The following is a 57,106-nucleotide window of genomic DNA, read 5'->3' on the forward strand; positions in this document are numbered from 1 at the left end:
AGTCCGGTAATGATGGCGAAGAGGCCACACCCGTTCCCATTCCGAACACGGAAGTTAAGCTCTTCAGCGCCGATGGTAGTTGGGGCTCACGCCCCTGTGAGAGTAGGACGTTGCCGGGCAAGCGAAACCAGTTCAGTTTTGAGCTGGTTTTTTTGTGCTTTCCATCTCGAAATAGATGTCCTTTACTTAAAAGAAGTACAAGACACTCCTCTGACTGACAGCAGGCATCTCCGATTGGGGAGAAGCAAGGAGGTCAAGGAGGCGAGTGAGGGAAGCACGGAATGTACGATGTACATGAGTACTGAGCGAGGGAAGCCGACGCCGAGATCCGCCGCTTATCGCCAATCGGGTTTTCGAACACGGAAGTTAAGCTCGCGCGCCGATGGTAGTTGGGGCCGCGCGTCCCCTGTGAGAGTAGGACGTTGCCGGGCAAGCGAAAACCAGTTCAGTTTTGAACTGGTTTTTTTGTGCTTTTCAATCTCGAAAGAGATGGCCTTTTCTTAAAAGAAGTAAAAGACACTCCACTGACTGACAGCAGGCATCTCCGTTTATGGAGAAGCTAGGAGAACAAGAAGACAAGTGCGAGAAGCGTAGTAGGCTATATTTTACATAAAATCGCTTTAATGTGCCATTTTTTCAAATGAATCTTATGACTTATTTCTTAGTGGCTATGTCTTAAGCTAAATTTCTTCGTTTAAGGATGAACCACTAGAGTTTATGGGCGAACGACTTCTTTAAAGGATGATATATTGTAGGAACGCTGTAGCATAAAACTGGTACTGTGGACAAAAAACACGATTTAAGTATGAAACCCATATAGATCAATAATTATATGAATACAAGAGTCGCGTAATGGGTAATTTATTCTACAATCCTCTTACTTTCCAACAAGAATATCCAGCCTCAAAAGCAAGATTACTAGAATCGTCTGAAGTAAAAAGGTTAATTGGCTTTACACCCAAAAATAAGGTAAACTTTAATAATAAAATATAAAGCATGGTGAATGACTGTGATCGAGTATGAATTAATTTGTAAAAATGAGCAGGAAACGAGACAGCTCGCTGAGAAGATTGGCAGACGTCTTGTTCCGGGTTCAGTGGTTGCGCTTGAGGGTGACCTTGGGGCAGGTAAAACGACCTTCACGAAAGGAATCGCGAAGAGTCTTGGAGTGACGAGGACAGTAAATAGTCCGACGTTTACGATCATGAAACAATACAAAGGAAATATGCCGCTTTATCATATGGATGTATATAGGATTGAAAATGAGGATGAAGATTTCGGCTTTGAGGAGTATTTTGAAGGTGATGGTGTAACCATCGTAGAATGGGCACATTTGATAAAGGCTCAGTTGCCGGATAAACTGCTGACCCTGTATTTATTTCATGAGGGGGATGAGCAACGCCGCATAAAGGCTATGCCCCAAGGGGAATTTTATGAAAAGTTGTGTGAGGAGATTTTTGAATGAATGTATTAGCCATTGATACATCTACGAATGTTCTTGGAGTGGCTGTTGCTAATGAAAAGGGTATTATCGGAGAGCAAATAACCTATACAAAGAGAAATCATTCCGTACGGGCGATGCCAACGATTGAGGCTTTGCTGCAGGAATGCGGGATGAAGCCTTCTGACTTAGACCGGATTGTTGTTGCTAAAGGACCAGGATCTTATACGGGCGTGCGCATTGGTGTAACCATCGCAAAATCACTAGCCTGGAGCTTGGGGATTGAGCTTGTAGGTATTTCAAGCCTTGAGGTACTTGCGTTTAATGGACGGTATTTCAACGGGTATGTATGCCCAGTATTTGATGCCCGCAGAGGACAATTGTATACGTCCTTGTTTAGAGCTGAGAATGGAGAGGTTACTCGAGTGCAGGAGGACCAGAACCTCCTGGCAAAGGATTTTGTAGAGGGATTAAAGCAATTGAATGAGCCAGTTCTTTTCATTGGAAGTGATGTGTCTATCCATGAGGAGACATTCAGGGGGGCACTTGGAGAGAGGGCGGCTTTTGCTCCTGCCTCACTCCATCATGCCCGCGCTGGTGAGCTGGCGATGCTAGGGATGCAGCTGCCACCAGAAGAGATTCATTCATTTGTACCGAATTATGTGCGTTTAGCGGAAGCAGAGGCGAAGTGGTTAGAAGCTCAAGAGAAACAGAGGGAAGAATGATGACCAATCATACAGTGATGTTTCGGGCAATGACACTAGAGGATTTGGATGATGTGATGGAGGTGGAACATTCCTCCTTTACTTTGCCATGGAGCCGGGAGGCCTTCTATAATGAACTGGTGAATAATCAGCATGCGGTCTATCTTGTCGTTGAGGACAGGGGGCGTGTCGTTGGCTATGGCGGACAGTGGATCATATTGGATGAGGGACATATCACGAATATTGCTCTTTTGCCTGCTTACCGGGGCTATGGTCTTGGCGAGGAATTAATGATCCGTATGATGGCACAGGCTAAAAGCATGGGTGTTACGCGGATGACCCTTGAGGTAAGGGTGACGAACTATGGTGCACAGAAATTATATCGAAAAATGGGATTTCAAGAAGGCGGTATCCGAAAGAATTACTACACGGATAATATGGAAGATGCCTTAGTTATGTGGGTGGAATTATGGTAAAGAAGGAACAATTAATATTAGCGATAGAAACAAGCTGTGATGAAACAGCTGCAGCCGTTATCAAAGACGGCCGAGAGATTCTCTCAAACGTAGTAGCCTCGCAAATCGAGAGTCACAAGCGCTTTGGAGGAGTTGTGCCGGAGATTGCATCAAGGCATCACGTGGAAGCCATAACGGTCGTTGTTGAGGAAGCATTAGAGCAGGCAGGCCAAACATGGGAAGCTATTGATGCGGTTGCTGTGACCGAGGGACCAGGCCTTGTAGGTGCTCTTTTGATAGGCGTGAATGCGGCAAAGGCAATGGCGTTTGCGCATGGTAAGCCTTTAGTGAATGTTCACCATATTGCCGGCCATATTTATGCGAATCGAATCTTGACGGAATTCCAATTCCCGCTGCTCGCTCTCGTTGTCTCAGGCGGGCATACAGAGCTTGTTCTGATGCGTGAGCACGGTTCCTTTGAGGTTATTGGGGAGACGCGTGATGATGCTGCAGGAGAGGCTTATGATAAAGTAGCGCGTACCCTAAAGCTTCCATATCCAGGCGGCCCTCATATTGACCGCCTGGCCCATGAAGGAAAGCCAACGGTGAAATTGCCGCGTGCATGGCTTGAAGAGGATTCCTATGACTTCAGCTTCAGCGGATTGAAGTCTGCTGTTATCAATACCTTGCATAATGCTTCGCAAAAAGGAGAGACAATCGCGCCAGAGGACCTCGCTTGCAGCTTCCAGGAGAGCGTCATAGATGTCCTTGTTACGAAGACATTGAAGGCAGCAGAGCAATTTGGTGTGAAGCAAGTGCTGCTCGCAGGCGGAGTTGCAGCGAACAAAGGATTGAGGGCAAGGCTGGAAGAAGCATTCGGAGAAAAGAAAGACATTGAATTAATTATCCCGCCATTGTATTTATGCACCGATAACGCAGTTATGATAGGTGCAGCGGGGAGTATTGCCTTTGAGCAAGGAAGGCGTGCGGGAATGAATCTGAATGCTAATCCAGGATTAGATTTAGAATAAAAGACGAAAAAGCCGCTGATTAAGCGGCTATTTTTTATCCCCAAGCGATTTGGTTTAAAAATGCAGAAAGTTCTAAAGTTACTGTGGATAACTCGTGCTTATACACAATTTCTGTGGATAATAGTTTCGATATCTGTGGATAATGTGGAAAAATCAGTTGAATACCTGATATAGTTATGAACTGTCTGTGGGTAAATATGTTGATAAAAAAACGGGCCATACACAGGCCCGTTTTCCATTAATCTTGAAGGATGGTCCATTCCTCCATTAATTCCTCCAATGCTGATTCAGCAGCTGTAAGCTGGCTTTGGATTTCCAGTGTTTTTTCATGATCCTGGTAGACCTCAGGGTCACAAAGCTGTTCATTGTAATCAGCGATTTTCGCTTCAAACGTCTCAATGGCACCCTCTAATTCCTCGATACGACGCTGACGCTTTCGATTTTGCTTCTTCAGTTCCTTATCCTCTTGATAGGAGGATTTTTCGGTAGACTGTTGATTCGATTGCATAGCTGGTTTGTTTTCAAGCTCTGCCAGTTCGACAAGCTCCTGTTTTTTCTGAACATAATAGTCATAATCCCCAAGATATTCAACAGTTCCTTCTGGACCCATCTCAATAACCTTATCGGCAATACGATTGATGAAGTAGCGGTCATGAGAAACGAAGAGCAAAGTTCCGGGATAATCGACAAGGGCATTCTCCAAAACGAGCTTGCTATCAAGATCCAAGTGGTTTGTGGGCTCATCGAGAATCAGCAGGTTCGCTTTTTGCATCATCAGCTTCGATAGAGCCAGTCTTGCCTTCTCGCCCCCGCTCAATGTCGACACGATTTTCATGACATCATCCCCGCTGAAGAGGAAGTTTCCAAGGATGGAGCGGATGTCCTTTTCCTGGCTCATGGGATAGTCATCCCATAATTCATTGAGAACGGTCTTGTTTGATGAGAGGTTCGCTTGTTCCTGATCATAATAGCCTATCGTAACATTAGCCCCGAATTGAAACTCACCGCTAAGGGCTGGAAGCCTGTCCGTAATGGTCTTAAGGAGGGTAGACTTGCCAATGCCATTCGGGCCAATAAGCGCGATGCTTTCTCCACGTGTGATGCGGAAATTAATCGACTTGGCAACAGCATGCTCATACCCTATTGCGATATCCTTCGCTTGCAGGACCTCATTTCCGCTTTGTTTTTCAATCTGGAAGGAGAAGTTGGCAGATTTCTCATCCCCTTGCGGACGGTCCAGCATCTCCATGCGCTCAAGCTGCTTTTGGCGACTTTGGGCACGTTTGGTCGTTGAGGCACGGGCAATATTGCGCTGGACGAAATCTCTTAGTTTTGCGATTTCATCCTGCTGCTTTTCATACATTTTCTGATTGCGTTCAAATTCCTCAGCCTTTTGGACGAGGTATTTGCTATAATTACCTGTATACTTACTAATGGATGTGCGTGATAGCTCCATGACCTGATTGACGACCTTATCAAGGAAATAACGGTCATGTGAAACAATCAGGATGGCGCCAGGATAGGATTGCAGATACCCCTCAAGCCAAGAGAGAGTGTCGATGTCAAGGTGGTTCGTTGGTTCATCGAGAATTAATAGGTCCGGCTTCGTCAGCAATAATTTCCCGAGAGCAAGCCTTGTTTTCTGGCCCCCGCTCAGCGAGGTGACAGGGGTAGCATAATCATAATCGGCAAAATTAAGACCGTGCAGGACAGAGCGGATATCATTTTCCATCTGATAGCCACCGGCATTTTTGAATTGTTCCTGCAAGTGATCATAATCCTTCAAAATTCGCTCATAGCGAGTGCTGTCATTATATATGTCGGGGATTGACATCGATTTTTCTAGGGCGCGCAGTTCTTCCTCCTGCTTTCGCAAATCCGCGAACACAGTCAGCATCTCATCCCAAATGGATAGGTCGGAATTTAAGCCCGTATGCTGGGCGAGATAGCCGATTGTCGTCCCTTTTGGCATGAAGATATTGCCTCCATCATGGGAAAGAGTGCCAGCGATGATTTTCAAAAGGGTGGACTTGCCGGCGCCATTACGGCCAACGAGAGCTATCCGATCCTTCGTTTGCACTTCAAGCTTTATACTGGACAAAATAGCTTCTGCACCATAATATTTGGATACATTATTAACTTGTAAAATAATCATGATTCTCACCTCAGGAAGTACTAGCTTAAGTGTATCTTACAAAGTCTGGGCACCGCAACTGAATAGGATATATGTGAATATTTACACAAAAGTTTCCGTGAAATCCATATATAATATAAAATAATGGTAAAGGGGGGAATGGTTTGAGTGATTTTACTCATTTCAACGAACAGGGAAGGGCGAAGATGGTCGATATTGTACATAAGCCTGAGACGGCCCGTACAGCAGTTGCGGAGTCAAGCATCCTAGTTAAAGAAGAAATTTATAAGAAAATCACCTCCGGGGAGATGGAGAAAGGTGACGTGCTGGCAGTAGCCCAAGTGGCTGGTATTATGGCAGCGAAGAAAACATCTGATATAATTCCTATGTGTCATCCAATTTCCCTTAAAGGAATAGACATTCGTTTCTTTTGGGAGGCTGAAAAAGAACAGAAGCGGCTGCGCATTCAGGTGTCTGTTAAGACGAAGGGAAGCACAGGCGTAGAAATGGAAGCCCTGACGGCTGCATCGGTTACAGCACTTACCATATATGATATGTGCAAGGCCATTGATAAAGGAATGGTTATTGGAGAAACATACTTAGTTAAAAAGACCGGCGGAGTATCCAGCCCGGATTTTCAAAAACAATTGGACGATTCATTATAAGGAACTCAACAAAAGTAAGGGAGAAGGGAAAGAAATGTTGCAGGAGAATACAAAAATACCACAAGCGACAGCAAAGCGTCTGCCGCTGTACTATCGATTTATACAAAATCTGCATGCATCAGGGAAACTCAGGGTATCATCAGCGGAGCTCAGTGAGGCTGTTAAGGTCGATTCTGCGACAATCCGCAGAGATTTTTCATATTTTGGAGCGCTTGGGAAGAAAGGATACGGCTATAACGTTAATTATTTGCTGTCTTTCTTTCGTAAGACCCTTGACCAGGATGAGCTCACCCAAGTGGCGCTCATTGGTGTCGGGAACTTAGGAACAGCCTTCCTTAACTATAATTTCATGAAGAATAATAATACGAAGATTGAAATGGCCTTTGACGTCTCACCTGAAAAGGTCGGCACCTTCATTGGAGATGTACCAATTTTTGATATGGATGCGCTTGAAAGCAAGCTTTCAAATTCCAACATCAAAGTGGCCATCTTGACAGTGCCATCGCATGCGGCCCAGCCAATAACGGATAGACTCGTTGCAGCGAACGTGAAAGCTATCCTGAACTTTACTCCGGCACGCTTAAGTGTCCCAGATGCTATCAGGGTGCATCATATTGATCTGGCTGTTGAATTACAATCGCTCGTTTACTTCTTAAAGCATTACCCGGCAGGCGGGACGGAAGAGCCTAAAGAAGCCAATAAAGCAGAAAAACTCGAAGGATAAACTTCGAGTTTTTTCTTTTATTTGTTTTTCGTTTGTTGCTCGTTATTCATTTCCTTGATTTTGCGGTGGATGCCGATGAAACGGATGCCAGAGCCGATATCAAGTGTAGCAAGGATGATCAGGAAGTAGGTGAAAAAATCCCATCCGCTCCTCGTTACGTTTTGGATGGCGAAAAAGACAAATACAGCCCCCAAAATGAAATAAGTCATAGCCATATACATTGGTGAACGTCTCATAATAAACCTCCGATAAAACTTTGTGCTTTCTCCAACTCTTTAATCAAATCACCAGAATTGGTGGAAATCAGAACTACTAATGTATTCATGCTAACGTGCGCAATGATAGGAACGATAATTCGGCCAGTTTTGACATACAGAAAGGCGAATGTGAAGCCCATAGCTGAATAAAGAAGAGTATGTTCAGGTTCTCCGTGCGCCAGAGAGAAGATAACCGAACTGACTAAGGCGCTAAGGAAGAATCCAAGCCGTCTATACAAAAGCGCTCCAAAGAGAATCTTCCGAAACACGATTTCCTCTAAAATTGGCCCAATGACAGAGGAAATCAGGATGACGACCGGGAACATATTAATTAGACGTAAAATATCCTGGGTGTTTTGGGACTCACCATTAATACCGAAAACCTGCTGTTCTATCGTACCAGCAACCGCTTGGGCAACAAAGGCAAGGAATATCCCGCCGATGGCCCAGGCAATTGAACCTCCAATCGGCATACGCTCCCATAAGTCCATTGATCTATTCATTGAATGCCGCTCATTTCGCAAAAAGTACAAGGTAATGAGCATGGCGATGGAAAAGCTGATGACAATCCAAGAAACGACCGAATAGATGGCTACTTGATCCTCGGCTACGAAGTTCGGCAAAATCCATCCCATCAGAGGAAGACCGATGATGCCCGATAGCTGCATGGCAATGTATGTAAGGACAATCAGCCAGTAATTATTCTTCAACGACAAAACTCCTTTAATGACAAGTATCTGAATCAAGCGGGCTTTGACTAAAGCCCAAAAGGAAAAAGCTACATCCTCATTCTACCCGTTTTTCCCCATTAGGTACAATGGCAAAACTTATCCCCCTTTTATACATAATCTTCCTGCAGCTAGGGTATACTAGCCAGGGTGTAGGCGGTGTAAAAACCTTATAAAATTTTCTAAAATTTTCGCTCATATCACTTGCAAATCAGATTGTCTTTATTTAATATATAAATTGTGTTAGCACTCACTATATACGAGTGCTAATAAAAATGGAGAGAATGTTAAGGAGGTAGTTTTACTTGTTAAAGCCACTAGGAGATCGCGTTGTGATTGAACTTGTCGCACAAGAGGAGAAAACTGCAAGCGGCATCGTGTTACCTGACACTGCCAAAGAAAAGCCATCTGAAGGCAAAATCGTAGCAGTAGGCACAGGCCGTGTCCTTGAGAATGGGGAGCGTGTAGGATTGGAAGTATCTGAAGGCGACCACATTATCTTCTCTAAATATGCAGGCACTGAAGTGAAATACGAAGGCAACGAATACTTAATTTTACGTGAAAGCGACATTCTGGCTGTAATCGGATAAGCAAATGTCGGTTAAAAAATATCATACTACAAAATTTTGAGGAGGTAATTTACGAATGGCTAAAGAGATTAAATTTAGTGAAGAAGCACGCCGCGCTATGCTTCGCGGGGTCGATGCATTAGCTGATACAGTAAAAGTTACACTTGGACCAAAAGGACGCAATGTCGTACTTGAAAAGAAATTCGGTTCTCCGCTCATCACAAACGATGGTGTAACAATCGCAAAAGAAATCGAGCTTGAAGACGCTTTTGAAAACATGGGTGCAAAGCTTGTTGCTGAAGTAGCCAGCAAAACAAACGAAATCGCTGGTGACGGTACAACAACAGCGACTGTTCTTGCTCAAGCGATGATCCGTGAAGGATTGAAAAACGTAACAGCTGGCGCTAACCCAATGGGTGTACGTAAAGGAATCGAGAAAGCTGTTTCTGTAGCAATTGAAGAATTGCAAGCAATCTCTAAACCAATCGAAGGAAAAGCATCTATCGCACAAGTTGCGGCAATCTCTTCTGCTGACGAAGAAGTTGGCCAATTGATTGCTGAAGCGATGGAGCGCGTTGGTAACGACGGTGTTATCACAATCGAAGAATCTAAAGGATTCACAACTGAATTAGATGTAGTAGAAGGTATGCAATTCGACCGCGGATACTCTTCTCCATACATGGTAACTGATTCCGACAAAATGGAAGCAGTCCTTGAAAATCCATACATCTTAATCACTGACAAAAAAATCTCCAACATCCAAGAAGTACTTCCTGTCCTTGAGCAAGTTGTTCAACAAGGCAAACCATTACTTTTGATTGCGGAAGATGTTGAAGGTGAAGCACAAGCAACACTTGTTGTGAACAAGCTTCGCGGAACATTCAATGCTGTAGCAGTTAAAGCTCCAGGATTCGGGGATCGTCGTAAAGCAATGCTTGAAGACATCGCTGCATTAACTGGCGGTGAAGTAATCACTGAAGAGCTAGGACGCGACCTTAAATCCGCAACACTTGAATCTCTAGGACGCGCGGCGAAAGTCGTTGTGACGAAAGAAACAACTACAATCGTAGAAGGTGCTGGCCAAACAAGCGAAATTGGCGCTCGCATCAACCAAATCCGTTCTCAATTAGAAGAAACAACTTCTGAATTCGATAAAGAAAAACTTCAAGAGCGTCTTGCTAAACTTGCTGGCGGCGTAGCCGTTATCAAAGTTGGTGCCGCTACTGAAACTGAATTGAAAGAACGCAAACTTCGAATCGAGGATGCTCTTAACTCCACTCGTGCCGCTGTTGAAGAAGGTATCGTAGCTGGTGGGGGTACTGCACTTGTAAGTGTGTACAACAAAGTAGCTGCAATCGAGCTAGAAGGTGACGCACAAACAGGCGTAAATATCGTTCTTCGCGCACTTGAAGAGCCAGTTCGCCAAATCGCATTCAACGCAGGCCTAGAAGGCTCTGTTGTTGTTGACCGCCTAAAACGCGAAGAAATCGGCATCGGCTTCAACGCCGCTAATGGCCAATGGGTAAACATGATCGAAACAGGTATCGTTGACCCAACTAAAGTAACACGTTCCGCACTTCAAAACGCAGCATCTGTTGCAGCTATGTTCTTAACAACTGAAGCAGTTGTCGCTGACAAGCCAGAAGAAAACGCTGGCGGAATGCCTGACATGGGTGGCATGGGCGGAATGGGCGGCATGATGTAATCAGCCTCCCCTAGCTTAAAGAAGCATCTCACAAGTTGAATAACTTGAGAGATGCTTCTTTTTTAATTAAAGGTTAGCTTGAGGAAATTATGTAGCTCTTGGAATTCATGCATCTGTGGGGGGAGTACAATGGACGGAAAGTCATAAAGAAATGCTAACAAATGTTTAATGAAAGTTTATGCAGAAAATTTGAATGAGTTATATAAAAGAGTTGCCTGTAGATTGATCACAGATATCTAGCCATTCTTGGGGAGAGAAAAAGTGGATGAGGTAACGGGTCATTTAAAATTATTATAAGTCTTCTTCTGTAATAACTGTATGAACAAAAAGTGCTTGCTTCATAGCATGATGAAAAAGGCAAAGCGTTGAGCTTTGCCTTTTCGTTAAAATCTATCTACGATTGATATGATTAGTTAGTGAAATCGATAACCATACGGCCTGTGATTTTACCCTCTTCCATTTCCTCGAAGATATCATTGATTTCCTCTAGTTTGCGCAATGCTACTTTAGGAACTACTTTTCCTTCAGCTGCAAATTGGAATGCCTCAGCCAAGTCTTGACGAGTACCTACTAAAGACCCGATTACTTGGATTCCGTCTAATACGAGACGAGGAATGTCTAGATCCATTTTTTCAACAGGTAAGCCAACAGCTACTACGCGAGCGCCAGCTTTTACGACATCGATAGCTTGGTTGAAAGGAGTTTTTGCTACAGAAGTGATAACTGTTGCATCTAAGCCTTTACCGCCAGTTACTTCTTTTGCTTTTGCGATTGGGTCCTCATTTAAGCAGTTGACAACGACGTCAGCGCCAACTTCTTTTGCGAATGCTAATTTATCATCACTAATATCGAATGCTACGACTTTAGCGCCGAATACGTTTTTAGCGTATTGGACAGCAAGGTTACCTAAGCCGCCGACACCGAAAATACCAATCCATTGCCCTGGACGTACTTGAGTTTCCTTTACCGCCTTGTAAGTTGTTACACCTGCACAAGTTACGGAAGAAGCTGCAGCAGGGCAGAGGCCTTCTGGTACTTTTACAGCATAGTCAGCTGTTACGATAACTTGTTCTGCCATCGCTCCATCAACAGAGTATCCTGCATTTTTCACGTCGCGGCAAAGTGTTTCGCGGCCTGATGTGCAATATTCACAGTGTCCGCAGCTTTCAAACATCCAAGCGATAGAAACGCGATCCCCGATTTTTAAGGAAGTAACGCCTTCTGCTACCTCAATAACTTTACCGATTCCTTCGTGGCCCAAAACTACACCTGTTACATCACCGAAATCGGCATTTTTAACGTGCAAGTCTGTATGGCAAACACCGCAATATTCTGTTTGCACCAAAGCTTCACCGTATTTTAAAGGGCGAAGTTGTTTTTCTTCAACGCTTACTTTTTTGTCTTTTGTTACTACTGCTGCTTTCATAAGTTTGTGACTCCTTTCACAAATGGAAGTAAAATTAAAAAGAACTAAAAGCGTTCTCGCAAATCTATTATCTGTTATCTATTTTACATTTTCAACAAGATATTTCTGTAAATTATAAAATAAAATTAAATTTAGCAAAGATACATTATTATGTTTATTTCATGATTAATTCGAAGGAGAACCTTTTTTTTGTAAGGGGTAGAAGCACGAATATTATGGTCTTTCAATCATCTAAGACAATATAAAACGATTTGTAAATTTTTATGTAATAGACATCTCTAAGGAGATTATTGATGGTATACTAGCGGGAAGAAGTAATAAAGAGGAGTCAATTCATGAAGTTAAAGTACCTATCCATTCTCATTTTATTAATGAGTATTATTTATATTTTTTTCATCCCCTCTGAACCTTTCGCGCTTAAAATACTGTTTAAGCTCATTCCGATGTGGCTGATTATCTATTTTGCCTTTATCCAAAAAACAGAGGGGGTTCGGCAAAATAAAGGTCTTATCCTTTTCGGCCTGTTTTTTTGCATGCTAGGTGATGGATTGCTTCATTGGTTTGTGATTGGCCTAAGCTGTTTTCTTATTGGGCATATCATTTATACGTTTGGATTCTTTAAGCAATGGTCCTTTTCTAAACTCCGCTGTTTATCCATTCTGCCGCTTTTTGTATTTGATTTATTCATGGGTAAGAAACTAGTAACTTCCCTTCAGTTGTCTGGAGAGGAAGAATTAATTGTGCCGGTGCTTTTCTATATTGGTGCAATTTCTATCATGGCTTGGGCTGCCTTTATGACAGGCAATTTGTATGCGATTATTGGCAGTTTGCTATTCGTCATTTCTGATACGATCTTATCGTGGAATATGTTCATCTCAGATGTACCTTATTCACATTTCTTGATTATGGCAACCTATTATTCTGCCCAATATTGCATTGCCTCGAGTATTAGAACGACGTCCATGCAATCGGGAATTGGTTGAATGTAGATCCTCATAAGCAAGTTCATATTCGTTATGATAATAATTATTGAAGAATAATAGAAGTCTCTCGTAAGTTTCATGAACTTGTGTGAGGCTTCTATTTTATTTTGAGGTTGTACATTCCTGTACTTGGAATTAAAGAGGGGCAAAACAGGTTAGGGTGCTAAGATCTGGAATAGCTTTATAACAGAGGTGTCCTCTTTAGTCCAAATGATTCACCTATCACTCCACGGAAAGTGATTTACTATATTATCTGTTTATGCTAGATTTTTTAGAGAAGCAATATAAGTCAAAAATTTTTGGCAAGAAAGCACTTTCATAAAATGCTTTTTGTTTTTTAGTATACTAGTATAATAATAGGTGTTCCGATATGAGTCCCTTTGGAACACTGACTTCCGGGAGTGTGAGCAACAGTGAATAAATGGACAAAGAATATGTATCAACCAAAAGTATTGGATGAATCCATATTGGCCTTTTATCGTCTTCAAGGAATGAATGCGGATACGAGTGAGTTTAATCAATTTGAATCACACAGTACATGTGAAATTTTTGTCCTTGAGGAAGGAGATTGTAAATATTTCATTCAAGACCAAGTATATGAGCTGCAGCCTGGGGATATCCTTCTTTTGGATGGATTGACTTTACATAAGTCAGGTCCGATATCTCCGGATACATATATCAGGAGTATGGTTCATTTTTCACCAGTCTGGCTGAAAAAAATGTTGCTTGTATTGGGAATGCCGAGTCTTTTGGATCCCTTCCAAAAGCTGAATAATTGCATCCTGCGGACTGGATTTGATGCCTCGGGTCATTATGTGGCTGAGAAGATTAAATGGATCGCTGAGCAGTTAGAGGCTATTGACCAGGAATTCAAAAGTACCGGAAAAATAAATGTCTTGTTGGAAACCGAAGTGAAAATCGAGTTTCTCCAATTATTAGTGAAGATTTATAAAATGAGCGAATGTGAACAAATGCGTGTTGAACAGAAGAAAACGGAAAAGAAGCAGCATGCTGAGAATATTGCCTCTTGGATTAATCAGCATTATTGCGAAAAAGTGAGTTTGGAACGTCTGGCCAAAGAATTGAACTTAAATAAATACTATCTCTCTCATGTTTTTAAAGAGGTTACCGGTTATACGGTTATGCAATATGTGATGGAATGCAGACTGATTCAGGTAAAGTATTTATTGGAAATGAAGCTTGATCAATCGCTGGAGGATATTTTTCTGTCAACTGGATTTGAAAGCGCTGCACATTTCAGCCGTTTTTTTAAAGCAAGAATTGGAATGACACCAACTAGTTATCGGAAAATGAAAGGAAGAAAAACTGCAAGTTATTATGCTCAACATTGAGCAATTTAAACTACTTGTTTAAAAGCAATCATATTCATGATGAAAATTAGAATTAGTTAATAACCACATTTGCTCATTATTGAGCATGAATTACACTTCTGAAACAGGCAAAACAATCTTCTTATTTTGAAGAAAAGAAAAGTAAGTTTGGTTAATTATGCTCAATAATGAGCAAAGTTATAAATGATTGTGTCAAGGAGGAATTATGTAATGAGTATGAGAGAACCAGTACTCCAACAGGAGGAACAAAGTCAATCTAATACGGTACGACCGTTTGGATGGCGTGATAAATTTGGTTATTTGCTTGGTGATTTTGGGAATGACTTCTTCTTCATTCTTACAAGCTCGTTCCTAATGGTATTTTACACAGATATCTTCCATATCAGCGCTGCAACAGTAGGTGTGCTATTCATGATTGCCCGCTTATGGGATGCGTTTGCAGACGTAGCTTGGGGCCGTTTCATTGATACGCGTCCAGCAACGAAGAATGGGAAGTTTAAGCCTTGGATTTTCCGCATGTCCTTCCCGCTCGTTATTACAGGTGTGTTAATGTTCACGACAATTCCAGGTATGTCAGATGGCTTCTACCTAGCTTGGGCTTTTGTAACATATATTATCTGGGGTACTTTATACAGTACGGTTAACATTCCTTATGGTTCAATGGCTTCTGTTATTTCAGCCGATCCGGTTGAACGTACAACACTTTCTACATGGCGCACAATCGGTGCATCATTGGCAGGTCTTCTTATCGGTGTTTTAGGACCAATGATTGTATTCGTAGACAATAAAATCAGCGCAGACCGCATGTTCATGACAGCTCTTGTCTTTGGCGTATTGGCTATCGCTTGTTACATGGGCTGCTATAAACTTACAACTGAGCGTATTCAAGTACCAGCAAAAGAAATTGAGAAGGGCGCTTTCCTTCGTTCAATCAAAAGCCTAGTGAAAAACAAACCGTTCCTTTGGATCTTAGGGGCTTCCCTAATGATCATGGTGACACAATTCATTACTCAAGCGGTTAACACATATCTATTCAAAGATTATTTCAGCAATGCATCAGCTTTAAGTCTAGTTTCACTGATTCAAATGGCATCCATGTTCATTACTGTTCCATTAGTAAAACCATTGGTTGCGAAATTCGGTAAAAAAGAAGTATCTGTTGTTGGGGTAGGAGCAGCAGCTGTGATTTTTACCCTATTGTTCTTCCTGAAAGAATTAACCGTAATGCCATTTATCTTTACAATGGCCTTAGGTATGGTTGGTATGGGCTTCTATAGCTTTGTAAACTGGGCATTCATCTCAGACGTTATCGATTACCATGAATACCTAACATCCTTGCGTGAAGATGCAACTGTTTATTCTATCGTTTCCATGTCCAGAAAAGTAGGACAAGCATTAGCTGGCGGTATTGGAGGCTTTGCCATCGCAGCTGTAGGCTATAATGCAGCGCTTGGAACGCAACCGCAGGAAGTACTTGATGGTATTCATATGCTAGGTACATTAGTGCCAGGAATCCTTTATGGTATCGTTGCTCTTCTCTTATTCTTGTATCCATTAAATAAGAAAAGAACAAACCAGCTTGCCTTGGATCTAGCGGCAAAAAGGGAATTAAATAAATAAGATACGGGACTAAATAGGCATTTGATTAAAGCCTAAAAGCCTCAATAATTGATTATAGGAGCTTTAAAAAGTACATCGGACTTTTTAAAGCTTCTTTATTTATGTCTGTATTTCTTTGACTTAAATGTGCATCTGTCGAAAGCAATTTGAGTCAAAATTTTTGCGGAAAATAAACACTTTCATATAATGTTTTTTCACCCTTGGTATACTAGTATAATAGTATGTGTTTTAGAGCAGTTTCTTTAGGACACAACTTCAGGAGTGAAAAGAAGTGCCAATTCAATCGAGTTTTTTTCATCAACCAAAAGTGCTGGATGAATCGATTATCGCTTATCACCGTCTTCAAGGTGTGAATGAAAACATGTCTGGGTGTAATGAGTTTGAATCACACATTACACACGAGATTTATTTTTTTGAAGAGGGCGAGTGTCAGTATTTAATAGAAAATAGGATTTATGAATTAGAACCAGGAGATATCATTCTGTTAGATGGTTTGACCTTACACAAGTCAAATACCTTGTCTCCTGATACTTATGTGAGAAGTGTGATTCATTTTTCACCAGCTTGGTTGGAATCTATGTTGCCTATAGTAGGTATACCAAATCTGTTGGATCCTTTTCAAAAGCTGAACAACTGCATTCTGCGGACAAAGTTAGATGCCTCAGGTCAGTATGTAGCGAAGAAAATCAAGTGGATTTCCAAGCAGCTAGAAGCTATCGATCAAGAGTATCGACGTAATAGAAAAGTAAACGTCATATTAGAATCTGAATTGAAGCTTGAGTTTCTGCAACTGTTGCTGTATATCTACAAAATGAGTGAATGTGAATACTTAGGAATCAAACAGAAAAAATCAGAAAAGAAACAGCATGCTGAGAATATTGCTTCATGGATCAATCAACATTATTCCGAGAAAATCACTTTAGAGCGTATTGCAAAGGAATTGAATCTTAATAAATATTACGTATCCCATGTTTTCAAGGAAGTGACTGGATTTACGGTTATGCAATATGTGATGGAATGCCGATTGATTCAGGTTAAATATTTATTGGAAATGAGACCTGATTTATCACTTGAAGAGATTTTCACTGCAACAGGATTTGAAAGCGGTGCCCATTTTAGCCGGTTTTTTAAGGACAAAATGGGGATGACGCCAACAAGTTATCGTAAAAAGAAATATAGGCAAAAGCTTGATTAATCATGCTCAATAATGAGCAATTATATTCATGGGTATTTGCTCATAATTGAGCAATATATAATTTTTGAATTTTAAGGAGGACAACTCAAAAATGAGTATGAGAGAACCAGTTTTCTCGCAAGAGGAACAAGGTAGTGCTAATACAGTGCGACCATTCGGAATAAGGGATAAAGTGGGTTACTTGTTAGGTGATTTCGGTAACGACTTTTTCTTCTTGCTCACTAGTGCATTCTTGATGGTATTCTACACAGATATTTTCCATATCAGTGCAGCAACAGTCGGGGTATTATTTATGGCTGCTCGACTATGGGATGCATTTGCGGACGTAGCTTGGGGTCGTTTTATTGATACTCGACCAGCAACAAAGCACGGTAAATTCAAGCCTTGGATTTTACGTATGTCATTCCCATTAGTATTTACAGGCGTGTTAATGTTCACGACAATTCCTGGCATGTCAGATGGATTCTATCTAGCTTGGGCATTTGTTACGTATATCGTTTGGGGTACATTGTACAGTACAGTTAACATCCCTTATGGATCAATGGCTTCTGTAATGACAGCAGATCCAGTTGAGAGAACAACATTATCAACATGGAGAACTTTTGGTGCATCATTAGCAGGTCTTATCATCAACGTTCTTGGACCAGTTATCGTATTCGTAGACAACAAAATTAGTGCAGATCGCATGTTCATGACTGCCTGCATCTTCGGTGTATTGGCAATGGCTTGCTACATCGGATGCTACAAGCTTTCAACTGAACGTATCGCAGTACCAACAAAAGAAGTAGAGAAGGGCGCTTTCCTTCGTTCAATGAAGAGCCTAGTGAAAAATAAACCATTCTTATGGCTATTAGCTGCATCACTTATGGCTATGTTAACGCAATTCGTGATTTCCGCTGTTAACACATATTTGTTTAAAGATTACTTTAGTAATGCAGCTGCTTTAAGTCTAATGGGACTAGTACAAATGGCCGCTACATTTATCGCTTTCCCTCTAGTGAAACCGTTAGTTGCGAAGTTTGGTAAGAAAGAAGTTTCAATAGCGGGTATGACTATCGCATCCGCTATGTACATTGGATTATTCTTCTTAAAGGGTATTGGAACTATGCCGTTCATTATTCTCGCGGCAATCGCTTTATTCGGTACAGGTTTCTATGGCTTCGTAACATGGGCGTTCATTTCAGATGTTATTGACTATCACGAGCTTCAAACTTCACTACGTGAAGACGCAACTGTTTACTCTGTCATTTCGATGTCAAGAAAAGTAGGACAAGCAGTAGCAGGAGGTATCGGTGGTGTGGCAATCGCTGCCGTTGGCTATGATGCTGCGCTAGGACAGCAAACTAAAGAAGTATTAGACGGCATTTACATGCTAGGTACATTAGTGCCAGGTATCTTCTATGGAATCATTGCACTCCTATTATTCATGTATCCTTTAAACAAGCAAAAAACAATTCAATTAAGTAAAGATTTAGAAGCGAAAAGAAATTAATTAAGTGAATCATCAAATATAAACAGTTGACCTGAATAATGCATTCGTATTACTCAGGTCATTCCGAATTTTTATTGTGGAGGTTCCAATAATGATAGAGTTAAAGGAAAGAACAACAACGGTAGATTTAAAAGCAAAACCGTTTAATTTATCAGATGAAGCGATTAAATGGGTGGAAGAAACCATTGCGAATATGACAATTGAAGAGAAAATTGGTCAGTTATTCGTAAACATGGGAGCTAGCCGTGATGAAGAGTATCTAAAAGGTATGTTAAACACATATCATATTGGTGCGGTTCGTTACAACCCAGCTACAGCTGAACAAGTATATGACCAAAACAAAATCTTACAAGAAAACAGCAAGATTCCTCTATTGATCGCTGCAAACACAGAATGCGGCGGGAATGGTGCTTGCATAGATGGGACATATGTAGGATCTCAAGTGAAAATTGGTGCTACAAATGATCCGAAGTATGCGTATGAAATGGGCCGAGTTTCAGGAGAAGAGGCGGCTGCTATCGGATGTAACTGGAGTTTCGCACCAGTTGTTGATATCGATATGAACTGGAGAAACCCAGTCATTTCCTCTCGTTGCTACTCAAATAAAGCAGAGCAAGTATTAGAATTCTCTTTAGAATATATGAGAGGGATTATGGAAAGCGGTATTGCACCAGCTGCAAAGCACTTCCCTGGAGATGGTGTAGATGAGCGTGACCATCATTTATCATTTGCCCCAAATACATTAACAGTAGAAGACTGGGATAACACATTCGGAAAAGTTTATGGCGGCTTAATCGAAGCGGGACTACCTTCTATCATGTCAGGACATATCGCTTTACCGGAATATGTACGCCACTTTAAACCAGATGCGACAGTAGAAGAGTTAGCTATGCCATCAAGCTTAAGCGGCATCGTACTGCAAAACCTGTTAAGAGATAAATTAAACTTCAATGGTGTAATCGTAACAGATGCTTCTCACATGGTAGCGATGACATCTGCAATGAAGCGCAGTGACATGCTTCCTACAGCGATTGCTGCTGGCTGTGACTTATTCTTATTCTTCAATGATCCAGAAGAAGACTTCAACTGGATGATGGAAGGATATAAAAACGGTATCATCACAGAGCAAAGATTGGAAGAGGCATTAACTCGTATCTTAGGATTGAAAGCTTCTTTAGGCTTGCATGCAAAAGCTAAGACTGAAATTTTACAACCAAAAGAAGAAGCAATGGCTAAATTAGGAACAGACGCAAATAAAGCCGTTGCACCAGAGATTTCAGATAAAGCGATCACATTGGTGAAAAATAAGCAAGAATTATTACCGATTAGCCCTGAAAAGCATAAGCGAGTATTGCTTGTTGAAGTAAAAGGACCGGAATCTGCTTATGGTAAAATCATGGCTGCTATGACAAGCGGCAAGAAAAAGCCAATCGAATTAATGAAAGAAAAGCTTGAAAAAGAAGGCTTTGAAGTTGAAATCTTTGAATCTGCAATCGATAAGATTGTAAAACTTCCACCACAAGAAATGATGGCTGCGGTAATGAACGTATATGCTCAAAAACGTCCAATCGCTGACCTAACAGATAATTACGATGTAATCATCAATATAGCAGATGTGGCGCCAAGCACTGACCAACGTATCCAATGGAATCCTTCAAAAGGAACGCCGGATATCCCGTTCTATGTAAATGAGGTACCAACCATCTTTATTTCTTTACAATGTCCATTCCACTTAGCAGATGTCCCGCAAGTGAAGACATATATCAATGCGTATGATAATCATGAACATACATTGTCTGCGATCGTTGAAAAATTGTTAGGACGTTCAGAATTCAAGGGTGTAAGTCCAGTTGATGCATATTGCGGATTCATTGATACGCAAATGTAATTTTAATGTAGCTTCCTTATACGATTTGGGTGCTTAAAAAACATAAGGATTTAAGAAGATAGTTAGGTTTTGGGTTAACTATCTTCTTTCCTTATATGATGTTTAATGGAGAGTACATAGTCGTTCTAATAGGAGTGAGATCAATTATGTTGGAAATGTCAGCAAGGTTACCTGGGGAGAATAATATTAACTTTACGTATAGAGCAATCAGAGAGGGAATCCTATCGTTAGAATTAAAACCAGGTCAACTATTAAATGTAGGGGAACTATCTGAGGCTTTGAAAGTCTCGAGTACACCAATCAAAAATGCTCTATGGAAACTGCAGCAAGAACATCTTGTCGATTTAATTCCCCAAGTAGGATCATATGTATCAAAAATCGATTTAGAGTTAGTTGAGGAAGCGGCTGGTATGTGGTTCGACCTCGAAAAGGAATGTTTGAAATCAGCATGTCATGAATTTCCGAAAGATAACCTTAATCAGTTAAAAAGAAATCTGAATTTTCAAGAGATGCTATTGGACCAGCAATCCAACTTTCCAAATCCAAAAGAATTCATTAGAGAATTCTGCAAGCTGGATGAAGAGTTCCATTCCATTATCTTTGATGGTCTTCGAAGAAATACGACATGGAAAGCCATTTCGTATATGGCTTCAGACTATCATCGGCTGATTATGCGCCATCAGGTTAAAGAAAATGTCAAACAGATGATAGCAGAGCATAGGGATATTATTTCGATTATTGAAAAGAGAGAGCGCGAGCAAGTGGAAACGGTTCTCAGAGACCACATTTTCAGGCCAATGGAAGACTGGGGAACTGGTCATAAAATGGATATTTCGGAGTTTGCACTTACTTGAGATTGGTCTGCTGATAAAGAATGAGATAGAAGCCTCCCGAAAGCTGATTGAGCTATTAGGAGGTTTTTTATTTTGGGCAGAGGTCGGTCTTTGAACTTTATAATGTATAGGCTATTTTCAATTAATCAAATATCATTATATAGTAAAGAATGATAATAAACCCTACAAGTACGAGGAGGGCCCATATTGGCTAAAGAAGTTTCTTTAATGAAGGATCCTATTCATATTAGATGCGGGATGATTATTGAAAAAGAAGATAAAATTCTGCTGCAAAGAAGTCCGGGTGATAATCATTGGAGTTTACCTGGCGGAATGATGCAGATAGGTGAAAAATATAAGGATGCTGCTATTCGCGGTGTATTAGAGGAGACCGCTTTAACGGTAGAAGAGCCTGAATTCTTTGGGATTCTGTCAGGAAGAGACTGTTTTGTGACGAATAAATTCGGAGATAAGGCCTTCAATCTTCAGGTTGTATTTTTGTCCAGGGAATTTACCGGCAAGGTCAAAATTTTGGATGAATGTAATCGAGAGCATCGATTCTATAAGCGGACAACCCTTCCAAGGAATCTTAACCCCCAGCAGAAACAATTCATTCATGCCTGGAAAGAGAATATTCCATATCCCGTTATTAACTAAACGGAGGGCATGCGTAAAAAGGACTCTCCTCTTGTTCGCTTTACAAGAAGGGAGTCCTTTTTAGCTTGCTTTTTAAGACTTTACACTATGTTCATTAATCTCTTTCATAATTTCATCTAAATCATTAATCATGACCTTCAAATCCTCTTGATGCCTCAAGGCGGCCAATCGCAGGGAGGAGAGGAATAGAGGATATAGATATGTACTAATAATGGCTTCCATGCATTCATGCAGGTTAGAGGCTTCATCAGGAGCGATGACCGCGATAGTTGTAATTAAAAAATCAAGCTCTGTTTCGGTTGAATAGCCAAGTTCAAAAATCTTGTAACCGGCATCAAGCTCAGCCAGTTCAGCAACCTTCTCCATTTCTTCCAATAAGTAATCAATATCGACGCTTAAGTAAAGGGGTGCTTCAGGAAGAAAGTTAAATTCTGCGACCATAACCACGTAGTCTTCCCCATTCTCATCTTGCCACTTCGGATAGATGAGCGGGTAGATGCCTGGAAACGGAAAGTCCGTTAATTCCCCGAATTTAAAGACTGTATCCTTTACTTTCTTTCCATAGGATAATAAATCCCCATAGCTGATTTCCTTCGCGAGCTCCATGCTGATCAAATTCTCTTTACCAACTTTCACGAGCGGTTTCTTCAATATTTGACATCTCCTTATATGGAAGTATGGATGGTTCTCTTATCCCTTCAATTATTCGTGAGTTTGGTGGGATTCTCAATGACTAATTTTCGACAAATTACAACTTTAGGTGCCTTTTTGTGTCTAAATATGCGGCAGGAAAGCAGGTTTTCATAAAGAATCAAATGATGGGAAGAGGAGATCTGAGATTTTTGTTAATTTGAATATCTTCGCTGCTCCTTGACTCTACCCCGAGGGTAGACTTTATAGTTATTTATAGAGAGTTCATGACAGAGGAGAGACATCTATGCAGAAAAAGAACAACTTTACGTTAGCCCTGTTACTAATGAATTTGTTCATTGCTTTCTTAGGAATCGGGCTGGTTATTCCCGTTACCCCGACGATCATGAATGAGCTGAATTTATCTGGTTCAGTTGTAGGTTATATGGTGGCAGCCTTTGCATTTATGCAGCTTATTGTGTCACCGATTGCCGGTAAATGGACAGACCAGTTTGGCCGTAAGCGAATGATCTTGATTGGGTTATTCATTTTCAGTTTTTCAGAGTTATTATTCGGGCTTGGCCGACATGTGGGCGTCCTGTTCCTTTCACGTATTTTAGGAGGAGTCAGCGCAGCCTTTATTATGCCGGCGATTACAGCCTTTATTGCAGATATAACGACATTAAGGGAGCGTCCGAAAGCACTTGGATATATGTCAGCGGCGATTACGACAGGGTTCGTTATCGGTCCTGGAATTGGCGGCTTTTTAGCTGAGCTCGGAACGCGGGTGCCGTTTTTCTTTGCGGCTGGCTTTGGACTTTTAGCGGCGGTTCTATCTATGATTACGCTTAAGGAGCCAGCTCGTAATCCAGAGAATATAGAGAAGACTGTGGCTGGACATCCAAAAGGATGGAAGCGTGTTTTAATCCCAATGTATTTCATTGCCTTTATGATTATTTTGATTTCTTCATTTGGATTAGCCGCGTTTGAATCCTTATTCTCATTATTTGCCGATCATAAATTTGGTTTCACCCCTCAGGATATAGCCATCATGATAACGGGCGGTGCACTTATTGGCGCGGTTGCGCAAGTAGGTCTCTTTGACCGTCTGACGAGATGGCTTGGCGAGATTGGTTTGATTCGGTACAGCCTCGTACTTTCAACGGTTCTCTTATTCCTTGTGACAATTGTTGAGTCCTATGCGATGACGTTGCTGGTTACATGGACGGTATTCATCGGATTTGACTTGATTCGTCCTGCTTTGACAACGTATTTGTCCAAAATTGCGGGGAGTGAACAAGGATTTGTCGGAGGTATGAATTCCATGTTCACGAGCATCGGGAATGTGTTTGGTCCAATCATCGGGGGATACCTGTTTGATATAAACCTGAATTACCCATTCTATTTCGCTATTGTCATCCTGGCTATTGGAATTGGCATGACCCTGGTTTGGAAAAAGCCGGCTCATTTAAAGGAAGAAGCTATACAATAATAAGAATGGAAGAGCACATGCTTAAAAAGTCTAAGCATGTGCTTTTTGTCTATTATAATAAAAGAAAGGAAGTGATAGGCTTGAAGGAAACATTGTATACAATCGGGGAGATGGCGAAGCTCGCCAATGTCTCCATAAAGGCGCTTCGTTATTATGATAAGATTGATTTGTTTAAGCCAGCTTATGTGGATTCTGATACGAATTACCGTTACTATAAGGATTCTCAGCTTTCTCAGCTTGACCTTATTAAATCCCTGAAATATATCGGGACTCCGCTTGAAGAGGTGAAAAAGGCCCGTGAGATGAGTCCGAGCGGGTTGCTGGATTTTATTACTGACCAGGAGAAGCTCATTCAAATGCAGATGGACAATTTAATGAAGGTTCAGCAAAATATCGAAACAGTAAAGAAGCGAATGGAACGACGTTTGCAAACACCTTCCTTAAGAGAAGTATTTCTTTGGGAAGAGGAAGAGACAACAATCATTGAGATGGCTGCTCATAATTTGAAGCCCAATAATCTAACAAATGCATCCTACAGCATGCTGAAGAAGGCTGTAGAGCCGATTAGCGGGTTTTTAAATACTGGGTTTGGAGCAATCTTTCCTTACGAAAAGTACATACATATCGAGGACATTTATTATGATAAAATTTTTGCGCCGGTCTTGAGTAATCAAATGATTTCCTCCCTTCCTGCAGACATGGAGGCAGAGAAAATCCATGCCGGGACTTATGTATATATCGCGGATGTTTATCACCCGGAGAGATATATTTGTAACTATCACAAGCTGATGAAATTTATTGAGGACAATCAGATGACAGTCACTAGTGATGTGTATGAATTATTTGGAGCCCTATCTTACTCCCCGGATCAGCAAGAGGAATTAATCATTGAACTAAAGGTAAGGGTTTCTTGAACATAGGCAGGCCATAGTAAGCATAGAATTAAGAGGTTATTTAATGAAAGTATATAAACTTAGACGGCCGTTTCATGAGTTTAAAAAAGGGACGGAGTTTTACTTGATAGCCCAATCTGAATTCATTGGCGTAAAGGAGTTTACGTTAAGAACAAAGGATTTACATCATACGGTTTTCGTTAATGAACGTGAGTTTCTCCGATATTTCAGGCAGATAAACGCTTGATTGGATGTTGAGACCGCCTGGTATTTATACCAGGCGGTCTTGTTTTATCCCTTATACTCAATTCCTAAGCCAGTAGCAATTGCCATGGCCAAATCAGCATCTGCTTGACCGAAATTATGAAGCACACGATCAAGAATATCCATGCGATGTTCCTTCACTGGATTCAAGTCATGAACCAGATTTTTGATCAAGGCTTCTTTTGTCTCAGGGCTATAAGAGCGGTAAATACGTCCTGCCTGAGCGAATGGGCAAGTTTTTTCAATTGCATGGCGCAGAGCTTCATTGCCGGCTAATGGCTGAGGAATCTCTGCATATTCTTTTTGCTCTTTAGGAGTATCCTCATGGCTGTTTGGCTCAAAATTGATAGGGTGTGTCTGCTGTTTAAATGGCATGTAGCTGTCACGCTGGTTGTTGTGCACTGGAACATGCGGCGCGTTAATTGACAATTGCAAGTAGTTTGGTCCGATACGGTGACGTTGGGAGTCAGAGTATGCGAATAGACGTCCTTGTAAGAGCTTATCTTCAGAAGGCAGCATGCCAGGAACCAAAACACCAGGATTGAACCCGACTGATTCTGTTTCAGCAAATACATTCTCAACGTTTTTGTTCAAGGTCATTTCGCCGAATTTTACATATGGGAAATCCTCTTCAGGCCAATCCTTTGTTGCATCTAGCGGGAAGTAGTCATAATTGTCAATATCCTTAGGGTCAAGGAACTGTGCACATACATCCCAAACCGGATATTCCCCGTTTTCAATGGCGGTATAAGTGTCGCGAGTCGCATGGTTAAAATCATTCGCCTGGATTTTTTCTGCTTCCTCCATGCTTAAGTTGACGATACCTTGGTGCGGGACGAAGCGGATTTTCACATAGGTTGTTTTGCCATCTGCATTAATCCATTTATAGGCATGGACGCTTGACCCTCTCATGGTCCGGTAAGAGGCAGGGATTCCTTCATCCGTGAAGAGGTGAATCAGCATATTTGTTGCCTCTGGTGTCAATGACATGAAGTCCCAATAACGGACAGGGTCCTGCATATTGGTGCGTGGGTCTGGTTTCAAGGAATGGATAACATCCGGGAACTTGATGGCATCTCGAATAAAGAATACTGGCAGGTTATTGCCTACAAAGTCATAGTTTCCTTCTTCCGTGTAGAACTTAACAGCAAAACCCCTAGGATCGCGCAAGGTTTCAGGAGAATGAAGTCCATGGATAACGGTTGATAATCTGGCGAACACGGGAGTCTCTTGACCAACATTTTGCAAGAAATGAGCACAGGTATAGTCCTTCATGCTTTTGGTTACGGTGAAGACACCGTGTGCACCGAATCCGCGCGCATGGACAACCCGCTCAGGCACCCGTTCACGGTTGAAGTGAGCTAATTTTTCAACTAACTGATAATCTTCCAAAAGGATGGGACCATGGGCTCCTGCTGTCCGCGAATTCTGGTTGTCGGCAATGGGGGCACCTTGGTTTGTAGTTAATTTCTTTTCATTCATGTTGTTTAGCCTCCTTTTGTATAGTTCATTAGTCCTATTCCCGCTTTATATGTGAAAATAAACACAAAGATATAAGGAAGGTAAATCCATGGGACATAGCCATAAAAAACGCTATCAAAAGGTAAGGTCACCTTACTTGATAGCGTTTTCTTTCCTTAATTATATGGTTTTTAAAAAATACCAAATCATATTCGTGAAGGTGGCTGCTTGCATTTCAAGCGGTGTCTGCGCGAATGTGAGCTGTAAAGGCTTTAGTAGGGGCTGAATGACACATTTTCGTATGCGTTCTTGCTTAAGCTCTGACACAATCGCTGAGAGGAGGTCCTGCTGTTCTTCTGTGAGTCCGCCTTGGCTCTCGAGATATTCGGCTGTCTCCAAAATAGAGTTGAGCGTGATATCCTTCCGGTCGATATTGCTCTGAAGGAAATGGATGGAGGATTGGTCAATCAATGCTTTATCCCCATTGAGCATGCTCGGATAGATGAGCTCAATGTGGGAGAGAAGAACATCGACAATCCGCTCAACGGAATAGGGCATATGGGACACTCGTACTGTGAACATGACATATTGCATCATGCCGAAGAAAAGAATCGCACATTCAAGCGCATGTTCGCGGATATCCTCTCCATATATATCAATAAAGCGGTGGGAAAGCCATTCGATTTCATGAAATCGGTGATGCAGGACGAGCTTCTTATGCTCGGGCTCATTTGAGCTCATAATGGCCTCAAACACAGAGTGCAGATTCCGTTCCTCATTTAGCTTCATAAGGATGGAGATTTGCTCAATGAAAATTTGCCGATCCTTTGGATCCTTGCCCATCTGCATTTCTAACCGCATCTGGCTGGCATCGTAGCGCAGACCCTCTAGAATCTCTGCTATGCAATCATTCTTCGATGAAAAGTAATTATAGAAGGTTCCTTTAGATATTTTGGCTAATTCAATAATTTCCTGTATGGATGTTTGCTGAATTCCTTTTTCAACAAATAGCTTTAAAGCGACGTCTGCAACATGTCTTTTTCGTTTATTCATAAGCCCTCCGATAGTCAATCTATGGGTTAATTATAAGATTTTTCTATACGATTCACAATATTTTTGAACCATTAGTATAAAACACTTGATGTTTTTATACAACTTGTATAAAATCATTTAGTAAATAAATTTAGAAAAGAAGAAGAGGGACCGTATACATGAATACAGCTTTACAAGCGAAGAAGCCACCATATATGATGATTGTCATATTATTTGTTGGCGCATTCGTTTCGTTTTTAAATAACTCGTTGCTAAATGTCGCGCTGCCTTCCATTATGGTGGATTTAAAAATTTCTGATTATTCCACTGTGCAGTGGCTCGCAACAGGATATATGCTAGTGAGCGGGGTATTGATTCCTGCCTCAGCATTTCTGATTACCCGTTTTTCTAATAGAAGTCTTTATATCACATCTATGCTGATATTTACGCTTGGTACAGCGATGGCTGCTTTTGCGCCAAACTTTGCTGTCCTGTTGACAGGGCGGATGGTTCAAGCGGCCGGTGCAGCTGTCATGGGACCGCTCCTTATGAATGTCATGCTGATTAGCTTTCCGCGTGAGAAACGCGGTACAGCGATGGGAATCTTTGGCCTTGTGATGATTACGGCACCAGCGATTGGGCCGACTCTATCCGGCTATATCGTTGAATATTTTGATTGGCGCCTTCTCTTCATGATGATTCTGCCTCTTGCTGTAATAAGCTTATTGCTGTCAGTTTGGAAGCTTGAGAATGTCATGGAAACTGATAAGAATGCCTCCATTGATTACTTGTCCATTATCCTATCTACGTTTGGATTTGGGGGCTTGTTATATGGGGTGAGTTCAGGAAGCTCTCAAGGCTGGACCAATCCGGTTATCCTAACAGCATTAATCGTCGGCGGTATTTCCTTGATTGCCTTCGTTACACGTCAATTAAAGTTGGAGAAGCCGTTATTGGATTTGCGTGTCTACAAATATCCGATGTTCGCCTTGGCTTCTGTCATCGCCATCGTGAATGCGGTCGCGATGTTCTCCGGGATGATTTTAACCCCGGCCTATGTCCAAAATGTTCGTGGAATTTCACCACTTGATTCAGGATTATTGATGCTGCCTGGAGCGATTATTATGGGGATTATGTCGCCGATTACAGGCAGATTATTTGATAAGTTTGGACCGCGCATTTTAGCGTTGACAGGTCTTTCTATCACAGCGATTTCCACTTATTTGTTATCTGATTTGCAAATTGATTCGACTTATATGTATATCGTCTTGATATACACCTTGCGTATGTTTGGGATGTCCATGGTTATGATGCCAATTATGACAAATGGGCTGAACCAATTGCCAACTCGCCTGAATCCGCATGGAACGGCTGTTAACAACACGGCCCAGCAGGTATCCGGCTCAATCGGAACGGCTGTCCTTGTCACTATTATGAACTCTGTGACAGCTTCAGAGGCAGAAAGCTTAATGAAGGGAATGGATCCTGCAGCATTGACGGAGCAATCAACAGCGCTTCTTGGCCAGCAAGCCTTGCTTGCAGGTATCCAATACTCCTTCCTAGTGGTGTTGGTAATCAATATTATCGCGATTGTTCTTGCGCTCTTCCTAAAACGAGTGGATGTTCGCGGATATTCTGCCGTAGCAGAGCAAAAAGCTAGCTAAATAGTTTTTAGAGCCATCTCTTTGTACGAGATGGCTCTTTTTTTTGAGGGAGGAATCAAACAAGCTCACACAAAATAGATTATTAGAGCCAAGACTCCTGAAAAAGCAGATGTTTTGACTTCTAAGCAAATCCTATGATAGATTATCTCTACTTTGAGATTTTTGGTTTAAGGGTAATTTAATCAATCGATTGATTAAGATAAAAGGAGAAGATCAAATGAAAATTGGTATTATTTTGGGCAGCACAAGAGACGGACGGGTAAGCCCGCAAGTAGGAGCATGGGTAAAGGAAATCGGAGATAAGCGCGGCGATGCTGCATACGAAATCATCGATATCGCTGATTACAAGCTTCCTTTATTGGGAGAAGTGAATGGAGATGCCTCTGGAGCGGCTGCTTGGGCTGAAGCAGTCAATAGCTGTGATGGCTTCGTCTTCATCGTTCAAGAGTACAATCACTCCATCACTGGAGCTTTGAAAAACGCACTTGATTACCTGCGAGTGGAATGGAATAATAAAGCAGCTGGTATCGTGAGCTACGGTTCTGTAGGCGGAGCGCGTGCTGCAGAGCATTTGCGCGGCATTCTCGGCGAGCTGCTAGTGGCGGATGTGCGTGTTCATCCAGCCTTATCTTTATTCACTGATTTTGAAAACTTTTCAGTGTTCAAACCAGCGGAAGTTCAAACGAACTCAGTCAATGAGATGCTTGATCAATTGATTCCTTGGTCCGGAGCGCTTAAAACAATTCGCTAATTTAATGGAAGGCAGAATGTGCTTGAGTACATTCTGCCTTTTTCATGCCTCCATACAGAAAGAACCAAAATAGGCCATCTTCATATTGTATTAGTAAGCATTTGGTCAAATGCCTATTTTAGCAGAGGAGGCATTTTTTATGGGGGTAGAACTGGCTCTAATTCACTGGATTTACGTGTTGTTCATTGGTGGAATTATTTTGTTGATGGCGCTGCGCAGGGATACGTCGCTGCTTTGTATTGTTGGAGTGTTTATAATCGCCATTATCTCAACGGAGAGCTTGACTAACTCGGTGAGCGGCGTGTTTAATAGTTTTATTTATGCAATTGGGGAGCTGTTGCCCACCATTTTGATCATTTGTATCATTGTATCCTTAAGCAAGGTGCTGACGGATACGGGAATCAACGATGTGATGGTCTACCCGTTCACGAAAATGATGAAAACGCCCGCCTTGTCATTTTGGACAATTGGCATCATCATGATGGTTTCCTCCTGGTTTTTCTGGCCATCCCCTGGGGTGGCGCTGCTTGGAGCGGTTTTGCTTCCGGCGGCGCTTCGGGTAGGACTTCCAGGATTAGGGGTAGCGATGGCCATGAATTTATTTGGCCATGGCATCGCGTTATCAGGAGATTATGTCATCCAGGCGGCACCGAAGCTGACGGCAGATGCAGCCGGTCTTCCGGTTGGTGATGTCATAGAAGCGAGCATTCCGCTTGTTATCACGATGGGACTTGTGACGACGATAACGGCATTCTACTTCTTGCGAAGAGACATGAAAAGAGGGACGCTTAAACCTGAGCTTCCCGTCGTGCCAGAAGCTGAGGGTGAGAAAGCAGTGCTTTTGTCCTCGAGGCAGAAGAAATGGTTTGCTGTGCTTGTTCCGTTGCTATTCTTAGTTGATGTGGCGGCCATGGCAGCCTTTGATTTGCAGGGAGGAGATGCGACCTCTCTTATTGGCGGGACGGCAATCGTCATCTTGATCGTACTCACCTTATTTGCGCATAAATCAAAGGGATTGGAGGAGACGACCTCCTATTTAATTAAAGGTTTTCAATTCGGCTTTAAGGTGTTCGGTCCGGTCATTCCGATTGCGGCTTTCTTCTATTTAGGGGATGCCGGGTTTGCTGCTATACTTGGTGATCAGGCATTGCCGAAGGGGTCTGCCGGAATTGTCAATGATCTCGGTACCGCGCTTGCAGGCGCCATACCAATAACGAAAGAGATTGCGGCGATAACGGTGACAGGGGTCGGTGCCATCACCGGTCTTGATGGCTCGGGGTTCTCAGGGATATCCTTAGTTGGCTCGGTAGCCCAGCTGTTTGAGCATTCCATTGAGTCGGGGGCTGCAACGCTTACCGCGCTTGGCCAAATCGCTGCTATTTGGGTCGGAGGCGGGACATTGGTGCCATGGGCGCTAATTCCAGCGGCGGCCATCTGTAATGTCAGCCCGTTTGAACTCGCACGCCGCAATTTAGTGCCGGTGCTCATCGGGCTTGCTGTGACCACTATTGTAGCGATGTTTATCATATAAGAAGAGCAGTGGACCTAACATCCACTGCTTTTTTGCTTTGGGGTGAAAACAATGACGTGAGGCATTACAAAGTAAAGTCAGCCATCGTTTCAATGTAATTGGTAGAGAGAGGTCTCAAATCTGCATTGTTATACGCATAAAAGCCGATTTCGTTTACCTCTGCGGCTTCCAGATCATTGATGGAATCCCCTATTAAAATGGTTTCTGTCTTAAGATAGCTATTCTCTTTCATAACCTGCTTAACCAGTTCGTTTTTATGAGTCGGTGAACCGTGAATCGACTTGAAATATTGCGCGATATTTAATTGCTCGCATAAATACTTCAATTCCTGCTCATCTGCTCCAGAAACGATATGGAAATTAAAATTTTCTTGGTTATCCCGAATGAACTGTACAACTTCTGCAATCAAATGCTCTGGGTTATTCAGTTCTTCCTTCACTATTTCAGAGAATCTATTGGCATAACGCATGATTTCTATATCCTCAATAGGAGTACCCAACACATCTTCAAAGAAATACTTGATTTTCACATAGCGGGATAAGCCGCCGTTTAGGTTATGAAAATCTAATAGTGGTTTTACCGTTTCAGCATCATACTCGTCGAAAATCTTCCTGAATCCTGCTGTTTTAATGGGCATTGAATCGATAATAACGCCATCAAAATCAAATAGAATATTTTTGATCATCATGTTGTCTCCTTTAAGTCTCAATTTTTTCATACTACCATATTGTTTATCTGAAAAAAAGAAGGTGTTGAATTCGGCGTTTACAGGAAGGAGTATTACTTATAGTAGTGAAAATTGTTTAATTATGTGGCATTATGACGAATTATGCCAATGGCGGCAAGGGGTCCATAGAGCTATAAAGAGGATGTGTGGACAGTTTTACAAATGGATATGCATAACCTCAAATAGATAAGTTACTAGAGATATCGTATGACGAATAGATATCTAAACCTTAAATAAACATTCTTTTATAAGTCTATAATCATAATTTTATTCTCAATAAATAGATAGATAAGGCTAGTTTACTAAGCTGAACATTGGTTTTTCTATAAATAACAGGGAGTTTTATCATGAATATTAGCAATTTCTTTTAGAAAGGTGAAGTACAAAAGAAAAATGAGTCGAAACTACTGATTTTGTGTATTTTTATGGTATGGGTTGCAATTCATGACAAAAGTTTGAATAATTCGAAATATAAGGGAAATATTTGGGTATTTTTCTACCGCTGTATGAGAGGAGATGAAGGAGAAACATGCTTGAATCAAAGAGAAGAGCCATTATATTTTTACTATTATCTTTATCGCTAGCCATTATAGCCGGATTCCTAGTTTTACAGAAAGTGAAAGCAATGAATAATGATTTGGGAACGATGGTTCAAGTGTATGCGGCGAAAACAGATATTTCATCCAGACAGGAAATAATGCCGGATATGATTACGACGAAAGAGATTCCGCAGAAATATCTGGAGGAGTATCACATCACGAATGTCAGTGACCTGGAGAACAAGGTGGCCGTGGTCCCTTTGTCTGCAGGGGATGTCATTTCTAAGAATATTTTAAAACAATCCTCTGTCGTTATGGAGGAACACAATCGTTTAATCTCTGTCATGTCTGATGAGCGGGTCATCTTTGATGAATCGCTTGAAGCGCTCGATAGGGTCGATATTATCGTATCGGAGAAGTTCGGAGATAAACCACAAACCACCATCTTTATGGAAGATGTGAAGGTAGCGCGGATTGCGAAGAAGAGTGACAAATTCGCGGGAGTTCAATTGGAAGTCCCGCTTGAGAAAGCGCCTGAGTTAATACATATGCAGAATTATGCAGACAGTGTTCGAATCGTAAAATCGAACGTCGGACAGCCAGCTGAAGAGCTAGAAGCAGCCGAGGAAGAGACAAAAGAAGAAAAAACGGATGTGAAAGAAGCCGAAAAAGCTCCACCTAAAGAAGAGGAAAAGGAAGAATCAAAAGACAAGAAAGATGAATCAGAAGAAAAAAAAGAAGACTAAAAGGCTCATTTAAATAGAGATGACGGGGGAAAGCCAAATGAATCAAGATGTATCATTGCTTATCATCGGAGATGAAGATAATCCTCTTTATACTGGTATAGGAGAATTCCTTTCCAGCTATCCTAAATGGGAATTAGTATCGGCGAGCCGCATGGTTGAACAATTGGAGAAAGAGGAACACACCGATATTGCCATTGTGTTATACAGGCAAGAGGCGGCCATCATAGAGGTCATTCAAACGATTAAAAAAACGAGTCCAACAACCGCAGTTGTCTTTTTGCACCATGTGCAGGATTTCCAGCTAGCTCGGGAGATATTGCGGGCTGGAGCGATTGATTATCTTGTCATACCAGATGAAAAGGAACTGCTCTCAGATAGAATTGAGTTTCTTGGCAATATGGTGAAAGTACGCAACAAGCAAGGAGGGGCAGGTTCATCGGTGTTCTCGAAAGGGCGAGGAGAGGTCATCGCTTTTTATAGCGGGAAGGGCGGAAGCGGCACAACCTTAATAAGTTCCACTTTTGCTCAAACCTTAAAGCTAGATTCAACAGCGGAAGTCATTCTCATCGATTTAAACCTCCAATATGGAGGGGTAGAAACATATCTGGGAATCGAGGCTAACCGTTCATTGGTTGATCTAAAGCCAGTCATTCATGAGATTAGCGACAGCCATATCCGAAATGTAACCGAAAAGGAGCGTTTCTCAAAATTAGAGGTATTGCTCAGTCCGAGGGATGCTGAAATCGCGGAGGCAATCGATGAAGATTATATTAAGCGTCTCATCCGCGCCTGTAAGAGAAGTTTTGACTTCGTCATTCTGGATGTTCCTAGCCATATTGACATTACCTCCTTTGCGGCGATAGAAGAGGCAGATAAAATCTTCTATTGCATAACGCCGGATACACCTTCCATCCGAGTTTTCAAAGGCGTGGAGGAATTATTGAAGCGCTTAGGCATTCATTTAGACGAACGCCTCGAGATAGTTGTCAACCAGGCTGGCAAGGAGGCGGAACTTACCGGCAAAGACCTTGGCCGCTTTATCCAATATCCGTTTGCCATTGAAGTTAAAAAGGATGTTAAAGGAGTTCTTCATTCCGTCAATAAAAGTGAGCCAATCCGCAAAGAAGCCAAGGAGAAACGATTGTCCTTGGTCGCTAAGGATATCCAAAAATGGGTCAGCAGCCTGTTGAAGTAGCCAATTGCCCTATTGACTAGTTGGAAGGGAGAGTGAACGATGGCGCTATTCAGTAAAAAGAGGGATGTTCCGCAGGATTTTCCGGTCAGCGGCTATAGTACCTCGCAAACAAACCCTTATATTGATGAATTGGTAGAACACTATAAAACGAGATTATTAACAGAGACCAATCTAGAAACATTAACCTCTTTATCAGAGGGAGAGAAAAGACTGACGATTGAGCGCCTTATCAGCACCTTCATGTCAGAGGAGAAGGTCGTTATCCCTAGACATGACAGGGAGTTGATGCTTACACGGCTAATAGATGAGTCCGTTGGATTTGGTCCCCTTGAGCCTTTATTGAATGATGAGAGCATTACAGAAATCCTTGTGAATGGGCCGGAAGAAGTCTTTGTTGAGAGAAACGGAAGACTTGAACGCTCAGACGTTGAATTCCGTGATGAATCGCATGTCAGGCATATTATTGACCGGGTTGTAGCCCCGCTTGGCCGCCGGATTGATGAGAGCTCACCAATGGTGGATGCCCGGCTCCCAGACGGCAGCCGTGTCAATGCTGTTATTCCCCCAATCAGCTTGAATGGAACCTTAATATCTATTCGTAAATTTCGTAAAACACCATTCGAAATGCGCGATTTGCTTGAGTTCGGTTCATTGGATGAGTCGATGATATCCTTTTTGGAATCCATTGTAGAGGCAAAATTGAACGTGTTGATCTCCGGCGGAACAGGGAGCGGGAAAACAACATTCCTAAATGCCGTTGCGAAATCGATTCCTGTACATGAGCGGGTCATCACGATAGAGGATTCGGCTGAATTAAGACTGAACAGAGGGTCTGTTGTAGGCATGGAAGCGCGTCCTGCGAATGTGGAGGGGAGCGGGGAAATCTCCATTCGGCAATTGGTCAAGAATGCGCTCAGGATGAGGCCTGACCGAATTATAGTCGGTGAGGTCCGCGGCGCGGAAGCCTTTGATATGCTGCAGGCCATGAACACCGGTCATGAAGGGTCCCTGACAACTGTTCATGCGAACTCCCCGGCAGATGCGCTTAGCAGGGTTGAGGGAATGGTCATCATGGCAGGCATGGATTTGCCTTCCCATATTGTCCGGGAATACATTGTGGGGGCGCTGGATTATATTGTTCAAGCTGAACGCCTGTCTGATGGGAAACGGAAGATCATGAATATATCAGAAGTGTCCGTGGATGAGGATAACAAAATTCAGATTAGAGATATCTTTACATTTAAGCGGACGGGCATGGGAGCCAATGGTGAAGTGCTAGGCTATCATACGGCAACAGGGCTTATTCCTAAAGCCCTGGAACGGATTCGTATCTTTGGTATTAAACTGGATGAACGCCTATTTACGCCAAAGGAGGAGTATTTGTATGAACGAAATGATTTACATTCCCCTACTCTCTAGTCTGGCGGTACTGGCATTAATTGCGTGCATTTATTCCTATTTGGGCTATCGAGCGCAAAAACGCGAATGGAAGCAGAAGCTATCTTCATGGTATCCGGAGAAGAAACGAACGAGCTTTTTCAGTGGACTAGGAGATAAATTCGATAAGACTGACCGTGCGAAGGAGCTTGGCGTGAAATTGCACAATGCGAACCTTCCGCTTGCCCCGTCAGAATATCTTGCCTTTCACATATTGGGTTTCCTGGCTCTGTCAGTCCTATTTACGAATATGTTTAAAATTCCTTTTCCCTTGAATGCCCTGATTCCTTTGGGTCTATCCTATTTTGCGCATTATGCGTTGTTTATGGTGCGGAAGAATAAATATGAAGAACGGTTTAATGACCAACTAGCGGACATTTGCCGTTTGCTTGGAAATGCGGCACGGTCAGGGATGACCTTGAATCAAGGGATTGATTTAGTGGCAAGGGAAACACCGGCGCCGGCAGGAGATGAATTTAAACGCATTTCACAGGAATTAAGGCTTGGGGTGCCGCTTGAATATGCGCTTCGCTCTATTCAGAAACAAAATAAATCCAGAGAATTTCAGCTCTTTATTGCCACGCTTCTTATTCAGAAAAAAACCGGCGGCAATTTAGCGGCCATTCTTGAATCAATGTCCAACACATTAGAGGATCGAAAAATCCTGAATCAATCAATCAAAACGATGACAGCTGAACAAAAGTACATCTCGTATATCGTTCCAGCTATGCCAATCTTTCTTGTGTTAATCATGAATGCCTCAATGGATGGATTTGTCGACCCATTATGGACGGGCCCGGGAATCGTATTGCTCTGTTTATTTATTGCAGGTGTGGTGCTCTCTTTCTTTCTGATTCGAAAAATTACAAATATAAAGGTGTAGTCTATGGATGCTCTCATCATTTTATGCGTTTTATTATTCTGGTTGTTTTTCTCTTTAACCATTCGGCATTATAACCGCTACCTGGATGAAAAAAGAGGCTTGATTAGCCATATAGCTGAGACTGTTCAGGATGGCTATCTAGGAACTAGCCGAAAACGAAAGAAGAATTCAAAGCTGACGGAAAAGATATTTACGTATTCCGATGACTTTGCTGATTTAGGCAAGCGCATTAACTTCTTCAGCGAAAACAAAGAGATTGAGGATTTATTAAGGAGGGCTGGCCGGCCATATAACTTTACGCTCGACCGGTTTCAAGGGCTCAAGATATGGCTAGCGGTCACCCTGTTTTTCGCCTCTTTAATCTTTTTAATTCTCGGATTTCCGCTGGCACAGTTTGGTCCTATTCTACTGCCTGTTTTTGGTTTTTTGGCACCTGTATTCTGGCTCAAGCAGGCTGCTAAAAAGCGGCAGGAGGAATTACGGCAAGATCTGCCCGATTTCCTTGATACAGTCAGCACGAGCCTGCAGGCTGGGGTCAGTCTAGACCAAACATTGCGCGAGGTGATTCGCTATTTCGATGGGCCGCTTCATGAGGAGTTTTCTCGGTTTAATCATGAGATTGAATTGGGGGTTCCGCGCGAGCTCGCGTACAGAGGATTGCTAGAAAGAAATGATAACAAGGAATTCCAGGGGTTGATTAAGTCGCTAATTCAGGGCTTGAAGCTCGGTGTCCCGATTGCGACTACCTTTAAGGTGCAGGCCGAGGATATGAGGCAATTCCGTGAAGAGAAGATAAAAGAACTGGCAGCTAAAGCCTCACCAAAGGTCACGCTGGTCACGACCTTTGTCGTTGCACCTGTGTCCTTATTGATTATTGCGGGGCTGATGATCTTGAACATGATTTATGGTGATAACAGTCTAGGAAGCTTATTTCAATAACCCCTCCCAAAAGGGAGTTATATAAATCTTATACTAATAGGAGGAATTTATTATGAACTATCTTACGGAAATGTATGTTAAAGCTTCTACAAGAGTTGGCGGTCTGTTAAAGAATGAGAGAGGTTCACAAACACTAGAGTGGATTGGGATTGCGGCTGTCATCGTCATTTTGGTTGGATTGGTTTCTACGGCGTTTAGCGGGTCTGGTCTTGGGACTACTATTGCGAGCAAATTTAAATCACTATTGGATAAAATGATTGCTGAATAATATCTATTTAGGGGTGTGCAACTTGAAGAAGTGGCTTGCAATTATTAGTATTCTTTTGCTGTTGTCAGGATGTTCTGAAGAGGAATCAAAACAAAAATCGCCATCCTCTGAAGCATCTCCGTCAGAAAAAGTGAATGGAAATGAAGAAAGTCTAAATGAGGAAAATGATACAAACCAAGACAAGGACCCAAATAATTGGCTTGAGAAATTTTCGGAAGCACCAGCTATTGAGATGAGCCCAGAATATCTAGCGAATCAGCTCCAAGGTCCATATGCTGAGTTTGATTTCCTAGAAGAGCCAGAGAAGTATGATAATTTTTTTGAGGATATGGAAGGAATACCAGCAGATGCAACAGAGGAAGAGCTAAATCAAGTTTTTAACTATTTAGTCAGTCAAGTATCTGTTGATCTCACAGACCCTCAAACGGTGATTGATAGCTGGAAGTCGAGTTCGTATGGAAACCCAGAACTGGAAGATTCACGCTATCATTTCAAAGAAAACTATAATATTGAGATTCTCATAGATTCAAGCGGCAGTATGGCGAATCAAGCAAATGGTAAGACGCGGATGGAGGCAGCGAAGGAAGCGATTAATAAATTCTTACAAGCTGCTCCTAAGAATGCCAAGGTTGCGCTCCGAGTATATGGCCATAAGGGGACCGGGTCAGATGCTGACAAAGAACTTTCCTGTAAAAGCAGCGAAATGGCCTATTCATTTAGCTCGTACAATGAGGTGGAATTTACAAAGGCATTAAATTCTTTTCAACCAGCCGGCTGGACGCCGTTAGCACAATCTATGATACAAGCTAAAGAAGATATGCAAGAATTTAACGGAGAAGCGCACACGAATATGGTGTACGTCGTGAGTGACGGCATTGAAACCTGTGGTGGGGACCCTGTGGAAGCAGCTAAAACTTTTGCAGATTCTAATATTCAGCCTATTATCAATGTGATTGGATTTGATGTAGATGGAGCTGCCCAAAAGCAGCTGAAGGAATTAGCGGAGAAGGCTAATGGCACCTATACAAATGTATATAATAGTGAGCAGTTATCAGCTGAATTTGATAAAGCAAAGGACATGCTGGAGAAGTGGGAGAACTGGAAGAAAAATGCCGACCTCAAGGCAGAGGTAGAAAGCGATGAGAGAGACTTGGATACAGGAAAACTAGAAAACGAATATGTACTTACATTTATGAAGCAAGAGAATAATATGTCTTTTCTTATTAGCGAATTGAGAGAGTTAGACATGATTACCTCTGACCAAAAGAAATATCTAGATAATAAGAGAATCGAATTGGTCAAGAAGGTAAATGAATCAAGAAAAACGATAATAAATGATTTAGAAAACTTAAACACAGAGACACTGGAGGAAACAAAGAAGCAAATCCAGGAGAAATACAATCAAAACACAAATAAATAGGAATAGTACAGACATCTAGATTATCAGCCGTTTCCTAGAATGAATGGGGAGGATTGGTTGAAGAGGAAAGTGGTTAAAAAGCTTTCTGTTTTATTAGCCATTATGTTTGTTTTGTTCCAATCCTTCCTTGTTCCGCTAGCAGGTGCAAGCTGGTCAGGAACTTCCTGGAAAGGTGATGCGTGGAAGGGTGACTCCTGGACTGGTGATGCTTGGAATACGGAAGGTTTCTCGTGGGAAGGAGAAGCATGGGATCCTGGGAAGGGCTGGATTCAGGATGGCTGGGAGCAAGATGGCTGGACGCAAGAAGGCTATACAAAAGATGGTTGGACAGGCGATGGAATAAGCGCAATTGACCCGGCAACCGGCCAGCCATGGACTGGGGATAAGGTGAATGGAATTGATCCCGCAACCGGACAGCCATGGACTGGGGATAAGGTGAATGGAATTGATCCCGTAACCGGGCAGCCGTGGACAGGGAATGGAGTAAACGGAATTAATCCCGCAACTGGTCAACCATGGATTGGCAATGGAAACAATGGAATTAATCCGGCAACCGGACAGCCATGGGCAGGACAAAACGGGAGCGGAATTAACCCGGCAACAGGATTGCCATGGATAGGTATTGGTTCCCCAGGGGCTGGATTGTCCATAAGTCAACCTGGCGCTAGTGGTGCTGCTGAATCAGATGAATTGGATATTAATCCATATGATATTTCAAAATATGTCATGAATGATCTCATTGTAGGTCAGGTGAATATGACTAAAGACATCGCTTCTGGTGACTTTAGCTTTAAACGCCCTAATGATATTTATGGATTAGTCCTAAATGGGTTTAAGTTAGGAATGGGTGATAACAGAGCCTTAGTCAACATTGATGATGCATATGGAATGGCGAATGCTGGGATTGATGGTGCAGCAGCCATTAAAACTTTGTGGGGATCTAGTTTTGCTGCAACAGGGAGTTTAAGTGGATATAGAAGTTTAGCAGCAACGCAAGTAAGTAGTTATACTTCTGCTTTACGACCTCCAATGAGCATGTTATCTAAGGTGAATGTTGCAACTGCATCTGTAGGAACTGTTTTTTCTGCAATAGATACTTTCAAAAATACAGGTAAAGCAATAGAGGTATATCAGAATGACAATAGTACTGGAGCGGCTAAAACAATTGCGGTTTCCGAAGCTACGGCATCTCTTGGTGAGGTATTAATGAATGGCGGAGCAGTGGCTGCGGCCATACCGGGGGGGCAGGCTATAGGAGCTGGATTAATTATTGCTGGCGCTGGGACATTTGCTATATCAAAAGGTGTAAAACTAGTTGTCTCGAATTGGGGCTCAATCAAAAGAGGTGCTGGTAAAGCTGGCAGGAAAATTGGCTCTCTCTTCAAATCAATTAAAGGAGCTTTTTCTTAAAGGCAAAACTGCAAAGGGGAAGGCATAACAGTTCCCCTTTGCCCATAAAAGTGGTCATTGGAAATTAGAAAATGCTCATCAGGAAGTAGGTTTATTATGGACAGATCAACAGTAGAAAAAGAGGCTAAAAAATACAAAAAATTATTGGAAAACTACTATGTTATGCCCTTTGCCTTTGAAGAAAATGGCCATAAATGGATGCTAGTTCAATATAATAGATTTCCAAAAAAAGATGATGCAATAGGGTTCGCTATTTTTCCCGAAAGACAGATGACATTGGATGAAAAAGAGTATATAATGGGAAACTTTTCATCCATTTTTGGAGGATTACTAAGAATTCGGAATGCTGTTAAGCCTCGTATTGATGTTTCAGAGGAATTAGCAAGGACTAATGAAAGAATCAACCTATTATTGGATAAATGGGCTGATAATGCAGAAAGAAAATTAATGGTCGAGAAATTCAAGGAGTTTTCTGATTATGTTTTATGGTGCCAGAAAGAAAAGAAAGAAAAATTCAGGGTTGCTGCTGAGATCGAACATAAGCTCTTTGAAACATTTACATTTACTAGTGAAGATCGGCAACGCCTATTAGAGGTGTTTCCTCATTTCGATGTATTAATCTACCTTCAGCAAAGACGGATGTATGAACAGTTAGATTCTAATCATCAACTTTTGACGAGTATTAAAAGAGATAAAGGGAGATTAAGCAGAGAGGATGCCTCATATGTAACAGAAATATTGGCTGCTTATTATGATCGGAAATCAGCAAGAGAGTTCGTTCAGGTTCTTGAGGAAGAATTCACCTTATTTAAGGAAGACCTTATGGCAGGTAGAGAGAGCTATGAGAAGCTGCTAGAATTCTCTGCTGAAAAGTACGCCTTAAAGGAAGCGGATGACTTGAGGTCAAATATGGGGATGCTTAGGAATTAATCGAGGCTTTGATTAGATATTAATTGTAATCCCTTAGTTAAATATTTGGTAGATGATGATATGTATTCTTACTACATCTACTAGTTATTTTGCAGCCGGAGTATAGGTGCTTTGAACAGCAAGCAGGCAGTTTAGTAATAAATATCTTGTAGATTGGGTGATTTGTATGGATAAACCTATTCGTGAAGCGTTCTCATTGTTTTCAAGTCGATTTGAGCATATTTTGCTGCTGGGAGTCACAATTGTACTGCCGTTATTGCTTCTTCATTCATTTCTATCCAATTATATTATGGCAGTGACTCCGACATTCTTCGGAACAACGATAATAGCGGACGTGTACATAAGCTTTTTGACGATTCTGTTGCTGCTTTATGCTCAGGCTCCATTTATTCGGTACATGTTTAATGAATATCAAGGTAATGAAGGAAGTTTGCGGAATGCATACTACTATTTCTTTGTTAATGGTTTTGAATTTTTTATGTTTGCTGTAGTGGCTAGTTTAATAGCGACCTTAGGGTTGGTTTTATTTTTTATTCCTGGTCTCATTATCATTACTCTCCTTTACCCAATTCCGTTCATTGCAACGATGGAAAATAAGAGTGTTTGGAAAAGTGTTAAGTCAGGACTCAGATTAGGCAGGAAACACTTCTTTAAATTATTTATACTTGTATTCCTGTTTGCTTTTATTGAGCTGTTTATTTCCTCGGGTATAACTCTCTTAATTTATTCACTCACTACCTCCTTTGCGGCACAGTTATTAGCCCACATGTTCTTGAACCTTCTCTTCTTCCCTATAATTACGTTAATCATTAGCGGATACATCATTAAGTGGAGAGAAGAGATTTATACAATTGAAAAGAGAGAAACCGAAGAGGGGTGGACGTAATGGACTTCAAGCGAGCAGTCAGCGAGGAGGAAGGTTCAGCCACATTAGAATTTCTAGGAATGGTCCCTCTTGTCTTCATGGTTATGATGATTGCCTGGCAGTTTGTTGTAGGTGTGCATGGAGTAATTGTTGCTCAGTCAGCTGTGAATGAGGCAGCCAAGGTTTATTCCATAACTGGTGAATGGACAGAGGCGAGAGCAGCGGCGCAATCGACTGTGAATCATATTAGTTATCTTCAATTAAAGAGTGCAGATACAGCGATGACAGGCGATTCCCAGTTCAATGCAAAGGTATCAGTTGACATTAATCTTGTGTTCCTGCCGGATATGCTATTCCCAAATGGCAAACCGTCCATCCCATTCACAAGTGAGGCTAGCGGGAAGGTGATTGAATGAGAAAGTCACTTCTTCACAATGAGAGAGGGAATATCACCCTCTTTCTCCTAGGCATGATTAGCATCATGTTTATTTTATTTATGGTCATTATAAATTTCGCAAAAGTATATGCCGTTAAAGAGAAATCCTTTACGACCTCCCAGCAGGCCAGTCTATCGGCCACGGCTGAGTTTTACGAAAGAATTTGGGATGTGGTGGCTGAGTTTGACGAGATTGATGAGGAAAACCTGCCGCCTGAGCCAGATCCGGATGAAGAAAACCCGCCTGATGTCAATCCAATAACAAAAGTCAAAATTAAGGTGAAGGTCAGTTTAAAGGAAGATGAACTGCGAGCCCGATATGGAAGCGAGAAAAGTGAGAATGAAATCCACATTGATGCTATTGATGAAGTGTTAGCGGATGAGTTAAACGCTGGTCTCGGAAAACGAAGGCTCAGGCAAGTGTTGACTGAGCAATATGAAAGCCGCATCAAGCCGGCAGTAATTGATAAAGCAAGGAATGTCATTCTTGCCAATGGAGGAAAGCTGGAACAAGCAGAAATCGCCCTGTTTCATGATGACCGCATTTACATAAAAGCAGCGAATGAATTCAAGGGGCAAGGCAAATACCTGGATGGATTTAAGGAAAAGGTGTTCCAAACGGGAGCGGGACCGGAAATCGGATTTATCTCGGAAATGGGAATCAGCGATGAAATGATTTCCTTATCAGATGAGCGGGATGCGGGCGTTATTTGGATTGACTGACGGAAATGGTCGCGGTATTAGTGGTTGATCTGGACTTGAGTGTTTACTTTATCGAAAGGTGTGACTAATATGAGCGCGAAAGAGAAAAAGTGGAGAAAAATCTATAAGTATTTCATGATATTTTATTATGCGATTCTATTGCCTGTGGCCATTTTGGATATCTTCATTAGCAGTGATATTTCCTATGGTATATTGGCAGCGGCTATCGCACTTCCTGCTATGCGAGCTAATCATCTGAGAGCTATTAGAGAGAAAGAGGGAAACTCCCTCGGGCAGTAATGAAAAGTAAAAAGGAATAGCCCATTCATCTAGAATTATCACCTTCCTTAATGAAAATAGGAGGTAGAGTAATGAGGCATGGTTTTTTGAGAAAAGCTTGTGTGCTATTTGCTGTTGTTTTTGTTCTTTTTCAATCTTTTATGCTGCCGATGGCTATGGCAAATGGAGCTTGGACAGGCAACTCATGGACAGGGAACAGCTGGAGCGGAGAAACGTGGGAAGGAAGTTCATGGACGGGAGATACCTGGGAAGGAAGCACCTGGACAAAAGAGGGCTGGCAGGGTAATAGTTCAGATTCCAATAGCGGCGGAAGCAATAGTAGCCCAGAGATCAGTAACGAGGCAGGCAGAGGAAATGGACTCATTCCTTCTGGCAGTGGTACGCTAAAGCCGTTACCGCCATATGTCTCTAACCCATATCTTTCATTTCAACCTTCAATCAATGGGGATAAAGGTGGAAACATCCAGGATGCGTTATTAAATGAATCTATCATCCCGTCGAACATCCCGAAAGAGCAAAAGGATGAAGACGGCAGAGTAGACCCATGGGATATTGCTTCCTATCTAGGCAATGATGTAATCAATGGTCAGGTTGACTTTGCAGTTAGCATCCTGGAACAAGGGGATAATGTCAATCTGAAAAGCACCTTTGGAGGGCCGAATTTCTTTTCAACACTAATTTTGAACGGGGCTAAACTACCTCTTGGTGACAGGACGCCTCCTTGGTTTGATTTAGTGGAGGATGTACATAATGGCTCGGGTATGGCTTTGGATATTTATAAGGGGTATTCTAATATATCTACAGCTGCTGGAACAGTAGGGGATGTTGTTCGTAATGGGACGGAGATGCTTCCTAATGTAGTTAATACTGCAAGGCCAGCATCCGGAGTATTAAGCAAATTTAGTATTGCAACAAATGTGGTGAGCACAGGCTTTTCTCTTGTTAATACTATTAAATCAGCCGGCGATACTTGGGATGTGATTAATAGTAAGGTTGCTACATCGGATAAGGTTGCAGCAGGTGCGACGACGGCTTCTGATTTTGGTGAACTGGTTTTTAATATCGGTATGACTACGGCAGCTTTTCCTGGTGCTCAGGCAGCTGGTTTGGGAATAGCGGTTGCTGGTGGAGTTATATGGGGTGTTGGAAAAGGTGTAAAATGGGCTGCTAATAACTGGTCGCGCATATCTGAATCCAAGATCGGAAAAGGAGCTAAAAATGCCTGGAAGGCGATAACGAAACCCTTTAAATGGCTGACTGGATCTTAATTGTATTAATGGGGATGATTAAATGAAGGAGTTTTTTGAGCAATATAGAAGACCGGGGGAGGAGTATCAATCTCCCGGATATGCCTTTAAGAATGAAGGTAAAATCTATCATATGGGTATATACGTAAAGAATGGAGAAGGTGTAGGATATGCACTGTATGCTGATTCTCCTTTGAGCGAGGAAGAGAAGCTAAAGGCCATAAAGTATATTGGTGGTATGCTTGTCTCTTTTACAAGAGTGAAGAGGACCTTTGAGAAGCAGGCAAGAGTGGAAACTTCTTATATGAAGAGGGCAAAAAAAGCTATCCGTAAATGGGCTGTGACTGATGGAGAAAAGAAGATGGCAGCCCGCTATGAAGAGTTTTTCGAAGTCATCCTTTCCGCTCGCCAGCGTTTTTTGGATGACTGTAAAAAGGTAAGTAAACTGCAACAGGGAATGTTTGAACAGGGATATTTTGAGATAAAGGATAAAGAATATTTAGATGCTCTCCTCTTAGATATTGATGCCACATTATATATTTTAATTAAAAGGCAATATGATGATTTTGAGGAAAATAAAGCTTTGTTAAAGTACATCGAAAACAAGCGGAATCGACTTGGATTCTTTAAATATCGTCTTTTAAAGACAAACTTATCTATGTCCACTTTAGATGAAATGTACGAAAATATACAGGAATCTTTAAGTACTTTTGATTCGAAATATAGCCATCTCCCTTCCGTTTTGGCTAACATTGAACATGAAGGATTAAGGAGCAACTTCGCCAGAACTTTGGTGAAGCGGGACAAGGAAATTGTGAGACAGACGATAGAAAAACTAAGAAACTAAAAACATATCATTTGGAAAAGGCAAATTAACCTCCTGATACCTATTCACTTGGGAGGTTGATTTGCCTTTAGCTGTTTCTTCAAAAAGCTCAATTTCCAATTTTTCAAACTATTTAACGTAAATTAATTGACTGTTAAGTAGGAATATTATAACAATAAGGTATAAAGCAGAGGGGGCCGTAAATATATGCAGGAAACAACCAATCCAACGATTCAGAAGATTATTCAGAATGTCGAGACAGTTATTATCGGAAAGACAGAGGTGGCAAAGCTAAGTCTTGTGGCTTTATTGGCTAAGGGTCATTTGCTCTTAGAGGATGTGCCGGGAGTTGGGAAGACGATGCTTGTGAAGGCATTGGCGAAGTCCATCCAGGCTGATTATAAACGTATTCAATTCACCCCTGACCTGCTTCCTTCTGATGTGACAGGCATTTCGATTTATAACCCGAAGGAGCATGAGTTCGTGTTTCGCCCAGGTCCGATTATGGGCAATATAATCCTCGCAGATGAGATCAACCGCACCTCCCCTAAGACACAGTCAGCACTTCTTGAAGCGATGGAGGAACATCGCGTGACCGTTGATGGCGTTACCCATCAGCTTGATTCTCCTTTCTTTGTTATGGCAACCCAGAACCCTATTGAATATGAAGGTACGTATTCCCTCCCGGAGGCTCAGCTTGATCGGTTTTTAATCAAAACAAAAATGGGCTATCCAGATATGGGGGATGAGATAGCGATATTAACGAATGCTCAAATGCAGGCATCGACCGATCAGTTAAAGCCGGTGATTACGCTGAAGGATATGGCTGCGCTTCAGGAGGAAGTGCAAAATGTCTTTGTCGATGAATCGATTGCGCGATACATTGTTGAGCTAATGGCTAAGACTCGTACTGATAAACGGGTATATTTAGGTGTCAGTCCGCGTGGGTCGATTGCTTTAATGAAGGCTTCGCAGGCTTGGGCCTTTATGCACGGCCGCAAGTATTGCCTGCCGGATGATGTTCAATATTTAGCCCCGTATGTATGCAGCCATCGAATCATCATGAAGTCGGAGGCGCTGTATGAAGGGATTGATGCGCAGGCAATCATCCGAGAAATCTTGGCGAAGACCTCTGTGCCGGTCCAAAGGCAAGTGAACTAATGATGAGCAAGTTCCGCCTTCTTCTTAGAAAATGGTCGACATTAATCATGCTTTTGTTTTTGCTTGGGACGACTTTTTCCTATGCTATGTTTCAAGGTGGCTTTGTTAGCTGGTTCCTTTTCTATAGCTTTCTTCCGTTTGTTATTTATGCATGGCTTATCTTCCTTTATCCATTAGATGATTTCCGCGTTGAACGGGTAATGGGTGATCGGACGCTGCATGCGGGTGATTCGTTAGAAATGAAGATTCGAATCAAACGCAAATATCTTGTACCAATTGTGTACATATTCGTCGATGAGCAGCTTCCTGGGAGGCTTGGTGTATTATCCGGCAGTACGAAGCAGAGTGCACTTGTCTTCATTGGCTTTAAGAAAGAACTTGAGTTTTCCTATACAATCAAGGATTTAGTCAGAGGGGAGCATGAATTCTCGGATCTTGTTCTGCGCACGGGTGACCTGCTCGGTATGTTGGAGAAGGAATGCGTAGTGGAGGCAAAAGAAACGGTGCTGGTCTTGCCGAAGACCGTACCTCTGGCTGTTCGCCAATTGAAGAGTGAATATGAGCATGGACAGCGAGCCAATTTGTATAAGCTCAGGCAAGAGACAGCAATGGTATCGGGGATCCGCGATTATGAGCCAGGAGATCGTATGGTGACGATTGACTGGAAATCCAGTGCGAAGGGATTGGGCTTGAAATCGAAGAACTTTGAGGAGAATCATAGCAATGACAGCTTCCTGATGCTCAATGGAATCAGCGAGTACCACATATTTGAGGAGATGGTCACCTTTGCTGCATCTTTGGCAGAAGCCGTGCTCGAGAAAGGAATGCGTGTTGGAGTTTGGGCCCGCGGCGGGCAGCATAATCAGCTGGTTGAGGTAAAAGAGGGCAAGGTGCACCGGAAGCGAATCATGTATTTCCTCGCTAGGCTGAAAGCCTTGCAGTCAGGGGAGGGCTCTTATGCCCCGCCGAAAAGGTCTATTCCTGAGCATGCTTCATTAATCTTTATCACGTCTGAGTTGAATATGCCTATGGTGCAGGCTTATACCCGATTGTCTGATGGGAAGCATCCGCTAACTATTCTTTTCTTCCGGAAGGATGTGTCGCGGGAGCTGGAGAAGCCTGAACAGGATGCCTATTCTTATGCGGCCAATCATGGTGTGGCGATTTCCGTCATTCATGGAAGAAGCGAGTGGGATATATGGAAGGAGCGGATGAGATGAAGAATCAAATGAATCCTGGTGTGCGTCTTCTTTTATTCTTCTTTGCGTTCCTGCTCTTTTTGGAATGGCTGAGGCCGATTGACGAGGTAACGGATACATCGAATATTGGCTTTTTTATTGGGTATGCAGCCCTGCTGGTTGCGCTGTATGCCTTTAACGTATCGTGGAAGTGGATGGTCCCTGTTTCCTTCCTTTATATAAGCGTTAGCCTGTATTTCCTTCATTACCAGGCTGTTACGAGGATGGGAGAGGAGAGCTGGCTTGGCCTGCTGTTTGCTGATTTGGCAGAAGGGATCGGTGATTCGTTAGCGGCTGACTGGGCCGGACTAACTCCTGGTTTCCGTACATTTCTCTTCTTCATTGTCATTTGGATGCTGAGCTATCTGCTCCATTATTGGGTGATGGTGAAGCAGCGCCTCTTTTTGTTCTTGTTTCTGACATTCTTATATGTGACTGTGCTTGATACGTTCACGCCCTATGATGGGGACGGGGCTATCGTTCGGCTTGTCATTTGCGGGTTTGCGGTGCTTGGAACCTTGGCATTGATTCGTCTCTTTACTCATGGTGGCCTTCCGTATTCAGCGAGAAAGGTTAGTATTTGGGTTTCTGTGCTTGCAGGTATGATTGCCATAGGTGTCTTAATTGGCTTCTCGGCTCCCAAGCCTCAAGCGATTTGGCCAGACCCGGTTTCCTTTATTAAATCAACATCAGAGAAATATGGGTCTGATCGCAAGAGGATAGGCTACGGAGAAAATGACCAGCAGCTCGGCGGTGATTTCGTGGGAGATAATTCAGTCGTTTTCAAAGCAGATACACCAGTCCGAACAAAGTGGAAGATCGAGCATAAAACAATCTATACAGGCAAGGGCTGGGAAAGCATAGGGAATAATAATGGGCAAAGAGCCTTTAGTGAAGATGAGGATATTGGCTTGTATGATTATTTTGGAGAGAGCAAGAATGATGAATCAGAAGCTTCGCTTGATATCAATATTGACCATGGTCATATCCCTTATCCAAGCCCGATGTACATCGACAGCATTACAGTAAACGGAGATGAAAATCCGCAGGAGCTGCTTTATTCTGAGAGGACCGCCCGTATTGTTCCGCTTGATGTGGAGGATGGAGAGCGGGATAGGATTGAAAACATTGACATCACCTTTATGAGCCCAACCTTTTATCTGGATGTCTTGAGAGAGAACAGACTGGATGACTATGATGAAGGGCTTTTAGAGGGGGAATATGTACAGTTGCCATCTTCCTTGCCATCAAGAGTGAGGGACTTAGCGTACGAAATTATCTCTGAGAATGCCGAATCTGATTCTGTTTATGACCAGGTGAAGGCAATTGAAGAGTACTTGCAGGGAGAGAAATTTACCTACAGCCAGGCAGGAATCCCCTATCCTGAAGAGGGCCAGGATTATGTCGACCAATTCCTGTTTGAAACAAATATCGGCTATTGTGATAATTTCTCGACAGCCATGGTCGTATTGGTGCGCTCATTAGGCATTCCGGTGAGATGGGTGAAAGGCTACACGGCGGGCCAAACGGTATATGATAGCGCGGCGGGCGGCTCCGTTTATGAAGTGACGAATAACAATGCCCATTCATGGCCAGAGGTGTTCTTCCCGAACACGGGCTGGGTCCCGTTTGAACCGACAAAGGGTTTTAGTCAGGAAGCGCGATTCATTGAGACATTTGACCAGGAGGAGCAAGATGAACCTGAAACTTCTGAAACCGATGTGCCGGATGAAGAACGAGAGACAATGCCTGAGCGAGAGGATGAAGGGGCTGGTGGAGGCAACTCCTTTAACATGACAATGGTGATTGATGCCTTGAAGGATTCCTGGAAAACGATTGCCGGTGCGGTGATTGTGTTAGGAGCGGTAATTTCGCTCATTTATTGGCAGAGGGGCAAATGGTCTCCGCGTCTCTGGGTCTTCTATTATAAAAGGTCAAAATCAGAAGCACGATTTGCGAAAGCGTATCTTCGCTTGCTTGAGGAACTGAGTCGCTTTGGCATCAAGCGGGCAGAAGGGCAAACCTTGCGGGAGTATGCGCGCTATGTGGACCAGTTCTTTGGGACATCAGAAATGAGCAAGCTTACAGCTGAATATGAACGAATTCTTTATTCAGGCACAAGTACACAACCGGATTGGAATGAGTACAGATCAAAGTGGGAGAAAATGATTTTGAAAACAATTGCTTGACCTCGGTTTTCGCTCACTGTTACAATTATGCGAGGTTAATATTATTCAACATCCAAACCCTTCATATAATTTCGGAAATAAGGTTCGAAAGTTCATACCAAATCACCGGATAAATGATTTGACTATGAGGGAAGTATATAAATAGCGACTAGAATTCTGAAATACATATAGGGGATTCTAGTTTTTCTTTATTCGACAGGTTATGATTATAAGTGAGCTCGTTCGAAAAGATGAGCAGCTTGGGTGAGGACATATGATTATTCGTTTGTTGCACCGGGGAAATGCCTGATGCTTTTGTTGACGAATGGGAGGATTAAGAGGTAGGTCATCTCTTTGGATGATTAATTGCTCAAGTTAACCGATCTAAACTATTTAATGAGGTGAAAGCAATGGTAGAAACAACAGATCTTCCAATTCAGGAAATGGTTGTCGTCCTTGATTTTGGGAGCCAGTATAACCAGTTAATCACGCGAAGAATACGTGAGTTCGGGGTATATAGTGAATTGCACCCGCACACAATTACCGTTGAGGAAATTGAGAAATTAAATCCAAAGGGAATCATCTTCTCTGGAGGGCCAAACAGCGTGTACGATAAAACGGCTTTCTCCTGTGATGAACGTATCTTTGATATGGGCATTCCGGTCATGGGCATTTGCTATGGCATGCAATTAATGACACAGCACTTCGGTGGGAAGGTGGAACGTGCGAGCAAGCGTGAGTACGGTAAATCTGACATCCATGTTAATCATGAATCCGTCTTGTTCAAAGGTCTTCCAGAGGATCAAACCGTATGGATGAGCCATGGTGACCATGTCGTAACAGCGCCAGAAGGATTCGCTATCGATGCCACAAACCCATCTTGTCCGATTGCGGCGATAAGTGATGACAGCCGCCAGCTATATGCGGTTCAATTTCACCCGGAAGTACGCCACTCAGAATACGGTAATGACCTTCTTAAGAACTTCGTATTCGGCGCATGTGGATGTAAGGGCGACTGGTCTATGGCCAACTTCATTGAAATGGAAATGGAGAAAATCCGCCAAACAGTCGGCGACAAGCAAGTACTTTGCGCGCTCAGCGGCGGTGTTGACTCATCTGTTGTAGCCGTATTGATCCATAAGGCAATCGGTGATCAATTGACATGTATCTTTGTTGACCACGGCCTTCTTCGTAAAGGTGAAGCAGATGGCGTTATGAAAACCTTTAGTGAAGGTTTTAATATGAACGTTATCAAAGTGGACGCAAAAGAACGCTTCATGTCCAAGCTCGCTGGTGTCAGTGACCCAGAACAAAAACGCAAAATCATCGGTAACGAATTCATCTATGTATTCGATGATGAAGCAACTAAATTAGAGGGCATCGACTACTTGGCGCAAGGTACACTCTACACAGATATCATTGAGAGCGGTACAGCAACTGCGCAAACAATTAAGTCCCACCATAATGTTGGCGGGCTTCCTGAAGACATGCAATTCCAATTGATTGAGCCTTTAAATACGCTCTTCAAAGACGAAGTTCGCGCTCTTGGAACAGAATTGGGCATTCCAGACGAGGTCGTTTGGAGACAGCCGTTCCCTGGACCAGGTCTAGGAATCCGTGTTCTTGGCGAAGTAACGGAAGAGAAGCTTGAGATCGTAAGAGAATCTGATGCCATCCTCCGCGAGGAAATCCGCCTTGCCGGTCTTGACCGTGATATTTGGCAATACTTCACCGTCCTTCCTGACATCCGCAGTGTCGGTGTCATGGGCGATGCGCGCACATACGATTACACAATTGGTATCCGTGCCGTAACATCCATCGATGGAATGACATCTGACTGGGCACGAATCCCGTGGGATGTGTTAGAGAAAATCTCTACACGTATCGTAAACGAAGTCGACCATATCAACCGCGTCGTGTATGACATCACGTCTAAGCCGCCTGCGACGATTGAATGGGAATAAATGTAAAAAAATGGAAATTAAACAGACGATATTTATATCGTCTGTTTTTTTGTTTTTTAAGAAGCTGATAGAGGATATATGTTTTAAAAATAGCATGTTAAAAGTAAAAGTCCGATTGTTTTAATTATGTGTTAAAGGGCCTTGGAACAGAAAAGGTAAGAGATATAGTCGAGCTAAAGAAAGAGAGAAGGAAAGGGAACATGAGAGGGCGTTTAAGAAGAGTCAGATGAGTAGGTGAAAGCATATACACTGTTGAAAATTTCCACATTTTAGATTATTATATTAATATAATAGTTTCGACTAATGAAATTAGAAGGAGGAGAACATGAAACAAATAAAACAGAAGTATTTTTCAATCGCAGGAATGGTAGTAGGTGCATTTTCCGTTATTATGTCATTTGTTGTAAAAGGCCAGAACTATAGTAGCTATGAATATCGTTCTTCATATGGTGGTGATGCATACACAGGAATTCAAAACGCTGCAGCAACTACAGCTAATAATGTAGGATATTTAACAGATTTAGTAGCATACGGACTGTTTGTAATTCTGTTAGTATTTGGTTTGGCTTGTATAGTGTATTTTGGCAAAAAGTTGTTAGTTGAATTGGAAGAAGAAAAAATGACAGCAGAAAAGAAAGTAGCTCCGGAAGGAAATACTGCAGAAGAAAGAAAAGAACCGGAAGTTAAAGTGGAAGAGTGCGTAGACGCTGCATCTGTAATAAGTGAGTAGATAATTTCTCCTTGGATAATAACAACAGTAGTGGGCTCTGTGCTCTTAAATGAGAAGGATTGCTGACCAATTATTATACTCTGAAGTATTATACTTTAAATTATAGTCTTAACTACATTGATTGATGAGTTACCATAACTAAAGTCCCGGAGTTAAATAATAACTGGAGTGTTCTCCCTTGAATTAGAGGCTTGCAGTTGTTAGAATATGGTTGCGATAAGCCACATCATATTTACAGGATAGTATGTATAATATGGGTGATAGCATTTTGATAGCAAAATTTCAAATAGACCATATTTTAGGACTGAAATCATAATTTGCAATTTATCAAAAGGCCTTGAAATCAACAAAAATCCTAAGTAAAACTTGCAAAGTCATCGAGTGGGAATAATATAAGTGTTATCGAGTCCTGAAAAACCGTACAAGGTTTTTCAGGACTTTTTATTTTTGTGTCACTATAGTGTATGGCTACTTCTGCGCATAAGATAATGACAGGTTTTGGTGGTGGTCTATCAATTGTCATGCATTTGGTTTAGCTTGCACTTCTTAGATTCATATCATAAACGTTCATTGTCCAGTACAATCATTCATTTGTGTTCTTCTTGCCATGCTCCCCGCTTCGTGGCAGGAGGGATATTATGCATGAATGATAGCTGTCTCCTTGCTCTATACATGAATCCAAGAAGAATTTTTATATTCAAAGGTAAGGGGGGGGATGTTTGGTTCAAAGAGAATGGTTCCGTTTCTTGGGGGATAAAGGTATTTATGAGGGTATAGATTGGATGTATATCAGTCAAAACTCTAAGATCTTTGCTTCCCGGTATGCCAGGTGTCAAAGTCGTCTCTGTTATAGGTGAACACGCGATTATGATAGATGAGTTCAAGCAAATCTATACGATTTTTTCGAATATCATGGGATTGATCTTTTGCGAATGTCGCATGAAAAACACACAGAAAGGAAGATTTTTCACCCATCGGTAAGGAACGTGTGGCATATACTGGAATATAAACGAACGAAACATCATAAATATAATTAATTGTTCGGTTATTGTTTGACCGTAAATAAATATATTGATACAATACTAATGAACTAATCAAATAAATATAAATCTTCGTATAATCATGGGGATATGGCCCATAAGTTTCTACCGAGCTACCGTTAATGGCTTGACTACGAGTGAATGATAGTACACTTAATATAGGTGTATTCTCTTAACTTTTGTCACCCTGAAACGATTCGGTTTCGGGGTGTTTTTGTTTTCTTGGAAACAAGTCGTAGTAATGGACGTGATGAATATGAAGAGAAGGGGAGTTACGGAAGAGATGAAAAAGTATTTCCAATTTGATGAACTCGGCACAAACTACAAACAAGAGTTTATTGGGGGATTAACAACCTTTCTTGCGATGGCCTACATTTTGGTCGTAAACCCATTGCAATTGACTTTGGCAGATGTTGAGAACCTGCCGGATGCGATGCGTATGGATCATGGAGCTGTGTTTGTTGCAACAGCACTTGCAGCAGCGGTTGGCTGCTTCTTCATGGGTATTATCGCGAAATATCCTATTGCATTAGCTCCTGGTATGGGATTGAATTCTTTCTTTGCTTATACTGTTGTTCTAACTATGGGTATTCCTTGGCAGACAGCACTTTCTGGTGTATTAGCTTCCGGTGTCATCTTCGCAATTTTAACCTTGACTGGTATTCGTGAGACCATTATTAATGCGATCCCTGGTGAATTGAAATATGCAGTAGGGGCTGGGATTGGATTATTTATTACATTCATTGGCTTGAAAAACGCGGGACTAATTATCGCTGACCCGAACACATTCGTGGCGCTTGGAGATTTCACAAATGGCAACACATTGCTTGCGGTTGCTGGATTATTCATCACAGTTGTTTTCATGGTAAAGGGAGTTGGAGGCGGTATCTTCTACGGCATGATCATCACGGCAATCATTGGCATGATTGCAGGATTGATCCAAGTTCCAACTGCTGTATTCAGTTCGATTCCAAGTGTGGCACCAACTTTTGGAGTCGCGCTTGAGCCATATTTGAACCCTGTTCAATCTGATTTGTTCACGGTTCAATTCCTGATTGTTGTATTAACATTCTTATTCGTTGATTTCTTCGATACCGCTGGAACCTTGATGGCTGTTGCTAACCAAGCTGGTTTTGTAAAAGAGAACAAGCTTCCTCGTGCGGGTAAGGCGTTATTCGCGGATTCTCTTGCAACAATCACTGGTGCATTGTTCGGAACCTCGACAACGACCTCTTATATTGAATCGAGTGCGGGAGTAGCGACTGGCGCAAGATCTGGATTTGCGGCAGTTGTGACAGGTTTATTATTTATCTTGGCATTGTTCTTCTATCCTTTATTGTCCGTTGTCACGTCAGCTGTAACAGCGCCGGCGTTGATTATGGTTGGGGTGTTGATGTGCGGTTCCCTTAAGAATATTGAGTGGAACAAGCTTGAAGTTGCTGTACCGGCATTTCTGACAATCATCATGATGCCATTAACAAACAGTATCGCAACAGGTATTGCTTGCGGATTCATTTTCTATCCAATCACAATGCTGCTGACAGGCAACCAGAAGCGAGTTAACCCGATTATGTATGGATTATTCGTCATATTTGTTTGCTACTTTATATTCCTTAAATAAAAGCAGGAAATTTACTTACCCCATATCTTTTGCAGATATGGGGTTTTTCATGTTTAATTGGAACAATGTAAATCCTGGAGGATACGGTGTGCCATTCGATTATGTGAGCCGCCACTTTTGCTTATTGTACAAGTTATATTCAGTTCGTTTTCGTGTGTAGTTATACCTTGTGTGGGGATGCATAAAGGGAGTATGCTGTGTTCAGCATAAAGAGCGGGCTGTTTGTTGCTGTGAACGAAAAAGGTATGCTCTAGAAATCCACCTTCTTAAAAATACTATTTTTATATATAGATAGAAGATATCATATTTGTAAAATTGAAATTATGCAGTAGTTGTTGACAGTTAAAGACTATGCATGCTACTATTAGTAAACACCGAGCGAGATGAAGAAAACAAATTAAAAGTTGTTGACTTTTGATTGGTAAGGTGATATGATTTAAAAGTTGCTTTTGAAGCAACTCGGAGTAATAATTGTCATTCATTTACATTAAAAGAAATGGTTGACAGCGAATTGTTATTCTGATATAGTAGTAAATGTCAATGAGATACGACAAATTGTTCTTTGAAAACTAAACAAAACGAAACGCTAAGCAAGTCTTAAACAAGAGAGTTTAACTCTCGTCAATGTTTTATTTTTAAAAGCTAGATCAAACATCTTTCGGAGAGTTTGATCCTGGCTCAGGACGAACGCTGGCGGCGTGCCTAATACATGCAAGTCGAGCGAATCAGATGGGAGC

51 protein-coding genes, 2 rRNA genes and 2 riboswitches are annotated in these 57,106 nt (G+C 42.0%); of the genes, 45 read left to right on the forward strand and 8 right to left on the reverse strand.

The window, feature by feature from the left end; translation table 11 throughout:
* The first annotated feature begins 2 nt into the window (after positions 1–2).
* From rrf to tsaD, 5 genes are all read left to right on the forward strand, one after another.
* Positions 3–119, forward strand: a 5S ribosomal RNA gene (rrf, locus tag CYL18_RS16025).
* Between the two features lie 908 nt (positions 120–1,027).
* Complete coding sequence (gene tsaE / locus CYL18_RS16030) at positions 1,028–1,465, forward strand: tRNA (adenosine(37)-N6)-threonylcarbamoyltransferase complex ATPase subunit type 1 TsaE (RefSeq protein WP_407984605.1); 438 nt, start codon at positions 1,028–1,030, stop codon at positions 1,463–1,465.
* Positions 1,462–2,166 carry a tRNA (adenosine(37)-N6)-threonylcarbamoyltransferase complex dimerization subunit type 1 TsaB gene (tsaB, locus tag CYL18_RS16035; protein ID WP_104850523.1) on the forward strand — a complete coding sequence of 235 codons (705 nt, stop codon included), beginning with the start codon at positions 1,462–1,464 and terminating at the stop codon, positions 2,164–2,166. Before tsaE ends, tsaB begins: the two co-directional genes overlap by 4 nt.
* The gene (gene rimI / locus CYL18_RS16040) at positions 2,163–2,621 is read left to right on the forward strand and encodes a ribosomal protein S18-alanine N-acetyltransferase (protein WP_236636499.1); all 459 of its coding nucleotides are present in this window, start codon (positions 2,163–2,165) and stop codon (positions 2,619–2,621) included. Before tsaB ends, rimI begins: the two co-directional genes overlap by 4 nt.
* Positions 2,615–3,631, forward strand: a complete 1,017-nt coding sequence (tsaD, locus tag CYL18_RS16045) for a tRNA (adenosine(37)-N6)-threonylcarbamoyltransferase complex transferase subunit TsaD (RefSeq protein WP_104850524.1) — start codon at positions 2,615–2,617, stop codon at positions 3,629–3,631. The genes rimI and tsaD overlap by 7 nt, the downstream gene beginning before the upstream one ends.
* A 238-nt stretch (positions 3,632–3,869) precedes the next feature.
* On the opposite strand, the gene CYL18_RS16050 is transcribed toward tsaD, so the two are convergent.
* Positions 3,870–5,786, reverse strand: coding sequence for an ABC-F family ATP-binding cassette domain-containing protein (locus tag CYL18_RS16050; protein ID WP_104850525.1), 1,917 nt, complete (start codon positions 5,784–5,786; stop codon positions 3,870–3,872).
* 143 nt (positions 5,787–5,929) lie between these two features.
* Between CYL18_RS16050 and moaC the strand changes: the two genes are divergently transcribed.
* Complete coding sequence (gene moaC / locus CYL18_RS16055) at positions 5,930–6,430, forward strand: cyclic pyranopterin monophosphate synthase MoaC (RefSeq protein ID WP_104850526.1); 501 nt, start codon at positions 5,930–5,932, stop codon at positions 6,428–6,430.
* Positions 6,431–6,464: 34 nt separating this feature from the next.
* Positions 6,465–7,154 carry a redox-sensing transcriptional repressor Rex gene (locus CYL18_RS16060; RefSeq protein WP_104850527.1) on the forward strand — a complete coding sequence of 230 codons (690 nt, stop codon included), beginning with the start codon at positions 6,465–6,467 and terminating at the stop codon, positions 7,152–7,154.
* Positions 7,155–7,171: 17 nt separating this feature from the next.
* Here CYL18_RS16060 and CYL18_RS16065 read toward each other — a convergent pair whose 3' ends face one another.
* Together CYL18_RS16065 and CYL18_RS16070 are read right to left on the reverse strand one after the other, a co-directional pair.
* Positions 7,172–7,390: a YdiK family protein gene (locus CYL18_RS16065; protein ID WP_104850528.1), complete on the reverse strand. Its 219-nt coding sequence runs from the start codon at positions 7,388–7,390 to the stop codon at positions 7,172–7,174.
* Positions 7,387–8,121, reverse strand: coding sequence for a CPBP family intramembrane glutamic endopeptidase (locus CYL18_RS16070; protein ID WP_104850529.1), 735 nt, complete (start codon positions 8,119–8,121; stop codon positions 7,387–7,389). Before CYL18_RS16070 ends, CYL18_RS16065 begins: the two co-directional genes overlap by 4 nt.
* Before the next feature lie 323 nt (positions 8,122–8,444).
* Here CYL18_RS16070 and groES point away from each other — a divergent pair, with 323 nt between their 5' ends.
* Together groES and groL are read left to right on the forward strand one after the other, a co-directional pair.
* Positions 8,445–8,729, forward strand: coding sequence for a co-chaperone GroES (gene groES / locus CYL18_RS16075; protein WP_049672428.1), 285 nt, complete (start codon positions 8,445–8,447; stop codon positions 8,727–8,729).
* A 55-nt stretch (positions 8,730–8,784) separates the two neighbouring features.
* Positions 8,785–10,413 carry a chaperonin GroEL gene (gene groL, locus CYL18_RS16080; protein ID WP_104850530.1) on the forward strand — a complete coding sequence of 543 codons (1,629 nt, stop codon included), beginning with the start codon at positions 8,785–8,787 and terminating at the stop codon, positions 10,411–10,413.
* Between the two features lie 409 nt (positions 10,414–10,822).
* Here the strand turns inward: groL and adhP are convergent, their stop codons facing one another.
* On the reverse strand, positions 10,823–11,839 hold the full coding sequence (gene adhP / locus CYL18_RS16085) for an alcohol dehydrogenase AdhP (protein ID WP_104850531.1): 1,017 nt from the start codon (positions 11,837–11,839) through the stop codon (positions 10,823–10,825).
* 335 nt (positions 11,840–12,174) lie between these two features.
* On the opposite strand from adhP, the gene CYL18_RS16090 reads away from it, so the two are divergent.
* The 8 genes from CYL18_RS16090 to CYL18_RS16125 all read left to right on the forward strand — a co-directional run bounded on the left by CYL18_RS16090 (position 12,175) and on the right by CYL18_RS16125 (position 21,859).
* Positions 12,175–12,822, forward strand: coding sequence for a lysoplasmalogenase (locus CYL18_RS16090; protein WP_104850532.1), 648 nt, complete (start codon positions 12,175–12,177; stop codon positions 12,820–12,822).
* A 413-nt stretch (positions 12,823–13,235) separates the two neighbouring features.
* On the forward strand, positions 13,236–14,174 hold the full coding sequence (locus tag CYL18_RS16095) for an AraC family transcriptional regulator (protein ID WP_104850533.1): 939 nt from the start codon (positions 13,236–13,238) through the stop codon (positions 14,172–14,174).
* A gap of 210 nt (positions 14,175–14,384) precedes the next feature.
* A complete protein-coding gene (locus CYL18_RS16100; protein WP_330847605.1) occupies positions 14,385–15,794 on the forward strand; it encodes an MFS transporter in 1,410 nt (469 codons plus the stop codon).
* Between the two features lie 271 nt (positions 15,795–16,065).
* Entirely contained in the window at positions 16,066–16,989 is a 924-nt protein-coding gene (locus CYL18_RS16105; RefSeq protein WP_104850534.1) for an AraC family transcriptional regulator, read from the forward strand.
* A 91-nt stretch (positions 16,990–17,080) separates the two neighbouring features.
* Positions 17,081–18,481 (forward strand): MFS transporter, encoded by a 1,401-nt coding sequence (locus CYL18_RS16110; RefSeq protein ID WP_104850535.1) that lies wholly within the window; start codon positions 17,081–17,083, stop codon positions 18,479–18,481.
* 91 nt (positions 18,482–18,572) lie between these two features.
* Entirely contained in the window at positions 18,573–20,369 is a 1,797-nt protein-coding gene (locus tag CYL18_RS16115; protein WP_104850536.1) for a glycoside hydrolase family 3 protein, read from the forward strand.
* A 146-nt stretch (positions 20,370–20,515) separates the two neighbouring features.
* A complete protein-coding gene (locus CYL18_RS16120) occupies positions 20,516–21,223 on the forward strand; it encodes a GntR family transcriptional regulator (protein ID WP_161497155.1) in 708 nt (235 codons plus the stop codon).
* Between the two features lie 186 nt (positions 21,224–21,409).
* A complete protein-coding gene (locus tag CYL18_RS16125) occupies positions 21,410–21,859 on the forward strand; it encodes an NUDIX domain-containing protein (RefSeq protein ID WP_104850538.1) in 450 nt (149 codons plus the stop codon).
* 72 nt (positions 21,860–21,931) lie between these two features.
* On the opposite strand, the gene CYL18_RS16130 is transcribed toward CYL18_RS16125, so the two are convergent.
* On the reverse strand, positions 21,932–22,510 hold the full coding sequence (locus CYL18_RS16130; RefSeq protein WP_104850539.1) for a hypothetical protein: 579 nt from the start codon (positions 22,508–22,510) through the stop codon (positions 21,932–21,934).
* 286 nt (positions 22,511–22,796) lie between these two features.
* Here CYL18_RS16130 and CYL18_RS16135 point away from each other — a divergent pair, with 286 nt between their 5' ends.
* The 3 genes from CYL18_RS16135 to CYL18_RS16145 are packed head-to-tail and all read left to right on the forward strand — an operon-like array spanning position 22,797 to position 25,121.
* On the forward strand, positions 22,797–23,981 hold the full coding sequence (locus tag CYL18_RS16135; RefSeq protein WP_104850540.1) for an MFS transporter: 1,185 nt from the start codon (positions 22,797–22,799) through the stop codon (positions 23,979–23,981).
* Positions 23,982–23,998: 17 nt separating this feature from the next.
* Positions 23,999–24,895, forward strand: a complete 897-nt coding sequence (locus CYL18_RS16140; protein ID WP_330847606.1) for a MerR family transcriptional regulator — start codon at positions 23,999–24,001, stop codon at positions 24,893–24,895.
* 43 nt (positions 24,896–24,938) lie between these two features.
* On the forward strand, positions 24,939–25,121 hold the full coding sequence (locus CYL18_RS16145; RefSeq protein WP_104850541.1) for a hypothetical protein: 183 nt from the start codon (positions 24,939–24,941) through the stop codon (positions 25,119–25,121).
* A gap of 44 nt (positions 25,122–25,165) precedes the next feature.
* Here the strand turns inward: CYL18_RS16145 and CYL18_RS16150 are convergent, their stop codons facing one another.
* Entirely contained in the window at positions 25,166–26,620 is a 1,455-nt protein-coding gene (locus tag CYL18_RS16150) for a catalase (protein ID WP_104850542.1), read from the reverse strand.
* A 159-nt stretch (positions 26,621–26,779) separates the two neighbouring features.
* Positions 26,780–27,652, reverse strand: a complete 873-nt coding sequence (locus tag CYL18_RS16155) for a TetR/AcrR family transcriptional regulator (RefSeq protein WP_104850543.1) — start codon at positions 27,650–27,652, stop codon at positions 26,780–26,782.
* A gap of 158 nt (positions 27,653–27,810) precedes the next feature.
* Between CYL18_RS16155 and CYL18_RS16160 the strand changes: the two genes are divergently transcribed.
* From CYL18_RS16160 to CYL18_RS16170, 3 genes are all read left to right on the forward strand, one after another.
* Positions 27,811–29,295: a DHA2 family efflux MFS transporter permease subunit gene (locus CYL18_RS16160; RefSeq protein ID WP_104850544.1), complete on the forward strand. Its 1,485-nt coding sequence runs from the start codon at positions 27,811–27,813 to the stop codon at positions 29,293–29,295.
* 217 nt (positions 29,296–29,512) lie between these two features.
* Complete coding sequence (locus CYL18_RS16165; protein WP_104850545.1) at positions 29,513–30,046, forward strand: NADPH-dependent FMN reductase; 534 nt, start codon at positions 29,513–29,515, stop codon at positions 30,044–30,046.
* Between the two features lie 139 nt (positions 30,047–30,185).
* Positions 30,186–31,577 (forward strand): hypothetical protein, encoded by a 1,392-nt coding sequence (locus tag CYL18_RS16170; RefSeq protein WP_104850546.1) that lies wholly within the window; start codon positions 30,186–30,188, stop codon positions 31,575–31,577.
* A gap of 64 nt (positions 31,578–31,641) precedes the next feature.
* Here the strand turns inward: CYL18_RS16170 and CYL18_RS16175 are convergent, their stop codons facing one another.
* The gene (locus CYL18_RS16175; protein ID WP_104850547.1) at positions 31,642–32,265 is read right to left on the reverse strand and encodes an HAD family hydrolase; all 624 of its coding nucleotides are present in this window, start codon (positions 32,263–32,265) and stop codon (positions 31,642–31,644) included.
* A 568-nt stretch (positions 32,266–32,833) separates the two neighbouring features.
* Here CYL18_RS16175 and CYL18_RS16180 point away from each other — a divergent pair.
* From CYL18_RS16180 to CYL18_RS16285, 22 genes are all read left to right on the forward strand, one after another.
* Positions 32,834–33,589: an SAF domain-containing protein gene (locus CYL18_RS16180; protein ID WP_104850548.1), complete on the forward strand. Its 756-nt coding sequence runs from the start codon at positions 32,834–32,836 to the stop codon at positions 33,587–33,589.
* 37 nt (positions 33,590–33,626) lie between these two features.
* Positions 33,627–34,784: an AAA family ATPase gene (locus CYL18_RS16185; protein WP_104850549.1), complete on the forward strand. Its 1,158-nt coding sequence runs from the start codon at positions 33,627–33,629 to the stop codon at positions 34,782–34,784.
* Positions 34,785–34,823: 39 nt separating this feature from the next.
* Complete coding sequence (locus CYL18_RS16190; protein WP_104850550.1) at positions 34,824–36,203, forward strand: CpaF family protein; 1,380 nt, start codon at positions 34,824–34,826, stop codon at positions 36,201–36,203.
* The gene (locus CYL18_RS16195; RefSeq protein WP_236636500.1) at positions 36,169–37,104 is read left to right on the forward strand and encodes a type II secretion system F family protein; all 936 of its coding nucleotides are present in this window, start codon (positions 36,169–36,171) and stop codon (positions 37,102–37,104) included. Before CYL18_RS16190 ends, CYL18_RS16195 begins: the two co-directional genes overlap by 35 nt.
* Before the next feature lie 3 nt (positions 37,105–37,107).
* Positions 37,108–38,043: a type II secretion system F family protein gene (locus CYL18_RS16200; protein WP_104850551.1), complete on the forward strand. Its 936-nt coding sequence runs from the start codon at positions 37,108–37,110 to the stop codon at positions 38,041–38,043.
* Positions 38,044–38,095: 52 nt separating this feature from the next.
* Positions 38,096–38,311 carry a hypothetical protein gene (locus CYL18_RS16205; protein ID WP_104850552.1) on the forward strand — a complete coding sequence of 72 codons (216 nt, stop codon included), beginning with the start codon at positions 38,096–38,098 and terminating at the stop codon, positions 38,309–38,311.
* Positions 38,312–38,333: 22 nt separating this feature from the next.
* A complete protein-coding gene (locus CYL18_RS16210) occupies positions 38,334–39,731 on the forward strand; it encodes a vWA domain-containing protein (RefSeq protein WP_104850553.1) in 1,398 nt (465 codons plus the stop codon).
* A 57-nt stretch (positions 39,732–39,788) separates the two neighbouring features.
* Positions 39,789–41,141 (forward strand): hypothetical protein, encoded by a 1,353-nt coding sequence (locus CYL18_RS16215; protein WP_104850554.1) that lies wholly within the window; start codon positions 39,789–39,791, stop codon positions 41,139–41,141.
* Positions 41,142–41,198: 57 nt separating this feature from the next.
* Positions 41,199–42,071: a hypothetical protein gene (locus CYL18_RS16220; RefSeq protein WP_146102856.1), complete on the forward strand. Its 873-nt coding sequence runs from the start codon at positions 41,199–41,201 to the stop codon at positions 42,069–42,071.
* Between the two features lie 166 nt (positions 42,072–42,237).
* The gene (locus CYL18_RS16225) at positions 42,238–42,957 is read left to right on the forward strand and encodes a hypothetical protein (RefSeq protein ID WP_104850556.1); all 720 of its coding nucleotides are present in this window, start codon (positions 42,238–42,240) and stop codon (positions 42,955–42,957) included.
* Entirely contained in the window at positions 42,957–43,352 is a 396-nt protein-coding gene (locus CYL18_RS16230) for a TadE family protein (RefSeq protein WP_049672382.1), read from the forward strand. Before CYL18_RS16225 ends, CYL18_RS16230 begins: the two co-directional genes overlap by 1 nt.
* Complete coding sequence (locus tag CYL18_RS16235) at positions 43,349–44,095, forward strand: Tad domain-containing protein (protein WP_104850557.1); 747 nt, start codon at positions 43,349–43,351, stop codon at positions 44,093–44,095. Before CYL18_RS16230 ends, CYL18_RS16235 begins: the two co-directional genes overlap by 4 nt.
* A gap of 69 nt (positions 44,096–44,164) precedes the next feature.
* Complete coding sequence (locus CYL18_RS16240) at positions 44,165–44,374, forward strand: hypothetical protein (RefSeq protein ID WP_104850558.1); 210 nt, start codon at positions 44,165–44,167, stop codon at positions 44,372–44,374.
* A 71-nt stretch (positions 44,375–44,445) separates the two neighbouring features.
* The gene (locus tag CYL18_RS16245) at positions 44,446–45,642 is read left to right on the forward strand and encodes a hypothetical protein (protein ID WP_104850559.1); all 1,197 of its coding nucleotides are present in this window, start codon (positions 44,446–44,448) and stop codon (positions 45,640–45,642) included.
* Positions 45,643–45,664: 22 nt separating this feature from the next.
* A complete protein-coding gene (locus CYL18_RS16250; RefSeq protein ID WP_104850560.1) occupies positions 45,665–46,468 on the forward strand; it encodes a hypothetical protein in 804 nt (267 codons plus the stop codon).
* 186 nt (positions 46,469–46,654) lie between these two features.
* Positions 46,655–47,608, forward strand: coding sequence for an AAA family ATPase (locus CYL18_RS16255; protein ID WP_104850561.1), 954 nt, complete (start codon positions 46,655–46,657; stop codon positions 47,606–47,608).
* On the forward strand, positions 47,608–48,828 hold the full coding sequence (locus tag CYL18_RS16260) for a DUF58 domain-containing protein (RefSeq protein ID WP_104850569.1): 1,221 nt from the start codon (positions 47,608–47,610) through the stop codon (positions 48,826–48,828). The genes CYL18_RS16255 and CYL18_RS16260 overlap by 1 nt, the downstream gene beginning before the upstream one ends.
* Positions 48,825–51,035 (forward strand): transglutaminase domain-containing protein, encoded by a 2,211-nt coding sequence (locus CYL18_RS16265; RefSeq protein ID WP_161497156.1) that lies wholly within the window; start codon positions 48,825–48,827, stop codon positions 51,033–51,035. Before CYL18_RS16260 ends, CYL18_RS16265 begins: the two co-directional genes overlap by 4 nt.
* A gap of 41 nt (positions 51,036–51,076) precedes the next feature.
* A riboswitch (purine riboswitch) is annotated at positions 51,077–51,180 on the forward strand.
* A 244-nt stretch (positions 51,181–51,424) separates the two neighbouring features.
* Positions 51,425–52,978, forward strand: a complete 1,554-nt coding sequence (gene guaA, locus CYL18_RS16270; RefSeq protein WP_104850563.1) for a glutamine-hydrolyzing GMP synthase — start codon at positions 51,425–51,427, stop codon at positions 52,976–52,978.
* Positions 52,979–53,303: 325 nt separating this feature from the next.
* A complete protein-coding gene (locus tag CYL18_RS16275; protein WP_104850564.1) occupies positions 53,304–53,708 on the forward strand; it encodes a hypothetical protein in 405 nt (134 codons plus the stop codon).
* 1,092 nt (positions 53,709–54,800) lie between these two features.
* Positions 54,801–54,902: riboswitch (purine riboswitch) on the forward strand.
* A gap of 129 nt (positions 54,903–55,031) precedes the next feature.
* Entirely contained in the window at positions 55,032–56,369 is a 1,338-nt protein-coding gene (locus CYL18_RS16280; protein WP_104850570.1) for an NCS2 family permease, read from the forward strand.
* Positions 56,370–57,024: 655 nt separating this feature from the next.
* Positions 57,025–57,106: ribosomal RNA gene (locus tag CYL18_RS16285) — 16S ribosomal RNA — on the forward strand; the annotation flags it as partial.

It is taken from the genome of Pradoshia eiseniae (genome assembly GCF_002946355.1).
GTDB classification, from domain to species: Bacteria; Bacillota; Bacilli; order Bacillales; family Pradoshiaceae; genus Pradoshia; species Pradoshia eiseniae.

Coding starts and splice junctions, on each gene's coding strand:
- CYL18_RS16230 (WP_049672382.1), top strand. CDS start 42,957: ATGGACTTCAAGCGAGCAGTCAGCGAGGAGGAAGGTTCAGCCACATTA.
- CYL18_RS16180 (WP_104850548.1), top strand. CDS start 32,834: ATGCTTGAATCAAAGAGAAGAGCCATTATATTTTTACTATTATCTTTA.
- CYL18_RS16275 (WP_104850564.1), top strand. CDS start 53,304: ATGAAACAAATAAAACAGAAGTATTTTTCAATCGCAGGAATGGTAGTA.
- CYL18_RS16255 (WP_104850561.1), top strand. CDS start 46,655: ATGCAGGAAACAACCAATCCAACGATTCAGAAGATTATTCAGAATGTC.
- CYL18_RS16050 (WP_104850525.1), bottom strand. CDS start 5,786: ATGATTATTTTACAAGTTAATAATGTATCCAAATATTATGGTGCAGAA.
- CYL18_RS16200 (WP_104850551.1), top strand. CDS start 37,108: ATGGATGCTCTCATCATTTTATGCGTTTTATTATTCTGGTTGTTTTTC.
- CYL18_RS16115 (WP_104850536.1), top strand. CDS start 18,573: ATGATAGAGTTAAAGGAAAGAACAACAACGGTAGATTTAAAAGCAAAA.
- CYL18_RS16165 (WP_104850545.1), top strand. CDS start 29,513: ATGAAAATTGGTATTATTTTGGGCAGCACAAGAGACGGACGGGTAAGC.
- CYL18_RS16155 (WP_104850543.1), bottom strand. CDS start 27,652: ATGAATAAACGAAAAAGACATGTTGCAGACGTCGCTTTAAAGCTATTT.
- CYL18_RS16195 (WP_236636500.1), top strand. CDS start 36,169: ATGAACGAAATGATTTACATTCCCCTACTCTCTAGTCTGGCGGTACTG.
- CYL18_RS16160 (WP_104850544.1), top strand. CDS start 27,811: ATGAATACAGCTTTACAAGCGAAGAAGCCACCATATATGATGATTGTC.
- CYL18_RS16245 (WP_104850559.1), top strand. CDS start 44,446: ATGAGGCATGGTTTTTTGAGAAAAGCTTGTGTGCTATTTGCTGTTGTT.
- CYL18_RS16060 (WP_104850527.1), top strand. CDS start 6,465: ATGTTGCAGGAGAATACAAAAATACCACAAGCGACAGCAAAGCGTCTG.
- rimI (WP_236636499.1), top strand. CDS start 2,163: ATGATGACCAATCATACAGTGATGTTTCGGGCAATGACACTAGAGGAT.
- CYL18_RS16260 (WP_104850569.1), top strand. CDS start 47,608: ATGATGAGCAAGTTCCGCCTTCTTCTTAGAAAATGGTCGACATTAATC.
- tsaD (WP_104850524.1), top strand. CDS start 2,615: ATGGTAAAGAAGGAACAATTAATATTAGCGATAGAAACAAGCTGTGAT.
- CYL18_RS16120 (WP_161497155.1), top strand. CDS start 20,516: ATGTTGGAAATGTCAGCAAGGTTACCTGGGGAGAATAATATTAACTTT.
- CYL18_RS16100 (WP_330847605.1), top strand. CDS start 14,385: ATGAGTATGAGAGAACCAGTACTCCAACAGGAGGAACAAAGTCAATCT.
- CYL18_RS16280 (WP_104850570.1), top strand. CDS start 55,032: ATGAAAAAGTATTTCCAATTTGATGAACTCGGCACAAACTACAAACAA.
- CYL18_RS16250 (WP_104850560.1), top strand. CDS start 45,665: ATGAAGGAGTTTTTTGAGCAATATAGAAGACCGGGGGAGGAGTATCAA.
- CYL18_RS16145 (WP_104850541.1), top strand. CDS start 24,939: ATGAAAGTATATAAACTTAGACGGCCGTTTCATGAGTTTAAAAAAGGG.
- CYL18_RS16185 (WP_104850549.1), top strand. CDS start 33,627: ATGAATCAAGATGTATCATTGCTTATCATCGGAGATGAAGATAATCCT.
- CYL18_RS16175 (WP_104850547.1), bottom strand. CDS start 32,265: ATGATGATCAAAAATATTCTATTTGATTTTGATGGCGTTATTATCGAT.
- CYL18_RS16110 (WP_104850535.1), top strand. CDS start 17,081: ATGAGTATGAGAGAACCAGTTTTCTCGCAAGAGGAACAAGGTAGTGCT.
- CYL18_RS16065 (WP_104850528.1), bottom strand. CDS start 7,390: ATGAGACGTTCACCAATGTATATGGCTATGACTTATTTCATTTTGGGG.
- CYL18_RS16225 (WP_104850556.1), top strand. CDS start 42,238: ATGGATAAACCTATTCGTGAAGCGTTCTCATTGTTTTCAAGTCGATTT.
- guaA (WP_104850563.1), top strand. CDS start 51,425: ATGGTAGAAACAACAGATCTTCCAATTCAGGAAATGGTTGTCGTCCTT.
- CYL18_RS16205 (WP_104850552.1), top strand. CDS start 38,096: ATGAACTATCTTACGGAAATGTATGTTAAAGCTTCTACAAGAGTTGGC.
- CYL18_RS16190 (WP_104850550.1), top strand. CDS start 34,824: ATGGCGCTATTCAGTAAAAAGAGGGATGTTCCGCAGGATTTTCCGGTC.
- tsaB (WP_104850523.1), top strand. CDS start 1,462: ATGAATGTATTAGCCATTGATACATCTACGAATGTTCTTGGAGTGGCT.
- CYL18_RS16170 (WP_104850546.1), top strand. CDS start 30,186: ATGGGGGTAGAACTGGCTCTAATTCACTGGATTTACGTGTTGTTCATT.
- CYL18_RS16090 (WP_104850532.1), top strand. CDS start 12,175: ATGAAGTTAAAGTACCTATCCATTCTCATTTTATTAATGAGTATTATT.
- CYL18_RS16140 (WP_330847606.1), top strand. CDS start 23,999: ATGCTTAAAAAGTCTAAGCATGTGCTTTTTGTCTATTATAATAAAAGA.
- adhP (WP_104850531.1), bottom strand. CDS start 11,839: ATGAAAGCAGCAGTAGTAACAAAAGACAAAAAAGTAAGCGTTGAAGAA.
- CYL18_RS16235 (WP_104850557.1), top strand. CDS start 43,349: ATGAGAAAGTCACTTCTTCACAATGAGAGAGGGAATATCACCCTCTTT.
- CYL18_RS16135 (WP_104850540.1), top strand. CDS start 22,797: ATGCAGAAAAAGAACAACTTTACGTTAGCCCTGTTACTAATGAATTTG.
- CYL18_RS16265 (WP_161497156.1), top strand. CDS start 48,825: ATGAAGAATCAAATGAATCCTGGTGTGCGTCTTCTTTTATTCTTCTTT.
- CYL18_RS16240 (WP_104850558.1), top strand. CDS start 44,165: ATGAGCGCGAAAGAGAAAAAGTGGAGAAAAATCTATAAGTATTTCATG.
- groL (WP_104850530.1), top strand. CDS start 8,785: ATGGCTAAAGAGATTAAATTTAGTGAAGAAGCACGCCGCGCTATGCTT.
- CYL18_RS16150 (WP_104850542.1), bottom strand. CDS start 26,620: ATGAATGAAAAGAAATTAACTACAAACCAAGGTGCCCCCATTGCCGAC.